Origin of the sequence: Streptomyces sp. NPDC056144 (assembly GCF_042264145.1) — a bacterium.
In the GTDB taxonomy this organism is placed as follows: Bacteria; Actinomycetota; Actinomycetes; order Streptomycetales; family Streptomycetaceae; genus Streptomyces.
This window is the reverse complement of record NZ_JBHJVF010000001.1, coordinates 129418-185670: the sequence shown is the minus strand read 5'-3', so window position 1 is coordinate 185670 and position 56253 is coordinate 129418. Positions and strand designations below refer to the sequence as shown.

General features: G+C 70.9%; 50 protein-coding genes and 2 tRNA genes (1 of these 52 only partly in view). 24 read left to right on the top strand and 28 right to left on the bottom strand.

What is annotated here, in order from left to right; all coding sequences use genetic code 11:
* The 4 genes in view from ACFC0Z_RS00810 to ACFC0Z_RS00795 are tightly spaced (at most 60 nt apart) and all read right to left on the bottom strand, a layout consistent with a single transcriptional unit that may run on beyond the window.
* Positions 1-303, bottom strand: the 5' portion of a protein-coding gene (locus ACFC0Z_RS00810; RefSeq protein ID WP_376431297.1) for a 3-hydroxyacyl-CoA dehydrogenase NAD-binding domain-containing protein. 1872 nt of this gene lie to the left of the window's left edge; the window shows 303 of its 2175 coding nt (coding positions 1-303); the start codon lies at positions 301-303; the stop codon falls past the left edge of the window.
* A 50-nt stretch (positions 304-353) separates the two neighbouring features.
* The gene (locus ACFC0Z_RS00805; protein ID WP_376431295.1) at positions 354-1568 is read right to left on the bottom strand and encodes an acetyl-CoA C-acetyltransferase; all 1215 of its coding nucleotides are present in this window, start codon (positions 1566-1568) and stop codon (positions 354-356) included.
* Between the two features lie 60 nt (positions 1569-1628).
* Positions 1629-2771, bottom strand: a complete 1143-nt coding sequence (locus ACFC0Z_RS00800) for an acyl-CoA dehydrogenase family protein (RefSeq protein ID WP_376431293.1) — start codon at positions 2769-2771, stop codon at positions 1629-1631.
* Positions 2768-3913: a CaiB/BaiF CoA transferase family protein gene (locus ACFC0Z_RS00795; RefSeq protein ID WP_376431291.1), complete on the bottom strand. Its 1146-nt coding sequence runs from the start codon at positions 3911-3913 to the stop codon at positions 2768-2770. The genes ACFC0Z_RS00800 and ACFC0Z_RS00795 overlap by 4 nt, the downstream gene beginning before the upstream one ends.
* A gap of 204 nt (positions 3914-4117) precedes the next feature.
* On the opposite strand from ACFC0Z_RS00795, the gene ACFC0Z_RS00790 reads away from it, so the two are divergent.
* Positions 4118-5335, top strand: a complete 1218-nt coding sequence (locus ACFC0Z_RS00790; protein WP_376431289.1) for a saccharopine dehydrogenase family protein — start codon at positions 4118-4120, stop codon at positions 5333-5335.
* Positions 5336-5347: 12 nt separating this feature from the next.
* Here ACFC0Z_RS00790 and ACFC0Z_RS00785 read toward each other — a convergent pair whose 3' ends face one another.
* Entirely contained in the window at positions 5348-6043 is a 696-nt protein-coding gene (locus ACFC0Z_RS00785; protein WP_376431287.1) for an endonuclease V, read from the bottom strand.
* 60 nt (positions 6044-6103) lie between these two features.
* Here ACFC0Z_RS00785 and ACFC0Z_RS00780 point away from each other — a divergent pair, with 60 nt between their 5' ends.
* Positions 6104-6403 carry a YciI family protein gene (locus ACFC0Z_RS00780; protein ID WP_376431286.1) on the top strand — a complete coding sequence of 100 codons (300 nt, stop codon included), beginning with the start codon at positions 6104-6106 and terminating at the stop codon, positions 6401-6403.
* On the opposite strand, the gene ACFC0Z_RS00775 is transcribed toward ACFC0Z_RS00780, so the two are convergent.
* The 3 genes from ACFC0Z_RS00775 to ACFC0Z_RS00765 all read right to left on the bottom strand — a co-directional run bounded on the left by ACFC0Z_RS00775 (position 6388) and on the right by ACFC0Z_RS00765 (position 8109).
* On the bottom strand, positions 6388-6819 hold the full coding sequence (locus tag ACFC0Z_RS00775) for an NTP pyrophosphohydrolase (RefSeq protein ID WP_376431285.1): 432 nt from the start codon (positions 6817-6819) through the stop codon (positions 6388-6390). The genes ACFC0Z_RS00780 and ACFC0Z_RS00775 overlap by 16 nt on opposite strands.
* A 41-nt stretch (positions 6820-6860) precedes the next feature.
* A tRNA-Trp gene (locus tag ACFC0Z_RS00770) sits at positions 6861-6937 on the bottom strand.
* Positions 6938-7026: 89 nt separating this feature from the next.
* The gene (locus ACFC0Z_RS00765; protein WP_376431283.1) at positions 7027-8109 is read right to left on the bottom strand and encodes a WD40/YVTN/BNR-like repeat-containing protein; all 1083 of its coding nucleotides are present in this window, start codon (positions 8107-8109) and stop codon (positions 7027-7029) included.
* Between the two features lie 75 nt (positions 8110-8184).
* Here ACFC0Z_RS00765 and ACFC0Z_RS00760 point away from each other — a divergent pair, with 75 nt between their 5' ends.
* The 3 genes from ACFC0Z_RS00760 to ACFC0Z_RS00750 all read left to right on the top strand — a co-directional run bounded on the left by ACFC0Z_RS00760 (position 8185) and on the right by ACFC0Z_RS00750 (position 11153).
* On the top strand, positions 8185-8688 hold the full coding sequence (locus ACFC0Z_RS00760; protein WP_376431281.1) for a (4Fe-4S)-binding protein: 504 nt from the start codon (positions 8185-8187) through the stop codon (positions 8686-8688).
* 140 nt (positions 8689-8828) lie between these two features.
* A complete protein-coding gene (locus tag ACFC0Z_RS00755) occupies positions 8829-9236 on the top strand; it encodes an SsgA family sporulation/cell division regulator (RefSeq protein WP_376431279.1) in 408 nt (135 codons plus the stop codon).
* Positions 9237-9512: 276 nt separating this feature from the next.
* The gene (locus ACFC0Z_RS00750) at positions 9513-11153 is read left to right on the top strand and encodes an ABC-F family ATP-binding cassette domain-containing protein (RefSeq protein WP_376431278.1); all 1641 of its coding nucleotides are present in this window, start codon (positions 9513-9515) and stop codon (positions 11151-11153) included.
* A gap of 148 nt (positions 11154-11301) precedes the next feature.
* Here the strand turns inward: ACFC0Z_RS00750 and ACFC0Z_RS00745 are convergent, their stop codons facing one another.
* Positions 11302-11775, bottom strand: coding sequence for an ATP-binding protein (locus ACFC0Z_RS00745; RefSeq protein WP_376431276.1), 474 nt, complete (start codon positions 11773-11775; stop codon positions 11302-11304).
* Between the two features lie 183 nt (positions 11776-11958).
* Between ACFC0Z_RS00745 and ACFC0Z_RS00740 the strand changes: the two genes are divergently transcribed.
* The 3 genes from ACFC0Z_RS00740 to ACFC0Z_RS00730 all read left to right on the top strand — a co-directional run bounded on the left by ACFC0Z_RS00740 (position 11959) and on the right by ACFC0Z_RS00730 (position 14238).
* A complete protein-coding gene (locus tag ACFC0Z_RS00740; protein WP_376431274.1) occupies positions 11959-12810 on the top strand; it encodes a helix-turn-helix domain-containing protein in 852 nt (283 codons plus the stop codon).
* A 14-nt stretch (positions 12811-12824) separates the two neighbouring features.
* On the top strand, positions 12825-13058 hold the full coding sequence (locus ACFC0Z_RS00735; RefSeq protein WP_376431272.1) for a hypothetical protein: 234 nt from the start codon (positions 12825-12827) through the stop codon (positions 13056-13058).
* 205 nt (positions 13059-13263) lie between these two features.
* The gene (locus tag ACFC0Z_RS00730; protein WP_376431270.1) at positions 13264-14238 is read left to right on the top strand and encodes an acyl-ACP desaturase; all 975 of its coding nucleotides are present in this window, start codon (positions 13264-13266) and stop codon (positions 14236-14238) included.
* A gap of 124 nt (positions 14239-14362) precedes the next feature.
* Here ACFC0Z_RS00730 and ACFC0Z_RS00725 read toward each other — a convergent pair whose 3' ends face one another.
* The 7 genes from ACFC0Z_RS00725 to ACFC0Z_RS00695 all read right to left on the bottom strand — a co-directional run bounded on the left by ACFC0Z_RS00725 (position 14363) and on the right by ACFC0Z_RS00695 (position 20348).
* Complete coding sequence (locus ACFC0Z_RS00725) at positions 14363-14620, bottom strand: WhiB family transcriptional regulator (protein ID WP_376431268.1); 258 nt, start codon at positions 14618-14620, stop codon at positions 14363-14365.
* Between the two features lie 46 nt (positions 14621-14666).
* Complete coding sequence (locus ACFC0Z_RS00720; RefSeq protein ID WP_376431266.1) at positions 14667-15761, bottom strand: LLM class flavin-dependent oxidoreductase; 1095 nt, start codon at positions 15759-15761, stop codon at positions 14667-14669.
* 8 nt (positions 15762-15769) lie between these two features.
* The gene (locus ACFC0Z_RS00715) at positions 15770-16633 is read right to left on the bottom strand and encodes an ABC transporter substrate-binding protein (RefSeq protein ID WP_376431265.1); all 864 of its coding nucleotides are present in this window, start codon (positions 16631-16633) and stop codon (positions 15770-15772) included.
* Positions 16630-17388 (bottom strand): ABC transporter ATP-binding protein, encoded by a 759-nt coding sequence (locus ACFC0Z_RS00710; RefSeq protein ID WP_376431263.1) that lies wholly within the window; start codon positions 17386-17388, stop codon positions 16630-16632. Before ACFC0Z_RS00710 ends, ACFC0Z_RS00715 begins: the two co-directional genes overlap by 4 nt.
* Positions 17385-18242, bottom strand: coding sequence for an ABC transporter permease (locus ACFC0Z_RS00705; protein WP_376431261.1), 858 nt, complete (start codon positions 18240-18242; stop codon positions 17385-17387). Before ACFC0Z_RS00705 ends, ACFC0Z_RS00710 begins: the two co-directional genes overlap by 4 nt.
* A complete protein-coding gene (locus ACFC0Z_RS00700; protein WP_376431259.1) occupies positions 18239-19255 on the bottom strand; it encodes an ABC transporter substrate-binding protein in 1017 nt (338 codons plus the stop codon). The genes ACFC0Z_RS00705 and ACFC0Z_RS00700 overlap by 4 nt, the downstream gene beginning before the upstream one ends.
* Positions 19256-19322: 67 nt before the next feature.
* Positions 19323-20348, bottom strand: a complete 1026-nt coding sequence (locus tag ACFC0Z_RS00695) for an ABC transporter substrate-binding protein (RefSeq protein WP_376431257.1) — start codon at positions 20346-20348, stop codon at positions 19323-19325.
* Between the two features lie 552 nt (positions 20349-20900).
* Here ACFC0Z_RS00695 and ACFC0Z_RS00690 point away from each other — a divergent pair.
* From ACFC0Z_RS00690 to ACFC0Z_RS00680, 3 genes are all read left to right on the top strand, one after another.
* Positions 20901-21695, top strand: a complete 795-nt coding sequence (locus tag ACFC0Z_RS00690; RefSeq protein ID WP_376431255.1) for an IclR family transcriptional regulator — start codon at positions 20901-20903, stop codon at positions 21693-21695.
* Between the two features lie 73 nt (positions 21696-21768).
* Positions 21769-22440: a TetR/AcrR family transcriptional regulator gene (locus ACFC0Z_RS00685; RefSeq protein ID WP_376431253.1), complete on the top strand. Its 672-nt coding sequence runs from the start codon at positions 21769-21771 to the stop codon at positions 22438-22440.
* Between the two features lie 217 nt (positions 22441-22657).
* Complete coding sequence (locus ACFC0Z_RS00680; RefSeq protein ID WP_376431251.1) at positions 22658-24430, top strand: hypothetical protein; 1773 nt, start codon at positions 22658-22660, stop codon at positions 24428-24430.
* Between the two features lie 6 nt (positions 24431-24436).
* On the opposite strand, the gene ACFC0Z_RS00675 is transcribed toward ACFC0Z_RS00680, so the two are convergent.
* Entirely contained in the window at positions 24437-25330 is an 894-nt protein-coding gene (locus ACFC0Z_RS00675; protein WP_376431249.1) for an alpha/beta hydrolase, read from the bottom strand.
* A 108-nt stretch (positions 25331-25438) separates the two neighbouring features.
* Positions 25439-26458, bottom strand: coding sequence for a non-homologous end-joining DNA ligase (gene ligD, locus ACFC0Z_RS00670; RefSeq protein WP_376431247.1), 1020 nt, complete (start codon positions 26456-26458; stop codon positions 25439-25441).
* 53 nt (positions 26459-26511) lie between these two features.
* On the opposite strand from ligD, the gene ACFC0Z_RS00665 reads away from it, so the two are divergent.
* From ACFC0Z_RS00665 to ACFC0Z_RS00650, 4 genes are all read left to right on the top strand, one after another.
* Positions 26512-27579 carry an ATP-dependent DNA ligase gene (locus ACFC0Z_RS00665; RefSeq protein WP_376431245.1) on the top strand — a complete coding sequence of 356 codons (1068 nt, stop codon included), beginning with the start codon at positions 26512-26514 and terminating at the stop codon, positions 27577-27579.
* Positions 27579-28001, top strand: a complete 423-nt coding sequence (gene arr, locus ACFC0Z_RS00660; protein WP_376431243.1) for an NAD(+)--rifampin ADP-ribosyltransferase — start codon at positions 27579-27581, stop codon at positions 27999-28001. The genes ACFC0Z_RS00665 and arr overlap by 1 nt, the downstream gene beginning before the upstream one ends.
* 313 nt (positions 28002-28314) lie before the next feature.
* The gene (locus tag ACFC0Z_RS00655) at positions 28315-28566 is read left to right on the top strand and encodes a hypothetical protein (protein WP_360806249.1); all 252 of its coding nucleotides are present in this window, start codon (positions 28315-28317) and stop codon (positions 28564-28566) included.
* A gap of 120 nt (positions 28567-28686) precedes the next feature.
* The gene (locus tag ACFC0Z_RS00650) at positions 28687-30750 is read left to right on the top strand and encodes an MDR family MFS transporter (protein WP_376433400.1); all 2064 of its coding nucleotides are present in this window, start codon (positions 28687-28689) and stop codon (positions 30748-30750) included.
* Positions 30751-30762: 12 nt separating this feature from the next.
* Here the strand turns inward: ACFC0Z_RS00650 and ACFC0Z_RS00645 are convergent, their stop codons facing one another.
* On the bottom strand, positions 30763-31236 hold the full coding sequence (locus ACFC0Z_RS00645; RefSeq protein WP_376431241.1) for a YchJ family protein: 474 nt from the start codon (positions 31234-31236) through the stop codon (positions 30763-30765).
* A gap of 61 nt (positions 31237-31297) precedes the next feature.
* Between ACFC0Z_RS00645 and ACFC0Z_RS00640 the strand changes: the two genes are divergently transcribed.
* Both ACFC0Z_RS00640 and ACFC0Z_RS00635 read left to right on the top strand, forming a co-directional pair.
* Positions 31298-32641 (top strand): 6-phospho-beta-glucosidase, encoded by a 1344-nt coding sequence (locus ACFC0Z_RS00640; RefSeq protein WP_376431239.1) that lies wholly within the window; start codon positions 31298-31300, stop codon positions 32639-32641.
* 69 nt (positions 32642-32710) lie between these two features.
* Positions 32711-34615 carry a M64 family metallopeptidase gene (locus ACFC0Z_RS00635; protein WP_376431237.1) on the top strand — a complete coding sequence of 635 codons (1905 nt, stop codon included), beginning with the start codon at positions 32711-32713 and terminating at the stop codon, positions 34613-34615.
* A 54-nt stretch (positions 34616-34669) separates the two neighbouring features.
* Here the strand turns inward: ACFC0Z_RS00635 and ACFC0Z_RS00630 are convergent, their stop codons facing one another.
* The 3 genes from ACFC0Z_RS00630 to ACFC0Z_RS00620 form a co-directional block, all read right to left on the bottom strand.
* Positions 34670-35488, bottom strand: a complete 819-nt coding sequence (locus ACFC0Z_RS00630; protein ID WP_376431235.1) for an SAM-dependent methyltransferase — start codon at positions 35486-35488, stop codon at positions 34670-34672.
* Between the two features lie 73 nt (positions 35489-35561).
* The gene (locus tag ACFC0Z_RS00625) at positions 35562-35798 is read right to left on the bottom strand and encodes a DUF397 domain-containing protein (protein ID WP_351660223.1); all 237 of its coding nucleotides are present in this window, start codon (positions 35796-35798) and stop codon (positions 35562-35564) included.
* On the bottom strand, positions 35799-36662 hold the full coding sequence (locus ACFC0Z_RS00620; protein ID WP_376431233.1) for a helix-turn-helix domain-containing protein: 864 nt from the start codon (positions 36660-36662) through the stop codon (positions 35799-35801).
* A 263-nt stretch (positions 36663-36925) separates the two neighbouring features.
* On the opposite strand from ACFC0Z_RS00620, the gene ACFC0Z_RS00615 reads away from it, so the two are divergent.
* From ACFC0Z_RS00615 to ACFC0Z_RS00605, 3 genes are read left to right on the top strand one after another with little or no spacing between them, the layout of a single operon-like run.
* Complete coding sequence (locus ACFC0Z_RS00615; protein ID WP_376431231.1) at positions 36926-37393, top strand: ATP-binding protein; 468 nt, start codon at positions 36926-36928, stop codon at positions 37391-37393.
* A gap of 56 nt (positions 37394-37449) precedes the next feature.
* Complete coding sequence (locus ACFC0Z_RS00610) at positions 37450-37860, top strand: hypothetical protein (RefSeq protein WP_376433398.1); 411 nt, start codon at positions 37450-37452, stop codon at positions 37858-37860.
* 29 nt (positions 37861-37889) lie between these two features.
* Positions 37890-38609 (top strand): class I SAM-dependent methyltransferase, encoded by a 720-nt coding sequence (locus ACFC0Z_RS00605; RefSeq protein WP_376431229.1) that lies wholly within the window; start codon positions 37890-37892, stop codon positions 38607-38609.
* A gap of 42 nt (positions 38610-38651) precedes the next feature.
* On the opposite strand, the gene ACFC0Z_RS00600 is transcribed toward ACFC0Z_RS00605, so the two are convergent.
* Positions 38652-41591: a Z1 domain-containing protein gene (locus tag ACFC0Z_RS00600; RefSeq protein WP_376433396.1), complete on the bottom strand. Its 2940-nt coding sequence runs from the start codon at positions 41589-41591 to the stop codon at positions 38652-38654.
* Positions 41592-41723: 132 nt separating this feature from the next.
* Complete coding sequence (locus ACFC0Z_RS00595; protein WP_376431227.1) at positions 41724-43265, bottom strand: ATP-binding protein; 1542 nt, start codon at positions 43263-43265, stop codon at positions 41724-41726.
* 526 nt (positions 43266-43791) lie between these two features.
* Here ACFC0Z_RS00595 and ACFC0Z_RS00590 point away from each other — a divergent pair.
* From ACFC0Z_RS00590 to ACFC0Z_RS00575, 4 genes are read left to right on the top strand one after another with little or no spacing between them, the layout of a single operon-like run.
* The gene (locus ACFC0Z_RS00590) at positions 43792-45924 is read left to right on the top strand and encodes a hypothetical protein (RefSeq protein WP_376431225.1); all 2133 of its coding nucleotides are present in this window, start codon (positions 43792-43794) and stop codon (positions 45922-45924) included.
* The gene (locus tag ACFC0Z_RS00585) at positions 45921-46865 is read left to right on the top strand and encodes a hypothetical protein (protein ID WP_376431223.1); all 945 of its coding nucleotides are present in this window, start codon (positions 45921-45923) and stop codon (positions 46863-46865) included. Before ACFC0Z_RS00590 ends, ACFC0Z_RS00585 begins: the two co-directional genes overlap by 4 nt.
* Positions 46862-52471, top strand: a complete 5610-nt coding sequence (locus tag ACFC0Z_RS00580) for a DEAD/DEAH box helicase (protein ID WP_376431221.1) — start codon at positions 46862-46864, stop codon at positions 52469-52471. The genes ACFC0Z_RS00585 and ACFC0Z_RS00580 overlap by 4 nt, the downstream gene beginning before the upstream one ends.
* A gap of 42 nt (positions 52472-52513) precedes the next feature.
* Entirely contained in the window at positions 52514-53119 is a 606-nt protein-coding gene (locus tag ACFC0Z_RS00575; RefSeq protein ID WP_376431220.1) for a hypothetical protein, read from the top strand.
* A 22-nt stretch (positions 53120-53141) separates the two neighbouring features.
* Here ACFC0Z_RS00575 and ACFC0Z_RS00570 read toward each other — a convergent pair whose 3' ends face one another.
* The 4 genes from ACFC0Z_RS00570 to ACFC0Z_RS00555 all read right to left on the bottom strand — a co-directional run bounded on the left by ACFC0Z_RS00570 (position 53142) and on the right by ACFC0Z_RS00555 (position 56089).
* The gene (locus ACFC0Z_RS00570; RefSeq protein WP_376431218.1) at positions 53142-54329 is read right to left on the bottom strand and encodes a restriction endonuclease; all 1188 of its coding nucleotides are present in this window, start codon (positions 54327-54329) and stop codon (positions 53142-53144) included.
* Positions 54330-54482: 153 nt separating this feature from the next.
* A tRNA-Leu gene (locus ACFC0Z_RS00565) sits at positions 54483-54570 on the bottom strand.
* A 231-nt stretch (positions 54571-54801) separates the two neighbouring features.
* Positions 54802-55458 (bottom strand): class F sortase, encoded by a 657-nt coding sequence (locus ACFC0Z_RS00560; protein ID WP_376431216.1) that lies wholly within the window; start codon positions 55456-55458, stop codon positions 54802-54804.
* Positions 55459-55546: 88 nt separating this feature from the next.
* Positions 55547-56089, bottom strand: a complete 543-nt coding sequence (locus tag ACFC0Z_RS00555) for a hypothetical protein (RefSeq protein ID WP_376431214.1) — start codon at positions 56087-56089, stop codon at positions 55547-55549.
* Positions 56090-56253: the final 164 nt, after the last annotated feature.

Here is a 56253-nt window from a genome sequence, read left to right as displayed (position 1 = left end):
GGTCTCGATGCGGCGGAGCGCGTCCTTCATCTCCAGGGCGGACTCGAAGATGGCCCGGGCGTGCTCGGGGCCCGCCTTGACCATGTCCTTGAGGTCGCCGCCCGCGAAGAAGGTCTTCTTGGCGGAGGTGTAGATGATGCCGCGGATGGAGTCCTTCTCGGCCTCCAGGCGGTCGGCGGTGGCGGTGATCGAGGCGCGGAAGGCCTCGTTCATGGTGTTGGCGGACTGGTTGGGGTCGTCGAGGACGAGGGTGACGATCCCGGTCGCGTCCTGTTCCCAGCGGATGGTGGTGCTCTCGCTCATGACTGCTGCTTCTCCGTAGAAGTCCGTGGAAGGGGGTCGGTACGGGACGGTCAGACGCGCTCGACGACGGTGGCGATGCCCATGCCGCCGCCCACGCAGAGGGTGGCGAGGCCGTAGCGCTTGTCCTGGCGCTCCAGCTCGTCGACGAGGGTGCCGAGGATCATCGCGCCGGTGGCGCCGAGCGGGTGGCCGAGCGCGATCGCGCCGCCGTTGACGTTGACCTTGTCCAGGGAGACGCCCATGTCCTTGACGAAGCGCAGGACGACGGCCGCGAAGGCCTCGTTGATCTCGATGAGGTCGATGTCGTCGATGGTGAGGCCCGCCTTGGCGAGGGCCTTGCGGGTGGCCGGCGCGGGGCCGGTGAGCATGATGGTCGGCTCGGAGCCGGAGACGGCGGCCGAGACGATCCGGGCGCGCGGGCGGAGCCCGTACCGCTCGCCGACCTCCTTCGAGCCGATGGCGACGAGGGAGGCGCCGTCGACGATGCCGGAGGAGTTGCCCGCGTGGTGGACGTGGTCGATCTCCTCGACCCAGTGGTACTTCTGCAGGGCGACCGCGTCGAAGCCGCCGAGCTCGCCGATGTCCTTGAAGGAGGGCTTGAGGCGGGCGAGGGAGTCGGCGGTCGTGCCGGGACGGATGAACTCGTCGTGGTCGAGGACGGTGAGTCCGGCGCGGTCCTTCACGGGGACGATCGAGCGGGCGAAGCGGCCGTCCTTGATCGCGGCGGCGGCGCGCTCCTGGGAGAGGGCGGCGTACTCGTCGACGTCGCGGCGGGAGAAGCCCTCGATGGTGGCGATGAGGTCGGCGCCGATGCCCTGGGGGACGAAGTTGGTCTCCAGGTTGGTCATCGGGTCGGCGAACCAGGCGCCGCCGTCGGAGGCCATCGGCACGCGGGACATGGACTCGACGCCGCCGGCGAGGACGAGGTCCTCCCAGCCGGAGCGGACCTTCATCGCGGCCATGTTGACCGCTTCGAGGCCGGAGGCACAGAAGCGGTTCTCCTGGACGCCGGCGACGGTGTCGGGCAGGCCGGCGGCGATGGCGGCGATGCGGGCGATGTCGGAGCCCTGGTCGCCGACCGGGCCGACGACGCCGAGGACGATGTCGTCGATGGCGGCCGGGTCGAGCTCGGGGTGGCGGGCCTGGATCTCCCGGATGAGGCCGACGACCAGGTCGATCGGCTTGGTGCCGTGCAGGGAGCCGTTGGCCTTGCCGCGTCCGCGCGGGGTGCGGATCGCGTCGTACACGTACGCTTCGGTGCTCACGAGAAGCCTTTCGCGGTGAGGGTTTTCGCGGTGAGGGTGACGAGGGAAAGGTGCGGAGGGTCAGCCGAGGAGGGAGCGGCCGATGATCTCCTTCATGATCTCGGTCGTGCCGCCGTAGATGGTCTGGATCCGGCCGTCGGTGAAGGCACGGGCGACCGGGAATTCGCTCATGTAGCCGTATCCGCCGTGCAGTTGCAGGCAGCGGTCGGCGACCCGCTTCTGGAGCTCGGTCGCCCACCACTTGGCCATGGAGGCGTGGACGGCGTCGAGCGCGCCCTCCGCGTGCTCCTCGACGCAGCGGTCGACGAAGGTGCGGGTGACGGCGCACTCGGTGGCCATCTCGGCGATCTCGAAGCGGACGTGCTGGAGCCGGGAGAGCGGGCGTCCGAAGGCCTCGCGCTCCTTGACGTACCGGGTGGTGAGCTCCAGGAGGTGTTCGGCCCCGGCGATGCCGGCGACGGCGATGGCCAGGCGCTCCTGGGCGAGGTTGGTCATCAGGTGGATGAAGGCGCCGTTGAGCTCGCCGAGCAGGTTCTCCTTGGGGACGCGGACGTCGGTGAAGAAGAGTTCGGCGGTGTCCTGGGACTTCTGGCCGATCTTGTCGAGGTTCCGGCCGCGTTCGAAGCCCTCGGCGCCGCGCTCGACGACGAGGAGGGAGAGGCCGTGGGCGCCGCCCTCGGGGGTGGTGCGGGCGACGACGATCACCAGGTCGGCGAGGATGCCGTTGGAGATGAAGGTCTTGGAGCCGTTGAGGATCCAGTGGTCGCCGTGGTCCTCGGCGGTGGTCCGGATGCCCTGGAGGTCCGACCCCGCGCCGGGTTCCGTCATGGCGATGGCGGTGATCGTCTCGCCGGAGCAGAAGCCGGGGAGCCAGCGCCGCTTCTGCTCGTCGGTGGCGAGGGAGGTGAGGTAGGGGCCGATGATGTCGTTGTGCAGGCCGATGGCGAGCCCGGGGGCGCCGGCGCGGGTGAACTCCTCGCCGAGGACCGCCCCGTAGCGGAAGTCCGGGTTGCCGCCGCCCCCGTACTCCTCGTCGACGGCGATGCCGAGGAGGCCCTGCCGGCCGGCGGCGAGCCAGACCTCCCGGGAGACGATGCCGTCCTTCTCCCAACGCTCGTAGTGGGGCAGCACCTCCTTCTCCAGGAAGGTGCGGACGACCGCGCGGAAGGCCTCGTGGTCCTCGGTGTAGATCTGACGCTTCACGATGCGGACTCCTGGGGCTTGAGGGTGGGTACGGCCCAGTCTTCGGCGACCTCGGCGGTGTCGGCCCCGGGCAGGGCGGGGCCCCGGCGGATCGCCCCGGGGGTGACGGAGAAGCGGGGCGCGGGGGCGGGCTGGACGAGGCCGCCGTGCTCGGTGAAGGTGGCGCGGGCGGCGAGGTGCGGGTGGTCCGGTGCCTCGCGGAGGGAGAGGACGGGGGCGACGCAGGCGTCGGAGCCGTCGAAGACGGCGGTCCACTCCGCGCGGGTACGGCTCCGGAAGCGCTCGGCGACGGCGACGCGGAGCTCGGGCCAGCGGGCGAGGTCCTGGCGGGCGGCGGCGGCCTCGCCGAGGCCGAGGAGGCGGGCGAACTCCTCGTAGAACCGCTGCTCCAGGGCGCCGACGGCCATGTGGCCGCCGTCGGAGGTCTCGTACACGCCGTAGAAGGGGCAGCCGCCGTCGAGCAGGTTGACTCCCCTGCGGTCCTGCCAGCCGCCGGCCGCGAGCATGCCGTGGATCATGGTGGTGAGGTGGGCGGTGCCGTCGACGATGGCGGCGTCGACGACCTGGCCCTCGCCGTGGGCGCGGGCGTGCTGGAGGGCGGCGAGGACGCCGACGACGAGGTAGAGCGAGCCGCCCGCGTAGTCGCCGACGAGGTTGACGGGGACGGTGGGCGGGCCGTCGGGGTCCGGGCCGATCATGCCGAGGGCGCCGGTGAGCGCGATGTAGCCGATGTCGTGTCCGGCGGTCGCGGCGAGCGGGCCCTCCTGGCCCCAGCCGGTCATCCGGCCGTAGACGAGGCGGGGGTTGCGGGCGAGGCAGGGCTCGGGGCCGACGCCGAGGCGCTCGGCGACGCCGGGCCGGTACCCCTCGACGAGGATGTCCGCGCGGTCGACGAGGTCGAGCACGGTGGCGACCCCGTCCTCGCTCTTGAGGTCGACGAGGACGGAGCGCTTGTTGCGGTTGGTGAGGTCGCGGGCCGGGTCGATGCCGAGGCCGGCTCCGCCGGGGCGGTCGACGCGGACGACGTCGGCGCCGAGGTCGGCGAGGAGCATGGCGGCGAAGGGGCCGGGGCCGATGCCGGCGAGTTCGACGACACGGACCCCGGCGAGCGGGCCGTTCCGGGCGGTGTGCGTCGTGCTCATCGAGCCCCCAGGAGTGTGTGACACCAATGATGTAACACCGGAGATGCTAGGAACGTGTTCCACTCGACACAAGCCCTTCGGCCGAGCAAGCGCTTGGAAATGTGTCCGGTGCGGGGCCCTGGCGTCCGGGCCCGCGCCTTCCGCTATCCTCCGCCGACGACGACCGCGCGGGGCGGTGGCGTGACGGCCGGAACGAGGGGCTCGATGGAGACAGGGGCGGGCGCGACCGCGCACGAGGGCGTCACGGGCGGGACCCGGGACTACGACGTGGTGCTCTTCGGGGCCACCGGTTTCGTCGGCGGGCTGACCGCCGAGTACCTGGCCGAACACGCCCCCGCCGGGTGCCGCTGGGCGCTCGCGGGCCGCAACCCCGCCGGGCTCAGGGCGCTGCGCGAGCGGCTCGCCGCCCGGTGGCCGCACTGCGCGGAGCTGCCGCTGGTCGTCGCCGACGCGGGCGACCCGGAGTCGCTGCGCGCGCTCGCGTCCTCGGCCCGGGTCGTGGCGACGACGGTCGGACCGTACGTCTGGTACGGGGAGGGGCTCGTCGCCGCCTGCGCGGAGGCGGGCACGGACTACCTGGACCTGACCGGCGAGGCCGAGTTCGTCGACCTCATGTACGTGCGCCACGACGCCCGCGCCCGGGAGACCGGCGCCCGGATCGTGCACGCCTGCGGCTTCGACTCCGTCCCGCACGACCTGGGCGCGTACTACACCGTGCGGCAGCTCCCGGAGGGCGTACCGCTGACCGTCGACGGCTTCGTCCGGGCCGGGGCCACGTTCTCGGGCGGCACCTTCGCCTCCGCCCTGACGGCCCTAGGCCGGGGACGGCACCTGCTCGCGGCGGCGCGCGAACGACGGCTCCACGCGCCCCGGTTGGTGGGGCGCCGGGCCCGGTCACCGCTGGGCGCGCCCCGGTTCAGCCGGGAGACGGGCACGTGGGCGCTGCCGCTGCCGACGCTCGACCCCCAGGTCGTGACCCGCTCGGCGGCCGGTCTCGACCGGTACGGCCCCGACTTCCGCTACCGCCACTACGCCTCCGTCAAGACGCTCCCGATGGCACTCGGCGGCACGGCGGCGGTGAGCGTGGGCGCCGTCGCCGCCCAACTCCCCGCGGTACGGCGTTGGCTGATGGAGCGTTACGAGCCGGGGCGCGGACCCTCGGCCGAACGGCGGGCGCGGAGCTGGTTCTCGGTGCGGTTCGTCGGCGAGGGCGGCGGACGCCGGGTCTTCACCGAGGTGTCGGGCGGCGACCCCGGCTACGACGAGACGGCGAAGATGCTCGCCGAGTCGGCACTCTGCCTCGCCTTCGACCCGCTGCCGAAGACGGCGGGCCAGGTGACGACGGCCGTGGCGATGGGCGACGCGCTCATCGATCGGCTGAGCGCGGCGGGCATCCGCTTCCGGGTGGCGCACCGGAGCTGACCGCGTCGGCGGTCAGCCCACGCCCTGGGCCTCCTTGAGGGCCCTGCGGCAGAGGGAGTCGGCATGCCGGGTCGTCTCGGGGACGCGGTAACGCGGGGTGAGGTGGAGGGTGTGGGCGCAGGCGCGGTCCAGGGAGACCCGGTGGCCGACGGAGACGTACACCGACTTCACCCCGGACTGGGTTCGCAACGCCCGGCCCACTTCCTCGCCTTCGGCCAGCAGGGCGCTGAACTCACCGCGCTGATCGCCGGGTTGCTCGTACGTGAAGGTGAAGGGGTTCTTCGCGACGCCGATCGCCGGGCGCCCGGTGAGCACGCCGAGGTGGCTCGCCAGGCCGAAGCGGCGGGGGTGGGCGATGCCGTAACCGTCACAGACGAGGAGGCCGGGGTCGACGGTGAGGGAGTCGAGCGCGGCGAGGACGGTCGGGATCTCCCGGAAGGCGAGGAGCCCGGGGACGTACGGGAAGGAGACCCGGCCGACCGCCGTCGCCTCCTCGACCACGTCGAGCGTGCGCGCGTCGAGCACGACGGCCGCGGCGGCGACGAGGTCCCGCTCGTCGTCGTAGGCCACGTCGAGCCCGGTGACGTGGCCCTCGCCGACGGCCGGTCCCTCCTCGTCGAGGACGATCCGCGCCCGCAACTCCCGCTGGACGTCCCGAGCGGCTTCCTCGTCGGCGGGCCAGCCCGCCGGAATCCCGATGATCGTCATAGTGCGGCCAGCCTATGGCCCCGCGGGGGCGAGCAGGAGGGTCCCGGTAGCCTGACGTGCATGTTCGTACTGGAATTGACCTACACCGCGCCCGTCGAGCAGGCCGACGCGCTGCTCGCCCCGCATGTCGCGTGGCTCGACGCCCAGTTCGCCGCCGGCGTGTTCCTCGCCTCCGGGCGGAAGAACCCGCGCGACGGCGGGGTGATCCTGGCCACCGGGGTCGACCGCGCGGAGATCGAGGCGATCGCGGCGGCCGACCCGTTCAGCACGGCGGGCATCTGCACGTACCGGATCACGGAGTTCTACGCGACCAAGACGGTCGACGGCCTCGCCCCGTACCGGGATCAACTGCCTTCCTGAGCGGGCGGACCGGGGAGCGGCTTCGGCAGACTGCGCGGGCCCACGCAGCGGGCGCCCGCCGCTTCCGCTCTCCGGCGCAGCTCGCGGTCGGCCGTGACGACGAGACACGGCCGGGCGTTCGCCCGCGCGGCGAGCTCGGCGAGTTCGGCGATCAGGTCGTCGCCGCTGCCGGTGGCCTCCTCGACCCGTACACCGGGGACGGAGGCGACGCCGCGAGCACGGCCCTCGACGACCAGGACGATCTCGTACGGGCCGGGGTACGGGGCGTCGACCGGCCCCCCGGTCACGGCGAGCCGGTCGCGCAGCCGCTCGGCGGCCCCGCGCCGGTCGCGCCACCAGCCGTCGGGCACCGATCCCACGACGTTGGCCCCGTCCACGACGAGCAGAGGCCGGGACCCCGGGTCCACAGAGTTCATGGCCCCAGCATCCCAGCCCCGTACAGCGGCGGTGACGCGTATGGCAGGGGTGACAGGAGTCGAACCTGCGGCATCCGGTTTTGGAGACCGGCGCTCTGGCCATCTGAGCTACACCCCTTCGGTGTGCGCCCAGACTGTCATCGTGCCGATCTCCCCGCCAACCGGTTTTCCCGGCGCGCGCCCCGCCCGGGGAGCGGCCGTGCCCCGTCAGTTCCGGCCCAGGCGGGCGATGCGGCCCTTCTCGCCCGAGGCCCAGCATGAGCCGTCGGCCGTGCAGTCGACCGTGTCGTACGAGCCGGTGTCGACGGTCCGCCAGGTGCGGCCTCCGTCGGTGGTCAGGTCCGTGCCGGTCGGGCCGACGGCCAGCGCGGCCGACTTGCTGTGCGGGAGCCAGGCGACGCCCGAGCGGTAGGCGGGCGGCGGCGTGGCCGACGCGGTCCAGCTCCGGCCGCCGCCCCCGGTGACCGCCGCGGCCCGCGGCGACGGCTGGTCCTTGCGGTAGTCCCCGCCGACGGCGATGCCGTGGGTGCGGTCGCGGAAGGCGAGGCCGAAGACGCCCCGGGCCGGGTCGCCCGCCGGGATCGTGGTGTCGGTGGCGGTCCAAGTCAGACCCCGGTCGCCGGAGTGCAGGACACGGGCGGTCGCCCCGCCGCCGGTGGCGAGCCACACGTCGCGGGGGCCGGCCGAGACCAGGCACTGGCCGCTCGCCGCGAAGGCGGCCTCGCCGGGCAGCGCCTCCGGCATGCCGGCGCTCGGCAGGACCTCCCAGGAGCGGCCGCCGTCGCTGGTGGAGAGGATGCGGTACTTGCCGTCGACCGGGTCGCTCATGGCGAGGCCGTGGCGGCGGTCGAAGAAGGTCAGGCAGTCGTAGAAGGCGCGCGGGTCGGTGTTCCGGAAGGACTCGGTCCAGGTGGCGCCGCCGTCCTCGGTGCGCAGCACGCGGGACGCCTCGCCCTCGCCGATGGCGAGGACGACGGCCCTGCGGGCGTCGAAGGCCTCCACGTCGCGGAGCTCCAGGTCGGCCGCCCCGGCCGGCGACACGTCGCGCCAGCTCCGCCCGCCGTCGGTGGTGCGCAGGACCGTGCCCCGGGAGCCCGCCGCCCAGGCGGTGGACCGGTCGACCGCCGCGAGCCCGCGGAAGCGGGCGTCGGTGCCGGTCGGTGTGAGCTGCCAGCCGGCCGCCGCCGTGGGGGTCTCCCCGGCGCGCGCGGGTGCCGCGAGGGTGAGCGCGAGCGCCGCCCCGATCAGCCCCACCGACATCATTCGTCTCGTCTTCCCCTTGGACGTCATGGCGCCGGAAGCTAGCGTCCCCGGCCGGGCCCCGTCCAGGGTGCGTACCTCCCCCGCCGTTCCTAGGCTGGCCGCATGAGCGACCGTACGACCGCATCCGCGCCCGAGTCCGCGCCGGGGTCCGCGTCCGCGCCCGCCGAGGAGAAGCCGAAGATCAAGGAGTACGAGGGCGAGGGCATCACCGTCACCTTCGAGCCGCGGCGCTGTCTGCACGCGGCCGAGTGCGTGCACGGTCTGCCCGAGGTGTTCGACCTCGCGCGGCGCCCGTGGATCCTGCCGGACGCCGCCGATCCCGACGTCCTCGCCGAGGTCATCCGCCGCTGCCCCTCGGGGGCGCTCCAGTACCGCCACCGCCCGGCCGGCTCCGCCGCCGAGCTCCCGGACTCCCCCACCTCCGTGCTCCGTACGCCGACGGGGCAGCTGGTCCTGCGCGGCGACCTGCTCGTGACCGGCCCGCAGGGGGACCGGCACGAGACGCGGGTCATGCTGTGCGGCTGCGGGGCGTCGGGGAACCAGCCGTACTGCGACCATTCCGGCCCCTGCGCGGAGCCGGACGACGACGACGCCGAACGGCGCTGACCACGGGCTTCTCCGTACGGTGACGCAGCTCACGTGCCCTTCGAGTGCACGTTCCGGTGCTTCCGCTCGTCCTTCTTGGTGTCAGGTGCCCTGGTGTCGGGGAGACGCACAGGATCCGAAGCCCGCGAGAGGAGCCGGTCTTGTCCGCCGTCATCGAGCAGTCCGTGCAAGCCCGTCTGGTCGCTTCCTGCCCCCGCATGGAGACGGTTCCCGCCACGCTGCGGTACGACCGTGAGGATCCGTACGCCGTGAGCATGGCGTTCCCGCCCCCGGCGACGCTGGAGGGCGTCGAGGTGTCGTGGGCGTTCGCCCGCGAGCTGCTCGTCGAGGGCGTCGACCGGCCGGCCGGTGACGGGGACGTACGCCTGCGGCCGTACGGGTACGACCGCACGGTCGTCGAGTTCCACGCCCCGGAGGGGGTGGCGATGGTGCACGTGCGGACCTCGGAGCTGCGGCGTTTCCTGGAGCGGTCGGAGGACCTGGTGCCGGCGGGACGGGAGCACCAGTACCTGGACTGGGACGAGGACCTCGCGCGCCTGCTCTCGTAGGCCGCCTCGCGGAGCCCCTCCGTAAATCATTTGCCCTTCCCCGGTCGGGGTCGTACCGTCGATATCGACCTTGTTGTCACCCGATCGGAGAAGGACGTTGCTCGTCTGAGGTTTGAGACACCGAGCCGCGCGTGCCCCCTGTGCCGCGTGTGCCGTTCTCGACCTCGGCGTACGAGCCGTTCCTGACCGACGGTTTTTCCGGCAGACGACTGCCCCCGCGCCCCGGTGTCTCCACGCGATGACCATTCCACGCTCACGCGCGACCGGGAGGCCTCCATGGCGCATCACCCCACATTCATCACCTGCACGTCCCTCTCCTTCTCCTGGCCCGACGGCTCCGAGGTCCTCGACGACTTCCGGCTCACGGTCGGCCCCGGCCGCACCGGGCTCGTCGGCGTCAACGGCTCCGGCAAGTCGACCCTGCTCAAGCTGATCGCCGGGGAGCTGACCCCGGCCTCGGGCACCGTCCGGGTCACGGGCGAGCTCGGCTACCTGCCGCAGAACCTCGTCCTCGACACCTCGCGCCGGGTCGACGAGATCCTCGGCATCGCCGAGAAGCGCGCCGCGCTGCACGCCATCGAGAACGGCGACCCGGCGGAGGAGCACTTCACGACGCTCGCCGACGACTGGGACGTGGAGGAGCGGGCCCGGGCCACGCTCGACCAGCTCGGTCTGGACACGGTCGGCCTCGACCGGACCGTGGGCGAGGTCTCGGGCGGCGAGTCGGTCCTGCTCCGCCTCGCGGCGCTCCTCCTCGCCCGCCCCGACGTCCTCCTCCTCGACGAGCCGACGAACAACCTGGACCGGCACGCCCGCGCCCGTCTCTACGATGCCGTGGAGAACTGGTCGGGAGTCCTGGTCGTGGTCAGCCACGACCGTGAACTCCTTGAGCGTGTCGACCAGATCGCCGACCTGCGGGACGGCGAGGTCACCTGGTACGGCGGTGCCTGGTCGGACTACGAGATCGCCCTCGCCGCCGAACAGGAGGCGGCGGAGCGCATGGTGCGCGTCGCCGAGGCCGACGTACAACGCCAGAAGCGGGAACTCTCCGACGCGCACCTGAAGTTGGCGCGGCGCAAGCGCTTCGCGCAGAAGAGCTTCGAGAACAAGGTCCTGCCGAAGATCGTGGCGAACGGCCGCAAGAGCGAGGCCCAGGTCTCGGCGGGCAAGCACCGCGCCCTGCACGCGGAGCGGCTGTCCGAGGCGAGGGAGCGGCTCGACGCGGCGGTGGAGGCGGTGCGCGACGACGACGAGATCCGCGTCGAGCTGCCCCGCACCTCGGTGCCGCCGGGCCGCGAGGTGCTCTACCTGCGCGACCTGGAGCTGCGGTACGGGGCGAAGGTCGCCGGCGAGTTCGCCCTGCGGGGCCCTGAACGGATCGCGCTCGTGGGCCGGAACGGGGCGGGCAAGACGACCCTGCTCCGGACGATCGCGGGCGAGGTGGAGGCGGTGTCGGGCGAGGCCGAGGCGCGGGTGCCGCTCCGCTTCCTGCCGCAGCGGCTCGACGTGCTCGACGACGAGCTGAGCGTGGTGGCGAACGTGGCCCGCTTCGCGCCGGAGGCGACGCAGAACGCGATCAGGGCGCGGCTGGCGAGGTTCCTCTTCCGGGGCGCGCGGGCGGACCAGCCCGCGGGCACCCTCTCGGGCGGGGAGCGTTTCCGGGCGACGCTCGCGGCGCTGCTTCTGGCGGAGCCGGCTCCCCAGTTGCTGATGCTGGACGAGCCGACGAACAACCTGGACATGGCGTCGGTCCAGAAACTGACGGCGGCTCTGGACGCGTACGAGGGGGCCCTGATCGTGGCGAGCCACGACGTGACGTTCCTGGAGTCGCTGGGGATCACGCGCTGGCTGCTGCTCGACGGTGAGCTGCGGCCGACGACGGCGGAGGAGGTCAGGGGAGTGACCTCGGTGCGTTGACGAGGGGTCGGGGTGCGGGGGGGGGCCGGCGTGCGGGGGGGCGGCGTGCGAGGGGTCGGCGTGCGGACAGTGGGGCAGGGCGGGTCGGCGTCGCCGGGCAGGGCGTGTCACAGGAAGGGATCGCTCGCGGGGATCACCGCGGGGATCACTAACGGTGAAGTAAAGCCCAGGACTTGGTGCCGCCGCCCGGAGTGAGCACCGGGGCCAGCCCCCAGTCCCCGCCGTCCGCGTCGACCACCGCGGCCAGCAGCCACATGCTGCGGCTGCGGCGGTCGCGGCACTCCTCCGCCGCGAGGGGCGAGGAGTGCGCCGGGTGCTGGTCGTAGAGCACGATCCGCAGCGCGTCGTACTGCCAGCGGACTCGCAGGAGCATCTCCCGGTCGGGGGTGAACCGGTAGGCGGCGGCGACGAGTTCGGAGGCGGCGAGGGCGGCGGTCTCGCTCAGGTCGGAGAGGCCGTGCCGCGTGAGGAGCGTGCGGACCGCCTCGCGGGCGAGACCCGCGCAGTACGCCCCGCCGGGCAGGCGCATCGAGTAGCTGAGGTTCCCCGTCGCGGGAGGTATGGGCCCGGCCGTTGCGGCGTCCGGGAGGCAGCGCGTGGCGCCCTTCATCGAGTTGCTCACATTTCTTGCGCATTGGGGGGTACGCGCACACGGTCACAGTCGCCCCGTGTGAGACTTGCGCTACCGACCGTAGCGCAAGAGCGGAGCACAGTGCTACTACTTGCGTGTACTCGTGCCATTCCGGCCCGAAGCCGCGATCCGGCCGGATCTCCGGCGAAACGGAACGAACAGGGGAGTCCGAGCGTGCCACCCAGGAGCAGCCCGACCGCGCGACAGCAGCGCCTCGGGAGCGAACTGCGCAAACTGCGAGAGCAATCGGGCATGTCGGCCCAGCAGGCAGCCGCCCTCCTGGGCGTGGACCGGACCCGTATCCCCAACGTCGAGTCCGGCCGTTTCGGGATCAGCGCCGAGCGGGTCCGCACCCTCGCCTTCAACTACGGCTGCCCCGACACGACCCTCGTCGACCTGCTCGCCGGCATGGCGCAGGAGCGCGACCGCGGCTGGTGGGAGGAGCACAAGGGACTGCTCCCGCCCGCGCTGATCGACATCGCCGAACTGGAGTTCCACGCCTCGGAGTTGCACACCGCGGTCACCACCCACATCCCGGGGCTGCTGCAGACCGAGGAGCACGCGCGGGCCGTCTTCGACACCGCCGTCCCCCTGCTGCCCTCCCCCGACCTGGAGGCCCGGCTCGCCCTGCGGCTGCGCCGCCAGGAAGTCCTGGACCGGGACCGGCCCGTGCTCTACGAGGCCGTGATCCACGAGGCGGCGCTGCGCATGCAGTTCGGCGGACCGAAGGTCGCGCGGACCCAGCTGGAGCACATCCTCGCGTACGCCGAGCGGGACACCGTCACCGTCCGCGTCATCCCCTTCGCCGCGGGGGGTTTCCCCGGGGCTGGCCAGTCGTTCACCTATGTGGCCGCGCCGGTGCCGCAGCTGGACACCGTGCAGCTGGACTCCTCCCACGGCTCGATACTCCTCGACGCCGACATGCAGCTCCGCCGCTACCGCGGCCTGCTCGACCGACTGCGCGGGCTCGCTCTGTCCACGACCGAATCGCGCGCGTTCATCCGCACCATCGCCCAGGATCTGTGAAGGACAGCCCCCACATGAACGTCCCGACCACCCCCCACGCCCCTGTCGAGCACACCCCCGCCGAGATCGACTGGAGCGAGGCCTTCTGCAGCGAGGGCGCGAACTGCTTCCGCTTCGGGCTCGACGCCTCCGGCCGCGCCTACATCGGCTCGACCCTCTCCCCCGGCGCATACGTGACCGATTCGGTGGAGGCGCTCCGCGCCCTGATCTGCGCGGTGAAGGACGGCGCCGCCGACCACCTGCTCTGAGTAGCCGAAGCACCCCCCGGTCGCGTCCCGGCGAGGACGTGACCTGCGTCTCCGGCCCCCCGCCGGAGCAGCGCACATAACGCAACGTAACCGGACATCGCCGGGACGGGCTTGGCCGACGCCTTACGGAGCCTTAACCTACGGTTTCGTAACCTACGAAGCCGTAGGTAATTCCGTACGCCCTTCTCCGTCCCCAGGAGTCCCCGTGACGCTCACCTCTCCCCACCTCGGCAGCTCGGCGGAGTGGACCGACGCGCGCCTGCTCTACGCGCTCGAAGAGGTCGTGGAGAAGGAGCTCAACCGGCACCTCAAGGTCACGAAGGACTGGATGCCGCACGAGTACGTGCCGTGGTCCGACGGCCGGAACTTCCCGGGCTTCTTCGAGGACGGCGAGGCCTGGGACCCGTCCCAGTCCAAGGTCACCGACATCGGCAAGATCGCGCTCGTGGTCAACCTGCTCACCGAGGACAACCTCCCGAGCTACCACCACGAGATCGCCAGCCTCTTCGGCCGCGACGGCGCCTGGGGCACCTGGGTGCACCGCTGGACCGCCGAGGAGGGCCGCCACGGCATCGTCATGCGCGACTACCTCCTCGCCTCCCGCGCCGTCGACCCGGACAAGCTGGAGCAGTTCCGGATGTCGCACATGAGCGAGGGCTTCGAGTCCGACAACCGGCACTCGATGCTGCACTCCGTGGCGTACGTCGCCTTCCAGGAGCTCGCCACCCGCATCTCGCACCGCAACACCGGACACCAGTCCGGCGACCCGGTCTGCGACCGGATGCTCTCGCGCATCGCGACCGACGAGAACCTGCACATGGTCTTCTACCGCAACCTGCTGGGCGCGTCCTTCGAGCTCGCCCCCGACCTGACCATGCAGGCCGTGCGGGACGTGGTCGTGAACTTCCGGATGCCCGGACACGGCATGCCCGGCTTCGAGCGGGCGGCCGCGCAGATGGCCATCGGCGAGATCTACAACATGCGGATCCACCACGACGACGTGCTCCAGCCCGTCCTGCGCTTCCTCAAGGTCCTCCAGATCGAGGGCCTCGGCCCGGACGGCCTGCGCGCCCAGGAGGAGCTGGGGCTGTACATGAACGGTCTGGACAGCGAGGCGAGCAAGTTCGACGAGAAGCTCGCGGCCCGCAAGGCCCGCATGGCGGCCCGCGCCGCCGGCTGATCACCTCACTGTACGAGGTTTCCCGCTGAGCCCCTGAGCCCCTGAGCCCCTGAGTACCTCAGTACCTGAGCCTCTGAGTACCTGAGCCTCTGAGTCCCTGAGCCGCACCCCCCGCCGGTGCGGCTCAGCCGCGTGTCTGCTGCCGCCTGAGGCGCACGCGCTCCTTCTCGGAGAGCCCGCCCCAGACCCCGAAGCGCTCGTCGTTGCGGAGCGCGTAGTCCAGGCAGGCCTGGCGCCCCTCGCACGCCCCGCACAGCTGCTTCGCCTCGCGCGTCGACGAGCCGGGGGCCGGGAAGAAGAACTCCGGGCCCGCCTGGGCGCACAGGGCGTTCTCGCGCCAGGAGAGTTCGGGGGCGGTCAGCGTGTCGGTATCCGTCTGCATGCCCCCTACGGTGCTCCGGCCGCCTAAACACCCCCTCAACGTTTCCTCAACGACGGACGCCGAGGGCCGGCAGGACCGTTTCGGCGACCCGGTACGCCTCCTCCAGGAGCGGGTTCCCGGACAGGATGAACGTGTCCACTCCCAGCTCCTGGTACTCCTGGAGCCGCTCCACGACCTGCGCGGTGGAGCCGACGACCGCCGTGCCGGGGCCCGGCCGGAAGAGGCTCATGCCGGGCCAGAGGTTCGGGTGGGTCTCCAGCTCGCGGGCGCGCGCCGGGACCCGGCCGCCGTGCTGGCGGAACTGCCGCTGCCAGCCGACACCGTCCTCGTCCGCCCGTCCGCCGAGCTGCCGGGCGTACGTCTCCTGGCTGGTCACGTCGAGCAGCCGGTCGGCCGCCGCCCACGCCTGGTCCTCGGTGTCGCGGACGATGAGGTGGAGCCGCAGACCGATCCGGAGGGTACGGCCGTGGGCCGCCGCCCTGGCCCGTACGTGGTCGAGCTTCTCCTTCAGCAGGTGCGGCGGCTCGCCCCAGGTCAGATAGACGTCGACGTGCTCGGCGGCCATCTCGATGCCCGGCGCGGAGGAGCCGCCGAACCAGAGCGGGACGTGCGGTTCCTGGACGGGCCGCAGGTCGCGGAAGGAGGCTCCGGCGTCCTTGAGGTCGTAGAAGCGGCCCTTGTGGTCGAAGACCTCGCCGGCCGTGAGCCGCTTGACGATCGACCAGTACTCGGCGCTGAGCTCGTACCGCTCGTCGTGGTCCACGTGGAGCCCGTACTCCCGCAGGGCGTTCGTCGAGCCGTTGACGACGTTGAACCGCAGCCTGCCGCCGAAGAGGTTGTCGAAGCTGAGCGCCATCTTGGCGAGCAGGGTCGGGGAGATCAGGCCGGGGTGGACGGCGAGCAGCGGCTTGAAACGGGTGCTGGTGGAGGCGGCGAGGGCGGAGCCGAGCGGCCAGACGTCGTAGAGGTCGGTGGCGAGCAGCGCGCCCGTGTAGCCGAGGCGCTCGACGGTGCCGGCGAGCTGGGTGAGGTAGCCGAGGTCGACGGGCCGGCGGCCGGCGGGCTCCCAGGGGTAGGCGCCTTCGCGCGGGATGATGTACCAGAGGACTTCGGGCGCGGGGGTCGTCGCGGTGGTGCTCATGGTGGGGGTCACGCCTTCCGGGGCAGGGCGTCGGCGACGGTGATCGCCCGGTCGACGAATCCGACGCGGTGGAAGATGTCCGCCGCCTCCTGCTGCTCGGCGAGGAACTCCTCGCCGACCGGCTCGATCGCCCACGGCAGGGCGCGCAGCGCCGTCTCCCAGTCCTCGACCGTGCCGCCCTGGTCGGCGGCGGCGATCTCGGCGGCCTCGCGGGGGTGCGCGGCGGCCCAGTCGTCGGCCCGCCGGAGGGCGCGGACCAGCGCCTCGACGAGTTCGGGACGCTCCTCGGCCAGGTCGCGGCGGGCGAAGAAGACGGACCGGTCGCTGATGACGTCGCCGGTACGGATCAGGGTGCGCAGGCCCCCGGTGCGGCGGGCGGCGGCGAGCTCGGCGCCCTGGGCGACCCAGGCGGTGATCTCCCCGGCGCGCAGCTTCTCCTCGCTGCCCGCGTCGCCCCGTACGGGCGTGATGTCGGTGGCGTACGAGAGGCCCGCGTCGTCCAGGGCCTTGGCGACGAGGTGGGTCTGCCAGGAGCCGACGGCGAGGTGGACGGTGCCGCCCTTGAGGTCGGCGACGGTACGGACCGGGCTGTCCTCGGGGACGAGGAGGGCGCCGTGGTCGGGGCGGGGCGCGGAGACGGCGGTGTAGACGATGTCGTGTCCCGCCGCCTGCGCGGTGACGGGCGGGGTGGAACCGGTGCCGCCGAAGTCGAGGGTGCCGTCGGCGAGGAAGGCGCCGGTGCGGACGCCGTCGGTGTACGGGTGCCAGGTCACCGTCTCGCCGAGCGCGGCCACCTCCTCCTCCGCGTAGCCGAGCCGGGAGAGGTGGTAGAGGGAGGGGTTGCTGCGGTGGACGCCTATGGTGACGGTCATGCGGAGGCTCCTTCGAGGGAGGGGGTGACGGTGGCGGACGGGTGGTGGTCCTCGCCGACGCCCAGGTCGGCGAGGAGGCGGCGGCGCAGCGCGACGAACGCCGGGTCGCCGGGGTCGCGCGGCCGGTCGACGGCGACGGGCAGGTCGGTGACGAGCCGGCCGTCCCGGAGGACGGCGACCCGGTCGGCGAGCCGGACGGCCTCGTCGACGTCGTGGGTGACGAGGAGGACGGCGGGCCGGTGGACACGGCGCAGCTCGCCGACGAGGTCCTGCATGCGGAGCCGGGTCAGCGCGTCGAGCGCCGCGAACGGCTCGTCGAGGAGCAGGAGTTCGGGTTCACGGACGAGAGCCCTGGCGAGGGCGACGCGCTGGGCCTCGCCGCCGGAGAGGGTGGCGGGCCAGGCGTCGGCGTGCCGGTCGAGGCCGACCTCGGCGAGGGCCCGCAGGCCGGTCTCCTTGGTACGCGCTCCGCGCGGGAGGCCCACGGTCACGTTGGCGAGGACCCGCCGCGAGGGGATGAGCCGGGGCTCCTGGAAGACGATGGTGCGGGCGGCGGGGACGAGGGCCTCTCCCCCGTCGGCGGCGTCGAGGGCCCCGAGGATGCGGAGCAGGGTGGTCTTGCCGCTGCCGCTCGCTCCGAGGAGGGCGAGGAACTCGCCGCGTTCCAGGGTGAGATCGAGCCCGTCGAGGACGGGTCGGGTGCCGAAGACCCGGCGCAGGCCTCGTACGCGTACGGCGGTCGTGTGGTCGGTCATCGTGCCGCGCCTCCTCCGGGTCCGGCGGTGCGCCAGGGCATGAGGATCCGCTCCAGGCCCCGGACGAACACGTCGGCGGCGAGGCCGAGGAGCCCGTACACGAGGATGCAGACGGCGAGGATGTCGGTGCGGGCGTAGCTCTGGGCCTGGGACATCAGGTAGCCGATGCCCTCGGTGGCGTTGATCTCCTCGGCGGCGATGAGCGCGATGACGCTGAGCGTCATGGAGAGCCGCAGTCCGGCGAGGAGCGAGGGCAGCGCGCCGGGCAGGACGACGAGCCGGATGATCTCCAGGCGGCCGAGGCCGAAGCTGCGCATGGCCTCGACGAGTTTGCGGTCGGTGTTGCGGACGCCGCCGGAGGCGGAGACGTACATCGGGAAGGTGGTGGCGACCGCGATGAGCAGGATCTTCGCGGTCTCGTTGATGCCGAACCAGACCATGAAGAGGGGGACGAGGGAGAGGAAGGGGATCGTGCGGAGGGTCTGGAGGGAGGAGTCGAGCAGTTCGTCGCCGAGCCGGGTGAAGCCGGTGACGATGCCGAGCGCGAGTCCGGTGACCAGGCCGATGACGAGGCCGATGCCGGATCGGGTGAGGGAGGTGGCGAGCGCGTCGGGGAGCTGACCATTGCCCCACAACTCACCGACGGCGTCGAGGACTTGGGACGGGGAGGCGAGGACGTCGGGGGTGAGGAGACCCGTGGCGGACGAGGCCCACCAGAGGGCGAGGAGGGCGAACGGGCCGAGGGCACGGACGGTGACGGCGTAGGCGCGGGGCCGGGGGCGGTGGGCCGGCGGGCGAGGGGTGACGAGCCCCTCGACACCCTCGCGCGCGGCGGGTTCCGTGGCGGTCGTCACGACAGCTTCTCGATGTCGAGGAGGTGGGCCGCGATGTCGACCTTGGCCGGCGTGACCTTCTGGTCGGCGTAGAACCGGGCGACGGTCTCGAAGCGCTTCACGTCCTCGGGACCGATGGGGTCGACGGTGCCGCCCTTGGCGGTGAAGCCGATCTGGACCTCCTTGGCCTTGCCGTTGACGGCGGTGGGTCCCGCGTCGGTGAAGACGTTGAGGTAGGCGGCCGGGTCCTTGCGCTCCTTGGCGCTGTTGTCGTGGAGGTAGGCGTAGAGCGCCTTGACGATCTCGGGGTGGTCCTTCGCGAAGCCCGAACGGACCGCGTTCAGGCTGTAGTTGTCGGAGCCGATGGCGGCTCCGTCGGCGAGGAAGTGGGCCTTGCCGGAGCCGATCTCGGCGACCGCGTATGTCGACCAGACCGCCCAGGCGTCGACCTGGCCGGCGTTGAAGACGGCGGCGGTCTGGTCGGGGCGCAGGTAGACGCGCTCGACCTTGTCGGCGGGGACGCCCGCCTTGGCGAGGGCCTTCAGGAGGAGGTACTCGCCGGTGCCGCCCTTGTTGACGGCGACCTTGCGGCCGACGAGGTCGGTGACGGAGTCGATGTCCGAGCCCTCGCGGACGAGGATGCCCTCGCCGACGGGGTCGGGGTCGGTGGCCGTGAAGAAGGCGAAGCCGGGGCTCTGCGCCAGCGAGGTGATGCCGGAGGTGATCGAGCCGGTCGCGATGTCGAGCTGGTCGGCGTTCATGGCCTGGGCGGCGGGGGCGAACGGCCCGGCGCTGCCGGTCCACGCGACCTTGGCACCGACGGCGGCGAGGGCCTTGTCGAGGCTGCCGTCCTTCTTGCCCCGGGCGAGGACGCCGGAGTTGCCGGGGTCGGGGATGCGGACGGTGACCGTGTCCGCCGCGCCGCTCCCCGCGCCCTTCGCGCCACCGGCACTGTCGGTGCCGCCGCAGGCGGTGAGGGTGGAGAGCGCGGCGAGGGCCGCCAGGGCGGTGGTGGTCTTGACGAGTGAGCGCATGGGTCGTCCTTCGGGGAGGGAGAGCGAGGGGAGGTCCGGGTGGGCCCCGCCGGCGGGGTGCGGGCCCCTACGCCGCCGGGGGCGCGGGTGCGGTGACAGGGGGCGCCGCGGCGAGGAGGCGGGCGCGGCGCAGCGGCTCCGGGTCGGCCCAGCTCCGTACGTCCACGGTCTCCGGCAGGAAGCCGTGGGCGCGCAGCGCCTCCTCCTGCCGGGCGAGCAGGCCGAGCCGTTCGTCGGAGAGGTCGGGGTGGAGGGTGCGGTGGGTGCCGGCCCGGTAGGCGCCCGCGACCCCCTCGGCGCCCGCGCCGGTCTCCGCGCCGAGGATCCTCGCGACCTCGGCGGGCTCGTCGGCGGCCCAGTCGGCTGCCCTGAGCAGGACGGAGAGGAAGCGGTCCACGAGGTCGGGCCGGGCGTCCAGGAGGTCCTGGTGCACGGTGAGCGGGCGCGGGGTGCCGTTGTTGACCCGGTGCGCGGGGTCGGGGAGGTCGTCGAGCTCGACGGCGATCTCGGCCCCGGCGCGGCGGGCCGCCTCGACGGCGAGGGCGCCCTTCACGTACACGGCGTCGACCTCGCCCCGGCGCAGGGCGGCGAGCCCGGAGGCCCACTGGCCGCCCTGCCCGTCGGCGGGTACGTCGACGAGCGCGGCGTCGTCGAGTCCGTACCCGGCGGAGGCGAGGACGCCCTCGAAGCCGCGCAGGGCCATGGCCCGCCAGAAGTCGATGGGCACGGGGTGCCGGGGCAGCGCGAGGCGGAGGCCGCGCAGGGCGGCGGCTCCGCGCACCGGGGAGCCGGGGGCGACGAGGATCGCCTGGCGCTCCTCGATCCAGGTGAGGCCGACGAGCCGGGTGCGCTCGCCGAGCGAACGGGCCCAGAGAGCGGGGACGTTGCCGCCCTCCCGGAAGAGCCCGGGGAGCGCGTGGGTGTAGTGGGCGGCGCGGTCGGCGCCGGGGTCGGCGTCCTGGAGGGAGCGGACGGCGATGCCGTCGGCGGCGAACTCCCCGGCCAGCCAGCCGCGGTCGGCGGCGACGCCGGTGGCGGTCGGGACGGGGCAGCGGGTGAACCAGAGCGTGTCGGGAACGGCGGTGTTCGTCATGGGACTTCCCGGGTGAGTGGCGAGGGGAGCGGAGGGCGTCGCACTTCGGTCACGCGGAGCCGGAGGGCACGGGGACCGACGGGACGCCGGGGGACGCGGAGGGCGCGGCGCGGGCGCGCCGGAGCAGGGGTGGACCCGGTGCCGTGTCCGTACGGAGGGGATCAGGCCGGGGCGGAGATCAGGCCGGTACGCGGACGGGGGCACGGCCCCACGGACAGCGGCGGCCTGCGGAAGGCGTCAGCGACAACAGACCCCGGCGACACGCGCCAGGTCTATGTGGCGGCGCCGGGTCAGCGCGAGCGGCGGACCGGAGAGGGCCGGAGCGGGGCGCGCGGCACGTCGTCGGTTCGTCACGGGCCTGCTCCCTTCCGGCTCGGTGCCGCATCGGTGTGTTGGCCGGAACCTTGCCATGGATGGATCGGGCCTCACAACTCGGCTCCCACGATGTGGGATTGCGTGTGAACAGAGTGTTTCCGACCTCGCCGGATGGCCCGGATCGACTCCCGTCATGTGGGAGCGTGGGAATCCGATCACCCACGGGGAGCGAACCCTATGACGACCGAGGCCGAGACCCTGCGACCGCCGGCGGGCGCCCAGGCGGTGCGCCGCGCACTGGACGTCCTGCACTGTTTCCACGACAACGGGCCCGACCTGAGCGCCTCCGAGCTGGCGCGCAGGCTCGCGCTCTCCACCTCCACGGCGCACCGGCTGGCCCGGACCCTGCTCGGCGCGGGCTTCCTGGAACAGGACGCCAGGACCGCGCGCTACCGGCTCGGTCCGGCCGTGACGGAGCTCGGCCGGCTCTCGTACCACCAGCGGGGACTGCACCTGGCCGCGCCCGAGCTCGCGGACCTGTCCGAACGGACGGGCGCGACGGTCGACTTGGCGTTGCGCAGCGGTCCGCACGTGGTGATCGTGGCGGGCGGCTCGGTGACCCCGAAGGTGGGCCTGCGCAGGCCGCTGCACTCGACGGCGCTCGGGAAGGTGCTGCTCGCCTGGCCCCGGGCGGGCGAGGGCGGTCCGCGCTCCCTGCCGCCGCTGTACGCGTTCACCGAGCGGACCATCATCGAACCTCCGGCCCTGGCAGCCGAGTTGGCGCGCGTACGGGAGGCGGGGTACGCCCTCAACGACGGCGAGTCGGCCCACGGGGTGCGGACCGTGGCCGTACCGGTCCTGGAGCGGACCGGGCACGCGCGGTTCGCGCTGGCGGTCCGCGCGACCCCGGAGCTGATCACCGACGCACGCCTCGACTGGTACCTCGCCCAGGCGCGGGCGTGTGCCCGGGCCCTGGAGGTGCTGCTCCTCGCGCCGACGGAGCGGCCCGACCACGGCAGGACGGCCGAGTAGCCGGGCGGGGGCGGTCCGCGCGCCGGAGCGCGCGCGGATGTCCGCACGGTCGTGCGTTCAGTACGATGGGGAGATGAGCGGCAGCACGGGAAGCGGCAGCGGGACCAAGACCGACGGACGCGTCGAGCGGGGCAACCAGACCCGCCGTCTCGTCCTCGGCCGGACCATGGACATCGCCTCGGTCGAAGGGCTCGAAGGCCTGTCCCTGGGCCGGATCGCCACCGAACTGGAGCTGAGCAAGAGCGGGGTCTTCGCCCTCTTCGGCTCCAAGGAGGAGCTCCAGCTCGCCACGATCCGGGCCGCCGCCGCCGTCTTCGCCGACCGTGTCGTCGCCCCCCTGAAGGACGTTCCGCCGGGTGCGCGCCGGGTGCGCGAGCTGTGCCGCAACTGGCTCGCGTACTCCTCGGAGCGGGTCTTCTCGGGCGGCTGCTTCTTCTACGCGGTCTCCGCCGAGTTCGACGCGCGGACCGGTCCGGTCCACGACGCCGTCGCGCGGGCCCACGTGGAGTGGAGCGTATACATGGAGGAGTCCCTGGCCGAGGCACGGGCCGCGGGCGACTTCACCGAGGACCTCGACGCCGGGCAGCTGGCCTTCGAGGTGATCTCCCTCATGGAGGCGGCGAACGGGCGGTCGGTGCTGCTCCGCGAGACCTCGGCGTACGGCCGCGCGGAGCGCGGGATCGAGGCGCGGCTGCGCGGGGCGGCGACGGAACAGGGCCGGGCGGCCCTGTCCGAGGCGGCCTGACCCCGAGCACTCCCCCCACTCCCAAGGCTTCTTCCTCTCACGCCCCGGCGTCCTCCGCACCCCGGGCGGTCCACCCGGTTCGGCCGCACTCGCTGTTCGAGTGATCGCACGGTGTCGCTCACGCGTACGGGACCGAGTGCGCCCCCATGGTGAGCGCGTCGGCCGGAGCCGTCGGCACTCCCGCCGCCGGTCCGGTCCGCCCGTGAGAGGAGCGCTCATGTCCGACCCGGACACCCCGCCCGGCTCCCGCCGGGGACCCTTCGCGCGAAGACGACTCACCACCCTGGTCACGGCCCTCGCCGCCGCCCTCGCCCTGCCCGCCCTGGCCCTGTCGGGCCCCTCCCCCGCGCACGCCGACAGCGCGGGCGGGGCCGACATCCGTCCGGGCGTGGCGGGCACCGCGCTGACCTGGGGCAGGAACAGCCTCGGCCAGCTCGGCGACGGCAACACCGCCGGATCCGCCTCGGTCCCCGGACGGGTCTGCGGCAACGCCACATGCACCGCACCCCTCGCGAAGGTCGTACAGGTCGCGGCCGGCGACAGCCACAGCATCGCCCTCCTGGAGGACGGGACGGTCCTCGGCTGGGGCAACAACTCCAGCGGCCAGATCGGCGACGGCACCCTCACGAACCGCACCACGCCCGTCCGGGTCTGTGCCGTCGGCGAGCCCGCGCCCTGCGCCGCCGTCCTCAAGGGAGTCGTCTCCGTCGCGGTCGGCGACCTCCACAGTCTCGCGCTGCTGAACGACGGGACGGTCGTCGCCTGGGGCTCCAACAGCCTCGGCCGTCTCGGCGACGGCGGCGTCAACCTTCAGGAACTGTCACCGGTCCGGGTGTGCGCCCCGTTCAGCGTCGCCCCCTGCACCAGCCATCTGACCAACGTCACCGCTCTCAGTGCGGGCTACCAGCACACGCTGGCGCTGCGCTCCGACGGGTCCGTCGTCTCCTGGGGCTACAACGGCAACGGGCAGCTCGGCGACGGGACGACCACACCCCGCAGCACGCCGGTGAACGTGAGCAACCTGTTCAACGCCGTCTCGGTGGCGGCCGGGGGGGTCCACAGCGTTGCGGCGGTGTCCAACGGCTCCGCGTACGGCTGGGGCGCCGGTTACGGGGTGGGCAACGGAACCACCGGGCAGAGCGAGCTACCGACACAGGTGTGCGCCGTCGGTCAGACCGCGCCGTGCGGTGCGTGGGTGACGGGCGTCAAGTCCGTGGCCGCCGGAGATTCCCACACCCTGGCTCTTCGCACCGACGGCACGGTCCTCGCCTGGGGCATCAACGCCTACGGGAGGCTCGGCGACGGCACCGTCATCCCGCGCACGGTCCCGGTACAAGTGTGCGCGGTGGGCGGATGCTCAGGCGTCCTGACCGGAGTGACCGCCGTCGCGGCGGGCATCAGCGGAGGCCACAGCGTCGCCCTGCGCTCCGACGGATCCGTCCGCGCCTGGGGCTTCAACCAGGACGGTGAACTCGGCGACGGCACCACGACGGACCGCCTCACACCCGTCCGGGTCTGCGCCCTCGGTCAGACCGCCCCCTGCGCCCGCTACCTCGAAGGCGTCACGTCGATCGGGGCGGGCGACAGCCACACCATCGCCGTGCACAGCCTCCAGGCCGACCTGTCGACGTCCATCGCGGCGAGCCCGGAGCCGGTGGCGAACGGCGGCACCCTCACCTACACCGTACGGGTCCACAACTACGGCCCGACGGCGGCCGAGAACGTGGTCCTCACCGACCACCTGCCCACCACCGTCCGCTACACCTCCGCCTCCCCGACCGTCGGCAGCTGCGACACCCCGCCGACCGGCACCACGGACACCGTGACCTGCCGGTTCGGGAGCCTTCCGAGAGGTGGAGCCGCCACCGTGACGATCGCGGTGAAGGTGCGGACGACCGAGCCCGTCACCCACTTCGTCTCGGCGACGAGCGAGACGCCCGACCCCCAGCCGGGCAACAACTCCGCCGCCATCACCACACCGGTGGGGTGACGTCCGCTAGGACGTGACGACCGTCGGCTCCGGCTCCCTCACGGAGCCGGCGGTCGCGAACTCCACCGCCTCGCGCACGATGTCGGGGTCCGCGAGGGCACGGCGATGACCGAGACCCCGCGTGACGACGAGCCGCGCCCGGTCGCCGTACACCTTCGCGAGGAACCGTCCCTGCGCGAGCGGCACCATGTCGTCGCCCTCGTCGTGGAACAGCAGGACGGGAGCGTCGAGTTGGGCCGGCTCCGCGTCCGCGCCGAGGCGGTCCCAGACGCCGGGCTCGTCGGGGGCGAGGACCCCCTCGACGTACTCCCTCATCCGCCGCACCACCAGGTCGCTCACCGGGAGTTGGGTCCGGAACCCCGCGAGCAGCATGTCGAAGGAGCCGACTCCGCCGAGGCCGACGAAACGGGAGGTCCGGACGCCGTCACGGAGGGCGAAGAGGGCGGCGAGGACGCCGAAGGAGTGGGCGACGACGGCCTCGAACCCACCGTCGCGCGCGTGCCGGGCGTGCAACTCCCGGATGATCTCCCGGTATTCGATGATGTTGCTCGCCTTGCCGCCCGACTCTCCGTGCCCGGGGGCGTCGAAGGCGACGGGGCTGTAGCCGCGCGCGAGCAGTGCCTCGACGAAGGCGGCGAGGCGCGAGGCGCGCGAGGACCAGCCGTGGACGAGGAGCACGGGCCGCCGCCCGTCGCCCCAGGCGTACGTGACCACGTCGGCGCCCCGCACACGGAGGTGTCCGGCCCGCGCGGCGGCGAAGACCTCGGCCTCGGCGGGCCTGAGCCGGGCCCGGCCGAGCGGGCGGACGAAGAGGTGGAAGGCCCAGCGGCCGGTGGCGCCGGGGGCGACGTGGGCGGCGGCGTTCAGGCCGGTTCGGATGAGTGGAGCCATCGGGTGCATGCCGGTTCTCCTCGGTCGTCCTGGGTACGGAAAAACACTAGCACGACCGTTCGTGTTGTTTCATGAGGACGGATGGAGCCAGGCGGTGAGGCCCGCCCCCACCGCCCCCTACTCCTCCTTCTTCGCCCTGCTCGGCTGCACCCTCTTCGGCTCGCCCGGCATCTTCGGGTACTCCGGCGGATACGGCAGGTCCCCGAGCCCGTGCTCGGACTCGTCCCGCCGCGCCAGTTCGAGCAGCGAGTCCAGCCGGAAGCGTTCGTCGTCCATGTCCGCGTGCACGTCGCCGAGTTCGGCGTACCTGACCGGCATGGTCCTGATGTCGAAGTCCTGGGGCACGGCCTCGTCGATCTCGTCCCACCGCAACGGCGCCGACACCGGCGCGTGCGCCCTGGGCCGTACGGAGTAGGCGGAGGCGATGGTCCGGTCCCGGGCCGTCTGGTTGTAGTCCACGAAGATCCGCTCGCCGCGCTCCTCCTTCCACCACTTCGTCGTCACGCGCTCCGGCATCCGCCGCTCCAGCTCCCGCCCGCAGGCGATGGCCGCCCGCCTGACCTGCGTGAACGTCCACTCGGGCACGATCGGCACGAAGACATGGAGCCCCCGGCCGCCGGAGGTCTTGGGCCAGCCGCGCAGCCCGTGCTCGTCGAGGACCGCGCGCAGTTCGTGGGCGGCGCGGACGGCGTCGGCGTAGTCGGTGCCGGGCTGCGGGTCGAGGTCGATGCGCAGCTCGTCGGGGTGGTCGGTGTCCTCCCGGCGTACGGGCCAGGGGTGGAAGGTGACGGCTCCGAGGTTGGCGGCCCAGATGACGGCGGCGGGCTCGGTCGGGCACATCTCGTCGGCGGTACGGCCGCTGGGGAAGGCGATGTGGGCGGTGGGGATCCAGTCGGGCAGGTACTTCGGGGCGCGCTTCTGGAAGAAGGACTCGCCGGTCACGCCGTCGGGGTAGCGCTCCAGGGTGGTGGGGCGGTCCCGCAGGGCGCGGGTGATGCCGTCGCCGACGGCCAGGTAGTACCGGACGAGGTCCATCTTAGTGTAGCCGGGCTCGGGGAAGTAGACCTTGTCGGGGTTCGAGACCTTCACGGTCCGGCCGCCGACTTCCAGTTCCACGGCTGCTGCCTTGCCTGCCATGGCGGTCAGCCTAGGGTTCGCCGACAACTCCCGCATACCGGACAATCAGCCCCATGGACCTGCCGGTGATGCCGCCCGTGAAGCCGATGCTCGCCAAGGCCGTGAAGAAGATCCCGCCGGGCATGCAGTACGAGGCGAAGTGGGACGGCTTCCGGGCGATCGTGCACCGGGACGGGGACGAGATCGTCATCGGCAGCCGCACGGGCAAGCCGCTCACCCGGTACTTCCCCGAGCTCGCGGAGGCGCTGCTCGCCCGGCTGCCGGAGCGGTGCGTGCTCGACGGCGAGATCGTCATCGCGCACGACGGCCGGCTCGACTTCGACCGGCTGACCGAGCGCATCCACCCGGCCGCCTCCCGGGTCCGCATGCTCGCGGAGACCACGCCGTCGCGGTTCGTCGCCTTCGACCTGCTCGCCCTCGGGGACCTGTCACTGCTCGACGCGCCGCTGAGCGCACGCCGGGCGGCCCTTGAGGAGCTGCTCGACGGCGTCGACGCGCCGGTCCACCTCGCGCCCGCGACCCGGGACGCCGAGCTCGCCGCCCGCTGGTTCGAGCAGTACGAGGGCGCGGGGCTCGACGGGGTGATCGCCAAGCCGCTCGACCTGCCGTACCGGCCGGACGCCCGGCTCATGTACAAGATCAAGCACGAGCGGACGGCCGACGTGGTCGTGGCCGGCTACCGCCTGCACAAGAGCGGGCCGGTCGTCGGATCGCTCCTTCTCGGCCTGTACGACGACGGGGGCGCCCTGCAGCACGTCGGCGTGTGCGCGGCCTTCACCGCCGCCCGGCGGGCCGAGCTCGTCGAGGAGCTCGCGCCGCTGCGGATGGACCCGCCGGACGGGCATCCGTGGGCGGCGTGGGCGGACGAGTCGGCGCACGAGGGGGCCCGGCTGCCGGGCGCGCCGAGCCGCTGGTCGGGGAAGAAGGACCTGTCGTGGGTGGCGCTCCGGCCCGAGCGGGTCTGCGAGGTGGGGTACGACCACATGGAGGGCGACCGTTTCCGGCACACGGCCCAGTTCAAGCGCTGGCGCCCGGACCGGACGCCGGAGAGCTGCACGTACGAGCAGCTCGAAGAGGTCGTGAGCTACGACCTGAACGACGTGCTTGATAGCGTGCTGTGATGAGCAGCGCAGCGGAAAAGGGACCGTTCTTCCACGGCACGACGGCCGACCTTCGGGTCGGCGACGAGCTCACCGCCGGTTTCCCCTCCCGGTACCGGCCGGAGATCGTCATGAACCACGTCTACTTCACGGCATTGCGGGACGGCGCCGGACTGGCGGCGGAACTCGTACGGATCCTCGGGGACGGCCAGGGGGAGCCCCGTGTCTACCTGGTCGAGCCGACGGGCGAGTTCGAGGACGACCCCAACGTGACCGACAAGAAGCTCCCCGGCAACCCCACCCGCTCCTACCGCACCCGGGAACCGCTCAGGATCGTGGGCGAGGTCACCGACTGGACGCGGCTCACTCCCGAAGCGCGCCAGGAATGGCGTGAGCGGCTGTCCACGCTCCTCCGGAACGAGGACGCCGAGATCATCAACTGAGCCGACGCGCAGCACAGGTTCGCCCTGTCCGGAAGTCGCCGCACCGGGAAGTGAGATGCCACACATTCGGCGAACTCCCCTCCCCTCAAAGGAAGATCACCTTCGGGCCGGGGCGGACCCGTGGGGCGTCCGCCCGCCCCTCGTACCTGCGGGAACGTCCCACAGGGCGCCGGACGCCCGCCCCGGGCGGCGTGCCGTCGGGGTCCGCCGGCCCCGGAGCCGTACCGGAACCGACCCCGCCATCCGGTACGTATGGAAGGGAGAGGGCTCCCGAGCCCTTCCCCCACCCTTCCGCACCGACTAGGACTGACCCGTGATCGCCTCGCCTTCCCCCCTCGTCCCCGTCCCGATCCCCGACAGCGTGGCCGCGCTCATCGGCTCCTGTCTGCCGCTCCACGTCCTCCAGGCCGAGGTGGACGCGGACTGGGCGGCGCGCGAGGTGTACCGGTTCCGGGGGCCGCTGTGCGCGGAGGACCGGGCGGACCGCGAGCACGCGCTCGCCGCCCTGGCGCGGGCCAACAAGATCCTCGCCAAGCACCACCCCCAGCTGCCCGTCAGGCCCTGACCCCGGATGCCACCGGCGCAGGGGTAGGTACACCTGTTCGGCCGTCCCCCGCATGCGTGAGCGCGGGCGCGGTGTGACGCTGCGAACGTGACCACGACCAGCGACGCAGCGCCCGCGCCCATGGCCGCCAACGAGCCTCCCGTCCTCGACGGCCGCCGCCGCAACATCGTCTTCGGGACGATCATGCTGGGTGTCCTTCTGGCCGCCCTCGACCAGACGATCGTGGGCACCGCCCTGCCCACGATCGTGTCCGACCTGGGCGGCGCCGCCCACATGTCGTGGGTGGTCACCGCCTATCTGCTCGCCGAGACGGTCTCGACCGCCCTCGTCGGCAAGTTCGGCGACCTCTTCGGCCGCAAGCTGATCTTCCAGATCTCCGCCATCGTCTTCATCACGGGCTCGTTCCTCTGCGGGCTCGCGACGAACATGACGCTGCTGATCGTCTGGCGCGGCGTCCAGGGCATCGGCGCCGGCGGCCTCATGGTGACGTCGATGGCGCTCATCGCCGACGTGATCCCGCTGCGCGAGCGGGGCAAGTACCAGGGCGCGATCGGCGCCGTGTTCGGCGTCTCGACGGTCATCGGCCCGCTGCTCGGCGGCCTGTTCACCGACCACCTCAGCTGGCGCTGGGCGTTCTACGTGAACGTCCCCATCGCGATCCTCGTCGTCTTCGCCGCCGCCCGCACGATCCCCTCCGTGCGCTCCACGAGCCGCCCGGTCATCGACTACCTCGGCATCGCGTTCGTCGCGGCCGGGGCCAGCGCCCTGATCCTGGCGACCAGTTGGGGCGGCAACGAGTACGCGTGGAGCTCCCCCGTCATCATCGGGCTCTTCGTCGGCGGATTCATCTCCCTGGGCCTCTTCTGCTGGGTGGAGACCCGGGCGGCCGAACCCATGCTGCCCATGCGGCTGTTCTCCAACCCGGTCTTCACCGTCTGTTCCGTCCTGAGCTTCGTCGTCGGCTTCGCGATGCTCGGCGCGATGACCTTCCTGCCGACGTACCTCCAGTACGTCGACGGGGACTCGGCGACGATGTCCGGCTTCCGGACCCTGCCCATGGTCATCGGTCTGCTCATCGCCTCGATCTACAGCGGCAACGTCGTCAGCAAGACCGGCAAGTACCGGATCTTCCCCATCATCGGCTCGCTCGTCATGGGCATCGGGCTCTACCTGCTCTCGCTGATGGGCCCGGACACCAGCACCTGGCTGGAGTCGCTCTACATGTTCGTCCTCGGCATCGGCATCGGCCTGTGCATGCAGGTCCTGACCATCGCCGTGCAGAACACCGTCGACTACGCCGACCTCGGCACCGCCACCTCGGGCGTCACCTTCTTCCGTACGCTCGGCAGCGCCTTCGGCACGGCCGTCTTCGGCACCATCTACGCCAACTCCCTCAAGCCCAACCTCACGGCGGGCGTCGGCGAGGCGGCGGCCGTCGCGAGCAGCCTCGGCATCGACCCGAAGGGGATCGCGCAGGCCGCGCAGAGCCCGGCCGGCCTCCACGCCCTGCCCGAACGGGTCGCCGAGCCCATCGTCAACGCCTACGCGGAGACCCTCCAGACCGTTTTCCTCTGGACGGTGCCCGTCGCCGCCGTCGGCTTCGTCGTGGCCCTCTTCCTCAAGCAGGTCGCCCTCCGCGACACGGCCCGCGCCGGGGCCGGCGACATGGGCGAGGGCTTCGCCTCCCCCACCTCCTCCGGCGACTCGGCGAAGCTCCTCGAACTGGCCGTCGGCCGCCTCATGCGCCGCGTCGACCTCGACACCGCCCGGGGCATCCTGGCCGAGACCGACACCCGGCTCGACACGGCCGGGGCCTGGGCGGTCATGCAGGTCGAGCTCTACACACGCACGGTCGGACACGCGAGCCTCGGGCTCATCGCGGCCGGACGGCGGGTGCCGCCGGAGGTGCTGCTCCCGGTCTTCGAGCGGATGATCGACGAGGGCTTCCTCGCCCGGGACGGCAACATGCTCTCCCACACGGCGGCGGGCCGCCGCGAGGCCGGGATCATCACCCAGGCCTGGGGCGACTGGCTCGCCGACCGGATCGAGCAGGAGCGCGGGCGGCCCAGCGGCCCCGAGCTGCGGGTGGCGGCGGACGCCATCGCGAAGCGGATCGTCGCCGAGGACCTCGCGAGCGGGATGCCGCGGGCGGCGGCCGGCGAGAAGGTGGGCGCGGGCCGGTGAGACCCCGCTCGGCTACTCGGTGAAGTCGCCGTCGACGTACACCCAGGCGCCCTCGTGGCGGGCGAACCGGCTCCGCTCGCGCAGGGCGCCCGGTTCGCCGTCGTGGACGTAGCTCGCGGTGAAGGTGACGGTGCCGTGCTGGTGGAAGGCGGTGCCGTCGGTCGTCCCCTGGATCTCCAGACCGGTCCAGCGCATCGCCGGATCGAAGTCGACGTCCTTCGGACGGGTCTCCGGCGCCCAGGTGCGCAGCAGGTAGGCCTCGTCGCGGACGACGAAGGCGCTGTAGCGGGAGCGCATCAGCAGCTCGGCCGTCGGAGCCGTACCCGCTGCGCCGGTACCCCCCGTACCCGCCGTACCGCTGTGGAAGCGGCCGCAGCAGGCGCCGTAGGCGGCGGTCAGGCCGCAGGGGCAGGGCGATTCCGCGGTGACGGCCGGGGCGGCGGTCCTCGCGGGGGACGTACGGGGGCGGGTCTTGCGTCGCGACATGCGGTCATTGTCCCCCAGGTCGGGCCCCTGCCCGGAGCCGTCCCCCGAGTAGCGTACGGGCATGAAACTGACGATTCTCGGAGGCGGCGGATTCCGGGTGCCGCTGGTGTACGGCGCCCTGCTCGGCGACCACGCCGAGGGGCGGGTCACCCACGTCACCCTGTACGACCTCGACGAGGGCCGCCTCTCGGCCGTCGCGCGGGTCCTCCTGGAGCAGGGCGCGGGTGTGCCGGACGCGCCCGAGGTGACGGCGACCACGGATCTCGACGAGGCACTCCGCGGCGCCGACTTCGTGTTCTCCGCGATCCGCGTCGGCGGCCTGGAGGGCCGGGCGGCCGACGAGCGGATCGCGCTCGCCGAGGGGGTCCTCGGCCAGGAGACGGTCGGCGCGGGCGGGATCGCGTACGGCCTGCGGACCGTTCCGGTCGCGGAGCGGATCGCGCGCCGGGTCGCCGAACTCGCCCCGGACGCCTGGGTCATCAACTTCACCAACCCCGCCGGGCTCGTCACCGAGGCCATGTCCCGGATCCTCGGGAACCGGGTCATCGGCATCTGCGACTCCCCCGTGGGCCTCGGCCGCCGCGTCGCCCGCCTGCTCGGCGCGCACCCCGACGAGGCGTGGATCGACTACGTCGGCCTCAACCACCTCGGCTGGCTGCGGGGGTTGAGGATCGGCGGCCGGGACGAGCTGCCGCGGCTGCTCGCCGACGAGGAGGCGCTCGGCTCCTTCGAGGAGGGCCGGCTCTTCGGACCGGAGTGGCTGCGCTCGCTCGGCGCGATCCCCAACGAGTACCTGCACTACTACTACTTCAACCGCGAGGCCGTGCACGCCTACCGGACCGCCGAGCGCACACGCGGGGCGTACCTGCGCGACCAACAGGCCGGTTTCTACGAGCGGATGGCGAAGCCCGACACCCCCGCGCTCGCGACCTGGCACGAGACGCTCGCCGACCGGGAGGCCACGTACATGGCCGCCAACCGGGAGGCGGCGGGGGTCGGCGACCGCGACGAGGAGGACCTGGAGTCGGGCGGTTACGAGAAGGTGGCGCTCGCCCTGATGCGGGCCGTCGCCCGTGACGAACGGGCCACCCTCATCCTCAACGTCCGCAACGGCGGGACGCTCTCCGCGCTCGACGCGGACGCGGTGATCGAGGTGCCCTGCCTGGTGGACGCGAACGGCGCCCACCCGGTGTCGGTGGCCCCGCTCCCCGGTCACGCCGTGGGCCTCGTGACCTCGGTGAAGGCGGTGGAGCGCGAGGTCCTCGCGGCGGTGGAGAGCGGCTCGCGGGCGACGGCGGTCAAGGCCTTCGCGCTGCATCCGCTCGTCGACTCGGTGGCGGTGGCCCGCCGTCTGGTGGAGAACTACACGGCGGAGCACCCGGGCCTGGCGTACCTGCGCCGCTGAACCGTCCCCGAGGTGTACGTCCGACGAACATCTTTACGGGGCGGGGGGCGCGGCCTAGGCTCGCGCCCCATGACCTCACAGCGCCGTAAGGGAACACGGAGAGGGCTGGCCCGACTCGTCACGGGCTGTCTTCTGGCCGCCGGGCTCGTCGGAGCGGGACCGGCGGCCGCCGGGACCCCGACCCCCGACGGCTCCTCCGGCGGCCCCGTCGTCGTCCCGGTCCAGACGACCGGCCCCGCGGAACGGCGGTTCAACCTGGTCTTCATGGGCGACGGCTACACGGCGGCCGAGATGCCGGCCTTCCGGGCCGACCTGGAACGGCACCTGAACACGCTGTGGAGCATCGAACCGTTCGCCTCGTACCGCAGTTACGTCAACGTGTGGGCGGTGGAGGCCCCCTCGGCCGATTCCGGCGTGGACTGCGACCCCGACCTCGGCTCCCCGGAACGCGACACCGTGCTCGACATGGGCTTCTGGGGCGGCTGCAACCCGGGGAGCGTCCGGCGGCTGCTCACCGTCGACAGCGCGAAGGCCGGCGCCCTCGCCGACCTCGTCCCCGGCACGAGCCGCGCGAACCGGCAGATCGTCGCGCTCGCCCACAGCTCCACCTACGGCGGCGCGGGCGGGAGTTACGCGACGGCCTCCGGCGGCAACGCGCTCTCCGCGCTCATCACCCCGCACGAGATAGGCCATTCGCTCGGCAACCTCCAGGACGAGTACGACTACTACGCGCGCGGCGTCCCGGGCGGCGCGTACGCCGGGGAGGAGCCGGACTCGGTCCACCACACGCTCCTGACGGAGCGGGAGATGCGGGACCGGCGGGCGAAGTGGTGGCGGTGGCTCGGCGAGGAGAGCGAGGCCGGCGGGGTCATCGGCCGGTACGAGGGCGGGCTCTACAGCACGGCGGGCGTCTGGCGCCCGAGCCGCCACTCGCAGATGAAGACCCTCGGCTACGCCTTCGACCAGGTGGAGCGCGAGGTGATGACGCAGGCGATCTCCGCGAAGGTCGACCTGGTCCAGGCGCACACGCCGAACTCCTCCCCGATCGGCCGCGACCGGACGGTCTGGGTGGACACCCTGCACCCGCTCGGCGGCCCGCTCGACGTGACCTGGCGGCTGGACGGTACGACCCTGCCGACGCGCGGCGCGCGCACGGTCGACCTGCGAAGGCTGGACGTCTCCCCCGGGCCGCACACGCTGACGGCGACCGTCACCGACCCGACGCCCTTCGTCCGCGACCCGGCGATCCGCGCCTCGCCCGCCCTGACCCGTACGGTCGCGTGGAAGGTGAACCCCGCGCTCACCACCCGCGCGGAGGAGCCGGTCGCGCCGGCGTTCACCGGGTCCACCTCCACCGCCTCCCCGGTGGGCGGCCGAAGCGTCGTCCACGCGGACACGACCCACCCGGCGGGAGGCACCCCGGCCGTGCGGTGGACCCTCGACGGCGCTCCCGTCCGGCAGCCCGACCTCAACGACCGCGACCTGGACCTCGGTTCGCTCCGGCTCACTCCCCGGGCGCACACCCTGACGGCGCGGATCGCGGGGACGCGGGAGGAGTTGAGCTGGAGCGTCGACGCCCGCCCGGCCCCGTCCTCGTACGAACTCTCCACGCCGCTGCGGACGGTGAGCGTCCCCGGGCAGCCCGTGGAGTACGTCTACGACGGCCCGTTCACCCTGCGGCTGACGGCGAAGGACGACCGGCAGGGCGCCGTGGTCAACCAGTTCCGGGTGGACGGCGACGGCTGGTACAGCTACTACGGCTGGCCGACGGACGCCGGGGCGCCCTTCCGGTTCACGCCGGGCGGGACGGTGATCGACGACCTCGTGTACGGGAAGCTGGGCCGGAACCGGGCGGTGCCGTGGGACGACGCCACGCCGGAGTACGGCACGCACACCGTCGAGTACCGCACGATCGACCCGGCGGGCAACGTGGGCCCGGCGCGGAGCTTCAAGGTGACGCTCCTGAAGCCGTAGAGCGGGAGGGGCCCGCCGGCTCTGCGCCGGCGGGCCCCTCCCGTTCCGCTCTGATCAGATCTTGCGGGCCACGGCGGCCCACCCCGGGATCGGGTCGTCGCCCTGGACCGCCACCGGCTCCCCGAGCTCGGGCCGCCACTCGGCGGTGAGCGAGATGCCGGGCTCGACGAGCTCCAGGCCGTCGAAGAAGGCGGCCAGCTCGTCGCGGGAACGGGGCCGGAGGGTCAGACCACGGGCCTTGTACATGCCGACGGCCTTGGCCGCGCCCTCCGGGTCGAAGTCGCCGGTGACCTGGGAGAGGACGAGGAAGCTGCCCGGGGCGAGCTTGTCGACGAGCTTGGCGACGATGTCGTGGGCACCGTCCTCGTCGCCGAGGAAGTGGAGCAGGGCCAGCATCGACAGGGCGATGGGCTGGTCGAAATCAAGGACCTTTCCGGCCCTTTCGAGAATGCTCTCGGGGTCGCGGGCGTCCGCCTGGATGTACTCGGTGGCCCCCTCGGGGGTCGAGCGCAGCAGGGCGGCCGCGTGGGCGAGCACGATGGGGTCGTTGTCGCAGTAGACGATCCGGGACTCCGGCGCGGCCCCCTGCGCGATCTGGTGCAGGTTGGGCTCGGTCGGGATCCCGGTGCCGACGTCGAGGTACTGGCGTACGCCCTGGGCGCTGAGCCAGCGGATGGCGCGGTGCATGAAGGCGCGGTTGACCCGGGCCATGTCCCGGCCGCGGGCGTCGACGGTGAGGAGCTGGCGGGCCATCTCCTCGTCGACGGGGTAGTTGTCCTTGCCGCCCAGGAACCAGTCGTACATGCGCGCCGGGTGCGGCTTGCTGGTGTCGATGCGTAGCTCGCCGCGCGGGGCTGCGGGGTCCTGGGTCATCGGCTCTCCTGATCGGGACGAACGGGTGGCGCTACAACAAGAGTTACGCGACGGTAGGGCTGGGGCGGAAGGGTCAGGTGAGGAGAAAGTCAGCCTGACCTGATTTGGCCCCCTGGATGAACGCTTCGATCTCCCCGTGGGTGTAGATGAGCGCGGGTCCTTCAGGGTCTGCGGACTGTCGCACGGCGACCCTGCCGTCGGCCAGCTTCATGGCCTCCACGCAGTTGCCCCCGTTCCCGCCGCTCCAGGGCTTGTGCCAGCCTTCGGCACCGAGCTCGGCGGCGGGCATGCCGTTGTATATGCGATCCATTCACAGCTCCTTGCGGAGATCCCGGAGGATCTCCTTCGTGCGTTGTGCAGTCGCGGCCTGAGCCGCCATGCGGTCCATGACCTCCAGGTGGGACGCCACCTCGGGGCGCGCGTCGAGATAGACGGCGCCGGTCAGGTACTCGCTGTAGACCATGTCCGGGAGTTCGGGCATGGCGAAGCGGAAGAGGACGAACGGTCCGTAGGTGCCGGGATGGTGGCCGGACGCGAACTCCGCGAGCTGCAGGGTGACGTTCGGCGACTCGGACGCCTCGAGCAGCCGGTCGAGCTGGTCGCGCATCACCTGAGGTCCGTCGCCGACGGGGCGACGGAGGACCGTCTCGTCCATGATGACCCAGAACTTCGGGGCGTCTTCCCTGGTCAGCAGGGACTGGCGCTCCATCCGCAGGGCCACGTGACGTTCGATGTCGTCGGCGCTGCTGCCGCCGACCGCCCCGCTGCGCAGGATGGCGCGGGCGTAGTCCTCGGTCTGGAAGAGACCGGGGACGAACTGGGGCTCGTAGGACCGGATGAGGCTGGCGGCCCCTTCCAGGCTGACGTACATGGAGAACCAGCCGGGCAGCACGTCGTGGAACCGCTGCCACCAGCCGGGGAGGTTGGCCTCCTCGGCGAGGGCGACGAAGGCCTCCGCCTCGCCGTCGGTGATCCCGTACTCCTTCAACAGGAGCTGTACGTACGGGATCTTCAGCGCGACCTCGGCGGTCTCCATGCGGCGGACGGTGGCCGGGGCGACGCGGAGGACCTTGGCGGCCTCCTCGCGCTTCAGGCCGGCGCGTTCGCGCAGGTCCTGGAGACGACGGCCGAGGACGACCTGTCCCACCGTGGGGGCGGACCGCGGCTCGCTCACTCTCAGACCTCCCCGACGCGCTGTTGCGACGAGTGTGCCACGAAGCCGGGCCAGAGAGAACAGCGCACTCTGCAATTTCCAGAGTGCCCCTTGCCAAGTGTCCGCGGCAGGAGGACAGTGTTCCGGTGAACCAGTACACGCAGCCTCCGCGCGCCACCGCGCCTCCGGAGGCCGCGCCGTACGGCAGTCCTGCCCACTGTTGTGAGGAACCGGTCGTGGCTTCTGGTAACGCGCAGCCCTCAGGTCTCATGAGCCCTCGGGTCATGACCCAGCGACCCCGGCTGCGGGCGGGTTCCCCCGCCGGCTCCCCCTCCGGTCCTCACGGCCACGCCGTGCGCCGTTTCGCCTACGAGCTCCCCGCCCAGACCGCCTCGGTCTCCCGCGCCCGCCGCCTCGCCGAGGACCGGCTGATCCTCTGGGGCTGCGGCCCCGAGATACGCGACACGGTGGCGCTCGTCGTCTCCGAGCTCGTCACCAACGCCGTCGTGCACACCGCGAGCGGCCGGGTCGTCTGCGAACTCCGCGAGGACGAGGACACCCTGCGCATATCCGTACGGGACGAGGGCGGCCCGGCTGGCCCGCGCATGCGGAACTGCGGAGAGGAGGAGCGCGGCCGCGGACTCCTCATCGTCGACGCCCTGTGCACGGCGTGGGGCGCCGACCGCACCGGGCACGGCACCGCGCAGGTCGTCTGGGCCGAGCTGGCCCACGGCATGGGGGAACCGTGCTGAGGCTGACCACCCTGCTGACCCCCCGGTCGGCCCGCAGGCCGTACGAACCCTCCCCGATCCCCCGCCAGCGAGCCGCGACCGACCACCGCCCCTCCCGACCCGTCGAGGCGACCCGCCTCCCGGTCCCCGTGGGCCTCCGCACCGGCCTCGGCTTCGACGCCGTCGGCGTCCCGGCCCGCTTCGGCTTCAAGATCCTCTCCCGGCTCCCCGTCAACGGCTGCGTCTACGCCGACTCCGACTGGTGGTGGTGGCTGGTCCCCGCCGGCTCCGACCAGGACCTCGCCTGGCCGCTGCCCGCCTGTTACGCCCCCGGCGCCGAGGTCCCCGACCGCGGCCCCCGCCTGGTCCACGAGCCCGACGGCACCTCCCCGTACACCCCGCCGATCCCCCTCTACCTCCTGGTCTGCCAGCTCACCGGAATCGCCCCGGCCTGGTCGGCCACGTCCCCGGTGCGTTCCGCCACCTGAGGACGGCCGTCCCGGCATACCCTCGGACCATGTTCACCCCGCAGGGACCCAGCCTCCGCGAACTGACCGTCCAGGCCCTCTCCTCGGTGGAGCACGGCTACGACCTGCTCGCCGACTCCTTCGACGAGACCCCCTTCCGCACCTCGGACCGGCTCCTCACCGCCGTGGCCGACACCCTGGAGGAGCTCGGCCCCTTCGACTCGGGCCTCGACGTCTGCTGCGGCACCGGCGCGGGCCTGGGCGTCCTCCGCTCGGTGTGCGCGGGCCCCGTCGTCGGCGTCGACTTCAGTACGGGCATGCTGGCCCGGGCCCGCACGGCGCACCCGGAGGCCGCCCTCGTCCGCGCGGACGCCCTGGCCCTCCCCTTCGCCCCCGCCTTCGACCTGGCGGTCAGCTTCGGCGCCTTCGGCCACTTCGAACCGGACGACCAGCGCACCCTCTTCACCGGGATCCACGGCGCCCTCCGCCCCGGCGGCACCTTCGCCTTCCCCCTGCCCGCCCCGCCCCGCGTCGGCTCCCGCCTCTACTGGACGCTCTGGGGCTTCGACGCCGCCATGCGCGTCCGCAACGCGGTCTGGCGCCCCCGCTTCGTCATGTACTACCGGACCTTCCGCCTCGCGGACGTCCGCACCCGCCTCGCCGACGCCGGCTTCGAGGTCACCCTGACCCCCGTCGAGCCCCTCGGCCGCCGCGAGGACGGCAGCCCCCGCTGCCGTCTGGTCCTGGCCCGGAAACCCGAAACCTCCTGAGCGAGGGGGCCGCGACTCGTGCGTGCCGAGGCTCGCCCGCACCTACTCCACGTCGATGATCACATCGTTCTGATTGCGGGAGTCCTTAGCCTGAAAACAGACCAGGCGTCGAGAGGAGTCCGCGGCGGACTTCGGCGGGACCAAGGCGAAGAGCATCACCAGCTTGGTGATGTCGGCGGTTCCGTCCGGCTTGATGGCCGCACGGACGTCGTCGTCGGTGGCTCCCTCGACGACCGGGTAGAGAAGGGCTACGCCGGTGCGCGGTCCGGCCGCCGGGTCGGGGCTTCCGGCCGCTGCGTCCTGAACCAGCTGCCGGACCGCAGCCAGATGCTCCACACCGGCGACGGCGCTGAAGGAAGCCTTGCCCCGCTGGCGGCTTCGGCGGGCCAGGCTGAAAGTACCCGGAGCACCAGGCAGCGCCGCGTCAGCGCGGTTCCGGTCAGTGTGGAGAGGCGACAGCAGGAGCCAGTCGTCGACCGTGGCGAGAGTACCGTCGAGCTGGGCGAGATAGCGCAGGTGCGGGGCGAACTTTCCGGGGTCCTCCCATTCGAGGGAGGAGAGGACGCCGAGAAGCTCGGCATGGCTGACGGTTGCGATACGGGCGGAGAAACCACTCTCAGTGAAGCCGGCACGCTGGTCTGGTGCTGAGAAGCGGGTCGGCTGATCGTCAAAGCGGCGGAGCACCGGCGTCCAGCGCTCGGTGTTGCGCTGGAGTGCAGCGCGGTCCAGCGGGTGTGCCGCAGGCTGGATCGGACGGCCCGGGGAACGGATCTCCATGAGTTCGGCGTTGAATCGCTTGTTGCGGGCGGTGGGCGGAACCCAGTCCAAATGCTGCATGACCAGGGGCGGCACCTGGCCGGGCAATACCTGGGGACGGCCGTCGACCAGCTGGGCGTACAGCTCAAGCTGCTGCCGGAAGGCCTCTTCGTCCCGGCAGACAGCTTCGAACGCCTCGTAAAGGTCTCTGTCCTTCCGGTCGGAGCTGTGTTCATCTCCCCGGGAGATGAACAGCCGGACCAGGTCCTGATATCCAGGACGGAAGCCGAACCAGCGGCCCATCTGCATCAGGGTGTCTGCCTGAAGGGTGGTGCGGCGGAAATAGGTAGTTGTCAGTCCTTCGACGGTGAAACCCCGGGACAGCTTGGTGCCGCCTACCAAGATCTTCCACACGTGCGGGGTGCGATCGAAGTCCAGGTCGAGCTGGGCGAAATACCGGTCAGAGTCGCCATTGACGACGATGACGGGACCGCCTCCCCGGGCTATTCGCTGCCGGGCCTGATAGACGTACGGCTTGAGTTCCTCGTAGGAACCGGGATTGGGAAGGCCGGTGGCGCGGACAGCACTGACTGGAGCGATGTCATCAGCCCACCGTGCAGAGAGCCGCTCATGGCCAACTACAGAACTGTACCCGGCGCGGTGCCACATCCCGGTGATGCGTTCAGCAAGCTCAGCGTGGTCATCCTTGCGGACCGACTCGTGGACCAGCATGGTGTGGTGCCGGAACGGCTTTTCCGGCACACCGTGGTCCGCGCGGTAGAGCTTGACGGCACCGGCAAGGAGGAAAGTATCAATGGCCCTCTGCAGCTGCTCGTCGGCGTCTTCCTCGTGGACGTCCCGGATGTGGGCCTTCTGCTGTGAGTCGGCAACGGTCCTTTCCTGGACCGGGATCACTGAGTCAAGGTCGTGGAAGTCCTCAACGCCCATGTAACCGGCCGGGCGGGGCAGCGGAATGATGAAGTCGCTGGGAAAGATGTCGGCACTGTCCCCCGGGTCGACAAAGACGTTGGCGAAGGGCGTGGCGGTGTAGCCGACGTACTGAGCGCGGGGAAGCAGCTTCAGGAGCTGGGAAATCCTGCTGTTGATGGCGGTCCTCTGAGTCTTCCCCTCCGTCCACTTGCTCGGGTTCGATGTGTTGACCGAGGCCTGGTCGGACTCATCGTCGATGATCAGGGCGGGCAGTTCGCCGAGAACGCTGTGGACCTGCTTGAGATCCTTGATCAGCTTGTCCAGGACGGATTTGTTCTTCTTGACAACCATGACGCGGGCGGCCGCGCGGTGGAGGTTGGAAGGGTCGTAGAGAGGTTTGCGCCGGTCGTGCTTCTCGATCTCAAGCATGCCGATGCCGCGGGAGAGGCCGGTGTAGTCATTGCCCCGGCCAGTGAGTCGTTCGATGTCGAAGCCACCAACGTCGCGAGGACGGCCACCGTGGCTGACGAAGTCGTCCCACTCCGCGTCATCGCCGACGTAATCGATCCCAACAAGACTGTCCGGGTCTGCGGGGTCGACGCCGCGCAGGATGTTCTCCTGGCCGATGAGCTCCATGTCCAGACGACGCTGAGTCTGAGAACGAAGCAGGTTGAGGGTGCCTCCGAGAACGATGACGAGGCGGTACCCGGCATCGACGGCCCTGGCGATGACCCCGGTGAAGTTGGCCGTCTTGCCGGACTGGACATAGCCGACGACGAGCCCCTTGGATTGCTGGGGATCGCCCTGCTCGGGGTCAGTAAGGCGCTCCACGACCTTGCGGCTGGCTTCATCGAGGCTGGCAACCGCGGTGCTGGACCAGCCCTTGCTGCGCAGCTTCTGCTCGTAGGTACGCCAGTAGAAAGACCGGGCCGCGGCTCGCTCCTGGGTGTACCAGGGAGAGAAGTCGGACCTGCCGATCACGACGACCGGGGCAGTCGCTCTGACGGGAACAGCTTCGTCCAGCGCCTTGCGGGCTACGCCGCCGAGGCCTAGACGGTCGTACACCTCGGTACGACGCTCAGGGGTGCAAGGTGCGGCTCCATCGGACCAGCGCGGGGAACCGGCGAAGTCCCAGGCACTGAGAGTACGCGACCACAGGGAAGTCAGAGGGCCGGAATCGGCGGAGTCGGCACCCAGAACAGCGGCAAAGGTCTCCTCGCTGAGATCAGCGTCGGGGTACTCCTCGTCGGCGGCGAGCGCTGCCCACTTCTCGAAACGCCGGGGCAAGGCTGCCATTCCGGCCAGGGCGGACGTGTGGATGTCGAGAAGCGCGGCGGCGTAGGTCACAGGTGCTCCGGGGATCATCGGCAGGCCGCCCCCAGGCGGCCCGTCGCGCGTAATGGCAGAAGACGGGAGTAGGCGGTCCGGCTACTGGTCGTACCGCTGCCGTCGGTCCCGCTGGGCATGGACGGAGCTCAGCAGGATCGCGTTCCAGTAGTCGATGCGATCCTGGCGCTTGCGCTCCCAGCGGCCGAGACCGAAGCAGTCCTGAAGAAGAAGGTAGAGGAGCGTCTTGGTGACCGGCGCATCGTTCGATCCACCACGTCGGCCGTCGTTGAAGTCCTCCCGGTACTCCTTGTTGAGCAGAACAGTGTTCTCCTCCCGGTCCAGGTCGAAGAACTTCCCCTCGGGCAAATCGCTCCACTCCATCCGGATGGGTTCCTCACCCCCCTTGGCCAGGAGTTCCTGGCCCACGGTCCGCTTGATCTTGGGGTCGAAGCCCTTTCCTGGCGGAATAACCGCAGGGCGCTCGATCACCGCCCGGGAGGCAGCGGTGCGGTAGGCCTCCTCCGCGTCAGTGAGAAAGGCTCTGAAGGTGCTCCCGGCCCCGTCCGAAGCTTCCGTGACTCCCGTGGTGAAGGCGCTCGTGACCTGGACGCCTTCCTTCTTCACATCGAGGCTGAAGACCTGACCCGAGCCATCGGGCAAGTCGACCGCGACCCGGGCGAGAGACAGCTTGTTGTCGGGGGTCCGGACGCCATTCCAGCCGCCGGCCTGGACGAGGCGGTCGTGGCGGTAGAAATAGAAGCCCTGGCGCTCGTTGACCGCGCCCACGTTGAAGCCCGGGGCCTTCGACTTGGCAGGCCAGATGTGGGCTTCGAGGAGCACAGGCCCCGCGCCCTCGACCCGGGCCGCGAACTTCCGCGGGTAGCCTGCCCTGCCAGGCACCTTGTAGCCGAAGGGGTCGAGGGGCTCCACCGAGCTGTGGTCGACTTCGTCTCCGGTCTCCACATCCCAGACCGCGATGTCGATGTAGACGTTGCGGCTGAGGAAGCGGTGCAGGTAGAGGCCGAGGTGAACCTCCAGCTGGGAGATGGCGTCGGAGAGATACGCGTCCGCCTGGCCGGGGGCCACGGTCTCGAACTCACGCACCCGGTCCCAGCGGACGATCGTCCCCTGCCACTCAATGATGCCGTCGTAGACGTCCACCTGGCTCCGGGCGAACTCGGCTGCGACGGTGTCGCAGCGGAAGCCGTCCTCGATGCCCTCGGCAGTGAGCTTGCGGCCGACCGGCGTGCTCTTCCTGGTCCGGCTGATGACCGTCAGCGCCCCGGCGTTGGACAGGGAGGCCGCCTTGAGCCCCGTGCCGTACATGCCGAGAGCGCTGTCGCCGTAGGCGCGGCGGCGCCCCACGGTCATGGCCTGCTCCAGCCCTTCAGCGTCCATCCCGTGACCGTTGTCGATGACCAGGAGGGAAAGGATCCGGTCAGCGTTGCGGAGAAAGTGCACCACGATCTTGTCGGCGCCCGCGTCGATCGAGTTGTCGATGAGGTCAGCGACCGCGTTCTTGAACCCGTATCCCTGGTTGGCCAGAGCCTTCCCGTACCCGGCGTCGGGGGGAAGACGGGTGCTGCCGTCTACGGGCACCTCGGCGGTCCAGTTCGACGCAAGCGACGACGAGTGGGTCATGCGGGGCGTTTCCCTCCTGCTACAGGACGGGTCCTGTGTGGGGGAAAGTGCGGCCCGTCGGTTCTCTGTTCATGGTGTTCCTGGCTGAGGCCCTGGTGGGCCGGTGGCGGCCGGTTCTTCAGTGCGCGGACTGATCACTCGCCTCCACGAGCTTATCGGCCCTCAGCTGTGGGGTGGGCCGTGCGAAGCAAGGTGACTGAGGGCCGGTTCCTGCGACTCTACCGGTCGCTTGATCTGCGGGAACACGGTTCTCGTGGTACCTGCGCAGGCGACACCGGACAACTGTCTTATTCCGATTGCCCGGTGAACGGGAGGTACTGGCAGTACGTCGCCGGCCTGTCATACTCTGCGGCCCAGTGCGTGCACTCGCCACTTTGCCGGCACCTGTTACTGCCCCACCAGTCGGGTGCCCGTCCTGCCGGCAATCGCCCGCCTGACGGGCTTCGGGAACCTCATCACGGTGGGTGTGCGTCACCCCCCACACACACGATCAGTCACAGGCGGAACATCAGGCACGGGCGGGCAGATGAGGGAAGCGTACGACCAGTGGTACCAGGCGCTGTCCGAAGAGTTCTTCAGTGCCGACCGCGCTCTGCAGGACACCGTCTTATACGTGGACGATGAGACTGTGCAGGACCTCGCACAGCGGTTCAGCATCGAGACTTCCTTGCCTGAAGCCGTTTCCGCTTCCTTGGGCTGGGTCCGTGACGGGACACCACTGCTGACACAAATCGTGCAGCGATGCCAGATCTGGTCGGAGCAGGGTCGGGACGGGGCGCCGCCAAGTCTCCCAGTGCTGGCCGCCTCCGTCCTTGCCGCCACAAGAATGGCCAGTTCCGACGGCATGCGGCGCACGAACTACCGCGGGCGCTGGTACCAGTTGTTCGGTGTTCCTCAGCAAGGCCACGAGGCCTACCGGCTCGACAGGGCTCTGGACGATGTCGCCGCGATGTGGCAGGAACTCGACTCCTGGCTCGATGAGACGGGGGGACTCTACGGAGCAAGCACCGTCAGCACGGGCGAGTATTACTGGCGCATCGGCTATCCCGTCTCCCAAGCTCTCGTTCGCAGATCCGACCGGCACGCGATGACACGGTTCTTCGCCGCAACCCGGCTCCAACCAGGCAATGCGGCCCGTGTCCCAGGCCGGGAACTCCTCCGCCGCCTAGTCGCCTGGACTGCTGGACACCACCGCGGCTTCTCCGACCGATTCACCGACGAGGTCCGGTTCGCTTCCTCGCCCACCGCGTCCGAACAGGACAGGGCATTGATCGTGCCGATCCTGGACAGGCTTGCCGCCAGCTGGGACGGCACTCTCCACGAACCCACGGGGAACCGCACACGCCGGGCGCTCGGTCTGCGCCTGGCCGTCACCAACCGCGAACGACGCCTGGAATGGCTCGCGGACACCGCCGAGGGTATCGACGAGACCGTCGTCCAGATCTCGGGCGGGCGCTCCTTCACTCTGCGGGCCGATTACGGCGGCGTGTACTCAGGGCTGGAAACGCTGGAGCCGTCTGAGCCGCAACTCCGTTCAGGAGTACGGCTCGAAGGCGAGAGCCTGGTGATCGAGTGGGCCCCTCAGGACGTGATCCTCCTTCGGATCCACCCCGATCTGGGCGAATGGGTGAGTACCGACTGCTTTGTCCCGGGTAGCCAGCACATGATCCTGGCTTCCACCGGCACGGCGGCACAGGTTCGCACCATGCTCAGGTCCCTTGGCGCTCACACACCTCGGGAGAGTCCCGCTCCGGTCCCCGGCTGGGTTCTCTTCAAAGGCGTCCGTGCGTCCAATGGGGCCCAGTTCACCCAGACACTGGAGTCCGGAAGCGCGCACACCCACGTCCTTCGGCCGGAGGTGCGCCACAGCACCAAGCTCGTCGGCGGGCTGCGTATCGCCAAGGAGTACCGGGCGAGCGGGGCGGTCGCGGGGCACTTCCTGCGCGGCGGCGAACCGGACCTCCTGTTGCCGTCACCGGAGACACCCGACGGAACGATTGACGTCGTTCTCGACGGCCAGACCTCCAGCCTCAAGCCTGACCCCCGCTTCCCGTTCCCTCTTCACTTGCTCACCCTTCCTGAGGGAGAGCACCGTATCGGCACGGCGTCCACGAGCCAGGTATTCACCGTTCACGACGGATTCCATGAGGGACTTCCGGACGGCACGGGCAGCCTCGGCTACGCCTGCGACAGTACTGCTGCTCTGCAGGCCACTGCCGCGGGGAGCGAAGGCGCATGGATCAAGGGCGCTTCCGCTCCGGGAGGCGGAACGTCCGCTTCTCGCACTGTGACCGTCCGGAACACCGTCCTGGAGGCATGCTTCCTCGACGCCCGCGGCGGCGTTGTCCGGGTGCGGAAACGGGAAGCGCCAGACTGGATGAAGAACCGGGTCCCGGATGCCGCTGCGCAGCTGGCCTTCGCCAGCGAGGTACCTGATGAGGCGGTGTGGTTCGTTTACCACACTCCACAGCGCTGGTGGGTCAGGGCCGTACACACCAGTGACCCGTTGCCCGATCCCGAGCCTTCCTGGGAGGACTTCGGCTGGGCGTACGCCGTGCTCAGCGCAGATTCCGGCGGAAGGTGCGAGATAACAGGCTGGCATTTGTACGTGGAGGCGGCCCAAGCCATCGTCAACCGCCGCGACGGGAGTGCGGGATGAACAAGCCAGGCGACCTGTTGCTGCGATGGCTCAGCGAGGAGGGGGCTGGTGAGCTCTCCGAGGCGAAACAGGGGCTGTGGTGGTTCGGCGCCAAGTTCTGCCCGGACATCACCCCCGGCTCACCCGGCCGTTGGCTGCGCGATGCGGTCTCCCTCGCCTACCTTGACGTCGACTGGCACGACCGCCGGTGGTCAGCTGCACCGCCCGTCGTCACCCCGCTGCCCGCAGGCCGGGGGCTGGCGGTGCTCACGGGCAGCCGCACCGCGGCCTTCGACCAGCGTCTCGACGAACTGGTCAAGGACGAACTGATTACGCTGTTCCGCGTGTCGGCAGACCGGCCGGGGCACGACATCCCGCTACCTGTTTCGCTCCTCCTGCAGTTCAGCGAAGACAACGAGTTGAGCGCGGCTGCCGAGGACCTGGGCGCGCTGCATGCTCCGTGCTTCGCCCGCCAAGGGGCGGCGCTTCTAGGAGACGGTGTCTTGGGAGAACAGACCTCGGCCCCAGAGTTCGGCGCGCCTCTGGAGCGGTATGACTTCGGACACGGCAGATACCTCCCGGCCCAGCGGCCCCAGAGCGACGGCCTGTACCGGTTGAAGCAACGTGACAGCAAGCGCGTATGCCAGGTGCTGCAGGACGGTGCGTGGTTTCGGACATCCCATGAACACGGTGTGTACGCCGTGCTCGCCTCTCAGGGAACCGATGATGATCCCATCACCTGGCGCCCCGGGAAAGGGAACGGCGGCAGCCGCAGCGGGACGCTATTCGTGGACTGGGGCTATCCACTCCCTGACCTCCACCGCAGAGTCGCCACCATGTGCTCGGGCCTCGCGCCCCGCATCAACGTCAACGCGCGCAACCTTGCGTACGACAACGTCCCTGAAGACATCGCAGCCAAGATCGCCCAATCGCTCGGACAGTCCTTGGGAGACATGCAGTGAGCCGCGCCGCAGAACAGCAGCCGCAGACCGAAACAGCCCAGGGGCTGGACATCATCGGAACGTTCGAGCACCTCAAGGAAGCGCTCTTCCGTTACTACAACACTCCGTTCGGCCTCGCTGACAAGCAGCTTGAGGCAGAGAGGCAGCGGCTCTTCGACCGCGACAGCGGTGCATGGCGTCGTCCGCTGCTCGAAGTGCGGCCCAAGTACGTCTTGGCGGGCATGGGGATCCGCGAATCCGTACGTGCGGCCGGCGCGCACCCAGGACTCGCTGAACTCGCCAGGATCGGCCTGCTCAAGGACGTCCCGTCTCTGTACGAGCACCAGCACCTCGCCCTCACGGCGGCGGTCAGGGACCAGCGGAACGTCGTGGTGACGGCCGGGACGGGTTCGGGTAAGACCGAGTCGTTCCTCCTGCCCATCCTGGCCGACCTCGTGCAGGAATCGGAAGCTTGGACCCCAGCCTCCGCACCAGTCAACCGGTGGTGGTCCTCGCCCACAGGCACTTTCCAGGCCCAGCGGGCAGGTGAGTCAGGCAGGCACGCCGCGGTGCGCGCCATGGTCCTGTACCCCATGAACGCGCTGGTCGACGACCAGATGATGCGGCTGCGCAAGGCACTGGACAGCGACGCGGCGCGGGGATGGCTCGCCGTGAACCGGCCGGGCCACCGGTTCTACTTCGGCCGCTACACCGGGGCGACGCCCGTGCCGGGTGACGTCGGCTCCCGGACGGGGACCAACGCGCTCCGCGACGTGTTCACTGCAACCGAGCAGCGGTCCCGACAGGCTCAGGAGCAAGAAGGCGACGCCAGGTTCTTCATCCCCAGGCTCGACGGAGCGGAGATGAGGTCACGCTGGGACATGCTGCAGGCGCCACCGGACATCCTGATCACGAACTACAGCATGCTGAATGTCATGCTGATGCGCCCCCGTGAGGCGGCCATCTTCGACAAGACGCGTCGCTGGCTTGAGGACGTTCCCGAGGCCCGATTCACACTGGTCGTCGACGAGCTCCACATGTACCGCGGCACGGCAGGCACGGAGGTGGCGTACTTGCTCCGGAACCTCCGGCACCGCCTGGGGCTCGACGGCAGACCTGATAAATTCCGCATCATCGCCGCGTCAGCCTCGCTTGAGGCACCCCGCGACCTGCCCTTCCTCGAAGAGTTCTTCGGGGTGGAGCGAGACAGTTTCGAGGTACTGGGGGGCCGACTGGATCTTCCTGCCTCATCATCCAGCGACATCTCCGCCCACGCGCCGGCGTTCGCCGACTTCGCCACCGCGCCTGCGGCTCAGGAGGCCGACGAGCTCCTCACACGTTCTGATGCGGGCACCGCGCTTACCAACGCTCTCAGGGATGGCGAACGACTCATCACGGACTTCGACAGTGCCGTTGCCGCCAGGCTCTTCCCTGATGCCAGCGATGAGGAGCAGCGGTCAGCTGCCCTGGCCGGCGTGCTCGCCGCCCTCCGGCAGACATCTCTTCCTGACGTACCCCGGCTCCGCGGCCATCTGTTCTTCCGTAACATCCCCGGGGTCTGGGCCTGCTCGGACCCGCAGTGCCCGGAAAGCACGGGCGGGGAGAGGACTGTGGGCAAGCTCTACCCCCGTCCCACGCCTCGCTGCGACTGCGGGTCGCGCGTACTGGAACTGCTCTACTGCCAGAACTGCGGCGACGTGCTCCTTGGGGGGTTCGCTCCCGAGTCGGCGTTCAGGAATCAGGGCGGCCATTTCGAAGCATCCCTCCTTGCGGACCTTCCTGACCTCGACTCCCTGCCGGACGCCGTCTCTCTCAGTGCCACTGCTGCGAACTACATCGTGTACTGGCCCCGTACACGGCGCCCGTCCCTCGACCGCTTTGACTGGGACTCCTCGTCCACTCAGGGAGGCTCGATGAGCGCGGGATTCGAATTCAAGAAGAGCCTCTACGACCCTCGCACCGGCACGATCCGCAATCACCGCAATCACACCGGCTGGTCGTTTCACACCAGCGTTTCGGAATCCAAACGAGGCACGGCCCGTCTCAGGCCCGAGGACCTTCCGGCCGCTCCCACCCGCTGCCCGGGGTGCGGGGACAATTGGGAGCTCCGCCGTGCGGGACGCGAGTACCTCAGTCTCACCGACCCACGTCGGCTCCGTACACCTGTCAGATCCATGCGCACCGGTTTCGAGAAGGTCAACCAGGTGCTGACCACCGGAATCCTCTCTCAGCCAGCGGCACACCGTCAGGCAGTCGTCTTCTCCGACAGCCGTCAGGATGCGGCCAAGCTCGCGTCCGGGCTTGGTCTGCGCCACTACCAGGACCTTCTGCGTCTGCTGCTGGCCCATGAGGTCACCGAGCAGGGCGACCCCGCCGCCGACCTCGCTGCCGTCCGCGGGTACTACCGCAAAGACATCAACCCACCGGTTGCAGCGGAAGCCGCCGCCGCCGCGCAGAAGCGGCTCAAGGCCAAGGACCCCGGGACGTACGAGTCGTGGAAGAAGCTGCAGGCCCCCAGGCCATCCGACGATCTCGATGCCCTCGAAGAGCATGACGCCTCACCTGAAGACGAGGCCGAGCTGCACGCCCTCCTGAGCCGGATCCCCAGCCTGGACAGCCATGCGGCCTCGGTCGCCGAACGGCTCACTGACCTTGGGGTCAACCCTGGCGGTCCCCATGCCTCGCTCCAGGAGACCGCCTACGCGAAGGGCTCCGCGCCCGCTTCCTGGTCGTCTCTCTACCGCTGGCCGGACGACTCACGGGGCAAGGTCCGGGAAGAGACAGCGAGCATGCTGAGCAGCCAGCAGCAGACCCTCCGGGAGGAGATCTGGGAGTCCCTCAGAAGGGAACTTCTCATGGGGCTCTTCGGCAGCGCCGGAAGGGACTTCGAATCGCTGGGTCTCGGCTGGCTCACGCTGGCCGGGGACCATACCCCCCTCGACGCCGCTCGCACATCGGATACGGCACTCGTACGCGGCAGCTTGCGGGTGCTCGGGCACCTGCGCCGGTTCGCCGGACTTCGTACCGCTGCCGACAACCCACCCCGCCCCCTGCGTGACTACTGGCTGAAGGTCGCCGAATCTTCAGGGTCTACGGAGGAGGACGTACAGGCTCGGACCGAACGAGCCTGGGGGAAGGCCGTGGTCAAGTACGTCATCCAGCCCGAGCATGTGGCCCTCCGCCACGGTGAGGAGCTGGTGTGGACGTGTACCCAGTGCCATCGTCGCCACATGCACCCCGGGACCGGCGTCTGCACGAAGTGCCGCGGGCCGCTGCCGACGCATCCCACCGCCTTCAGTGCACCAGATGACGACTACTACTCCTGGATGGCTTCGACGGGAGCCGGCAGGTTCCGTCTGAACACGGCTGAGCTCACCGGCCAGACCGATCGGATCGAAGCCCAGAGCCGTCAGGCCCGATTCCAGGGAGTCCTCCTGGACGATACGGAGCACGCCCTCCCTGACACTCTCGACGTGCTGTCGGTGACCACCACCATGGAAGCCGGCGTCGACATCGGCCCTCTCTCCGTCGTTCTGATGGCCAACATGCCGCCGACCCGGTTCAACTACCAGCAGCGGGTCGGCCGCGCGGGCCGACGCGGCTCCCCTGTCGCTCTGGCACTCACGGTCTGCCGAGGCAGAAGCCACGACGAGCACTACTTCCAGGATCCCCAGCGCATCACCAGCGCGCCCACACCGGCCCCCTATCTCTCCACCGAGATGGAAGACATCTACCGGCGCGTTTTCAACGCCGAAGTCCTTCGTCGCGCCGCTGAGAACGCCCTCCGGGCGCTGCCTGACGACTCCGGACTCGACCCCACCCGCAACGTCCACGGCCAGTTCGGACTGTCCAGGGACTGGCCTGCCCTGCGCCCTGCGGTGGAGGCCTGGATCGCCGCCGAGAGCGAACAGATCCACGGCATCGCCGAGTCCCTGGCCGCGTTCACCCGTGCCACCGGGGCAGCGAAGGACGCCCTTAGCTGGGCCGCCCACGGACTCGTACCCCGCGTCACCGCTGTAGCCGAGTCTCCTCGGGGCCACCAGGACCTCAGCCAGCGTCTGGCCGAGGCTGGGGTCCTTCCCATGTTCGGGTTCCCGACCTCCGCCCGGTACCTCTACACCCGCAAGCCCACGGACTCCTCTCCATGGCCTCCGGCTGGATCCGTCGACCGGTCCCTCGATATCGCCATCTCCCAGTTCGCCCCGAGCGCGGAGACGGTAAAGGACGGGAGAGTGCATACCGCGGTGGGCATCGGCGCCTACGAGCCGACTGGGCGGTTTCCACGGCCTGTCGCCAACCCCCTGGGCGACGCCCAGCACATCGGCATGTGCCGCGCCTGCGGCCACCTCGATGAGGAAGTGAAGCCGGCGGCCCCCGGAAACACAGAGACGACCGGGACCGATGACCGGCCGGGTCCTCCCTGTCCTGCCTGCGGCGCGTCCGACGGGATGTACCGCGAGCTGCCTCTGCATCAGCCTGCCGGGTTCATCACCGGCGGAAGGAAGCGGGACTTCGACGGGAACTTCGCCTGGCGTGCCAGGTCTCTGTCTCCCCGCACCGCCGCTGATCTGGAAAAGGGCGCTCCGCTCCGCCACGCCGAGGCCGGCCTGGTCGTGCATGCGGGCAAGGGGCGCCGCTATTCCGTGAACGACAACAGCGGGCGCCTCTTCCACTTCCTCCCGATCAAGGCGACCGATATGTGGTCCGGCGGCCTCGTCGACGCTGAGACGGCCGCCGCCCATGCCCCGTGGCTCGCACCGGCCGAAGGGGCGGACAGCAAAGCCATCAGCACAGCCATCGGTGCCGTCCAGCACACCGACCTGTTCCTTCTTGGCCCCGCGGACGCCGAACTGCCCGGCCGCGGGCTACGCCTGAACCTGGCATCCGTGCCGCAGGCCACTGGCTTCCCCGACGATCGATCCGGCCGCCGCGCCGCCTGGTATTCGCTCGCCGCCCTTCTCCGGAGTGCCGCGGGCGACCTCCTGCAGGTCCAGCCTCAGGAGATTGCGGCCGGAATCCACGGCGCCGGGTCCGCCGTCAGCCGCTCACGGACCTTCGCCTTTCTCTCGGACACCCTCGACAACGGAGCCGGCTACTGCACGCATCTGGCCGAGCCCGAGGTCTTCCCGGAACTCCTGTCCTCTGCACGGCGCATGCTGGAGCGGTTCCGCTCAGGCAACCACGGACAGGAGTGCCGCGGTTCCTGCTACGAGTGCCTTCGCGACTACACCAACATGGCGTACCACTCTCTCCTCGACTGGCGCTTGGCCGGCGACCTTCTGACCGTTCTTTCCGACTCATCCGGCCGAAGCGAGGTACGCCCCCGGAACGCCTCCAAGCTCCTGGCCGCCTGGGCGAGCGACTTCCCGGAAAGCGATGCCGAGTTCGTACCCGACCTCGGGAATACCGGTCCTGCCATCCTCTTCGAGGAACGGTTGTGGGTCGCTGCCAAGAGTCCCTTCGAGATCGCCGACGGCACGACGGAGCCGAAACGGATCACCCAGATCCGGCATGCGGCGGCCACGAGCGGCCGCAGTGCGCAAGCCGTCGTCTTTCTCGACGACTTCATCCTCGACAAGGCTCCGGGACGGGTCACCGCGCTGCTGTCAGGATTCGACGTGGGCTGACCACAGCGGGCGCAGGTGACGCTCGCGCCAGAAGGAGGAAACATGGATGCGGCCGTACGTCTCAGCTCTCTGTCTGCTGCCCGCCGCAGCGGCAGCGAACCTATCCGAGCAGGAGGGAGAACAATCGGCAGCGTCAGCGACTTCTGGAGCTGGGCCTGCTCGGACCTGACCAGCAACACCATGCGGGGAGTGCTGGCCGAGTATCTCGTGGCCAGTGCGCTGGGTGCCGCTCTCGGCATCCGTACCGAGTGGGACACCGTCGACGTCCGCACCCCGGAAGGATGGCGGGTTGAGGTCAAGTCGTCGGCGTACCTCCAGTCCTGGGCTCAGCAGAAGCTCTCAGACATCGAGTTCTCCATCGCGCCGTCCTCCGGCTGGGACACCCAGACGGGGGCAGCGCTGCCTGAAGCCATGCGCCGCTCCGACGTATACGTCTTCTGCGTACTGCATCATCAGGAAAAGCAGACCCTTGACCCGCTGAACCTCGATCAATGGACGTTCTTCGCCCTGCCGACCCGGGTGCTCGATACCCACGTCCCGCTCCAGAAACGCATCAGGCTGTCGAGTCTCAGAAAGCTCGCACCGGTGGAGACCGACTTCGCCGGTCTTGCCGACGCTGTCGCCGCCTGTGCCAAGGAAGGACAGTAGCCTCAGAGAACTACGCTCCCTCCTACACAGGGACCTTCTCAAGCCAGCGCTTCACTGCTTCCGGCGTCGTGTAACCGCGGGAGCGGAGCACCTCGACGATGTCCTTGCCACAGACGAACACCACGGGGTGCCGGTCTGACCGCACCTCCTGGTAGACCTGGCGATGAAAGTGCGAGGTCGTGACGAATACACCGAACTGGCGGTCGCGGATGCGGGAGATCAGACGTGCTACGTCCTTGACCCCCACGGCGTTATCAGGGGCGTAGCACTTCGCCTCCAGGGCGAACTCGACAGCGACCCGGTCTGCCGCGGGACCGAGCAGGTACTCACCTACCGCGTCCCGTCCACCGTCGCGGCTCGGCTGGGTCAGTTCGGCCTTCCCCGTCGCAGGCGCCAGCATGCGCCACAACTCCAAGGCACAGGCTTCGAAAGCCGTGGGACGGCCGTCATAGAAGTCCTTGATCGTCTTCAGGATGGCTTTGCCGTCCGTGTCCGGCTCCTGGTCCTTCGGCGTGCGGATAATCGTCGTCGCCGGCGCAGCCAGAACCCTGTAGTGCCGGGCCTCCACCCAGTCGGTCCAGGCCTTCGGGGCATGGATCCCCGTCGTCTGCCCCGCGAGCACCTCGTCGATCCACGCCCTGGTGACAGCGGCAGTGTCGAGGACGGTGAACACCGACCGATAGTTCTGGAAGCGCTCCTTGCCCGTACTGCGCCAGATGGCGACCAGATCCTCATCAGCGGAGACGCCGTCACCGCCGGGTGCCAGAAGTCCACGGAACTGCACCGTGCGGCCACGGTCCCCATACTTCTCGAACAGCAGGACCGGTGGAATCGCGGCCCGGTCCTGCGGACTCCCGTGAGCAGCCGCGAAGCATTCCCTGAGGAAGAGGTTGCCGTTCCGGCTGCTCTCGTGGAGGGGATGACCAGGGGTCCGGTTGTCTCCAAAGTAAATGAACCGACCGGTCCGTATGTCCAGCTCGTCGGGCCAGTCCGGATTGCGGCCCGTCGTGTACAGGACAACCAGCTTCACCGTCCCCGCCTTCGGCGAACCTGCAAACCGGAACCCGCCCTGATTGCCCACGGGAACGATCTTCCCGATGGGCTCGTCGGACATGTTCCCTGCCGCCCCACCGGCGTACACAGCATCCACGACAAGATCGCAGCGATCGAGCTCACCGAACGGAATCGCAGCAAGGGAACTGGTGTTCATGGCGGCCACCCTAGGCGGCTGATCCACGCGCCCTTCACCTGCCCCAGGCCAGCAGAGCACCACGACAGAGTCTCCTGGGAGCTGCCGGGCATACGAGTGAGGGCCGCAACCCTCAGGTCACGGCCCTCACTCGTATTATCAAGCTTCACTACATGGTGTCCGAGGGGGGACTTGAACCCCCACGCCCGATAAAGGGCACTAGCACCTCAAGCTAGCGCGTCTGCCATTCCGCCACCCGGACTAGGTGATTGTCGTTCCGGGGTTTCCCCCGCGGCGACAGAGATAACTCTACCAGGGGTTTGAGCTGCCCTTCACCATCGTTTTCCGTGGTCAGGCCCCCGGGCCCCGGTGAGCCGCGGGGAGCTCGACGCCCCCCGACGCCGGCTCCGTGGGGCAACTCTGGCGGTGTCCGGCATGTCCGGGCCAGTCCTCGGGGGGAGTCCGTCAGGTCGGGGCCCTCGGGGCGGGGCCGTCAGCGGACCTCGACGAGGCGGGCCGAGACGACGACGTTGCCCTCGTAGCCGCGGGCGCGGGTGAAGGTTCCGCCGCAGGTGATGAGGCGGAGTTCGGGGCGGCCGGAGGCGGCGTAGAGGCGGTCGGCGGGGAAGTCGTCCTTCGGGACGACCTCGACGCCATACACGGAGAAGACGGCGGTGCGGCCGTCGCGGCGGTCGATCTCCACGCGGTGGCCAACGGCCAGGGAGCCGAGGTCGTAGAAGACGGCGCGGCCCGTCGGGGTGTCCACGTGGCCGACGACCACCGCCGTGCCCTGTTCGCCGGGGGTGACCGCGCCGGTGAACCAGCCCGCCAGCTCCTCGTCCTCCGGCGGCGGGGCCTCGATCCAGCCCTCCCGGTCCAGGCCGACCGCCGTCAGGGGGGCGTCGATGCGGACAGCGGGGGCTCGGACGCGGGTGGGTGGGGACGTGGTGAGGGAGGGAGCTTTCGGGGTCGGGGTGGGAGGAGTGGAGGTGGGAGGTGTCGAGGGTGTGGGGGTCGCGCCCGGGGCTGCCGCTGCTTTGGGTTGGGGCGGGCCCTTCGCGGTCAGGTCCTCCGCTCCTCCGCGTGTCAGGTGGATGCCTATCAGGAGCACCACCGCCACCAGGCCCCACGCTCCGCGCTGCCCCTCCACCCCTGGCCCTTCCCCGTTCGCCGTCCGCTCTTCCCCGCCCGGTGCCCCTCCGTCCCGGACCTCGTCACACCGGGGCGGAGGGGCCGTTTCAGGGGCCGTCGGCGGCTCGGCGGCGGGTGAGGACGACGGCGGCACCGAGGGCTCCCGCGATGAGGAGGACGCCGGTGACCAGCTGGGTGACGCCCAGGCCCTCGTCGGCGGCGGCCGCCTGGGAGCCGTAACCGGCCTGCACGCCCTTGTGGGCGCCCTGCTTGGCGGGAGAGGGAGCGGGAGGCGGAGACGGCGGGGCGGCGATCGTGAGGATCGTCGTGCCGCGCTCGCCCTTGCAGTCGAAGGTGATCTCGTGGCGGGCGCCCGCCACGGCGTCGACGTCGACGGTCGCGGTGCCCGAGCGGCCCTCGACGAGCGTGACCGACTCGAAGACGCCGGAGGAGACCGTCACGGACGGCACCGCGCAGCCGTCGGAGGTGAGGGTGACGGTGCCGCCGGGGACGACGGTGACGGGGGTGACCGCGAAGCCGAAGGACGTGTCGTTCCCCTGGTGCCCGTCCGCGAGCGCCGAGGGCGCGACGGCGAGCCCCAGGGCCGCGGCCGAGAGCAGGGCTGCGGAAGCGGCTCGTATCGCGCGCATGGCGGACCTCCGGATCACGCGAGGGTGCGGAGGCGGAGCGATTCCGCGCCCTGTGCTGGACGACCCTCACCGCGATCGAAGCTAGGTCCGCCCCCGGCAGCCCGCCACCGGGCTCCGCCGAACGGGGCACGGGCGGTGCGCGACCCCCGTTCGGCGGTCCCCCC

Coding starts and splice junctions, on each gene's coding strand:
- ACFC0Z_RS00795 (WP_376431291.1), bottom strand. CDS start 3,913: ATGAGCACGACGCACACCGCCCGGAACGGCCCGCTCGCCGGGGTCCGT.
- ACFC0Z_RS00790 (WP_376431289.1), top strand. CDS start 4,118: ATGGAGACAGGGGCGGGCGCGACCGCGCACGAGGGCGTCACGGGCGGG.
- ACFC0Z_RS00785 (WP_376431287.1), bottom strand. CDS start 6,043: ATGACGATCATCGGGATTCCGGCGGGCTGGCCCGCCGACGAGGAAGCC.
- ACFC0Z_RS00780 (WP_376431286.1), top strand. CDS start 6,104: ATGTTCGTACTGGAATTGACCTACACCGCGCCCGTCGAGCAGGCCGAC.
- ACFC0Z_RS00775 (WP_376431285.1), bottom strand. CDS start 6,819: ATGAACTCTGTGGACCCGGGGTCCCGGCCTCTGCTCGTCGTGGACGGG.
- ACFC0Z_RS00765 (WP_376431283.1), bottom strand. CDS start 8,109: ATGACGTCCAAGGGGAAGACGAGACGAATGATGTCGGTGGGGCTGATC.
- ACFC0Z_RS00760 (WP_376431281.1), top strand. CDS start 8,185: ATGAGCGACCGTACGACCGCATCCGCGCCCGAGTCCGCGCCGGGGTCC.
- ACFC0Z_RS00750 (WP_376431278.1), top strand. CDS start 9,513: ATGGCGCATCACCCCACATTCATCACCTGCACGTCCCTCTCCTTCTCC.
- ACFC0Z_RS00735 (WP_376431272.1), top strand. CDS start 12,825: ATGAACGTCCCGACCACCCCCCACGCCCCTGTCGAGCACACCCCCGCC.
- ACFC0Z_RS00725 (WP_376431268.1), bottom strand. CDS start 14,620: ATGCAGACGGATACCGACACGCTGACCGCCCCCGAACTCTCCTGGCGC.
- ACFC0Z_RS00720 (WP_376431266.1), bottom strand. CDS start 15,761: ATGAGCACCACCGCGACGACCCCCGCGCCCGAAGTCCTCTGGTACATC.
- ACFC0Z_RS00715 (WP_376431265.1), bottom strand. CDS start 16,633: ATGACCGTCACCATAGGCGTCCACCGCAGCAACCCCTCCCTCTACCAC.
- ACFC0Z_RS00710 (WP_376431263.1), bottom strand. CDS start 17,388: ATGACCGACCACACGACCGCCGTACGCGTACGAGGCCTGCGCCGGGTC.
- ACFC0Z_RS00700 (WP_376431259.1), bottom strand. CDS start 19,255: ATGCGCTCACTCGTCAAGACCACCACCGCCCTGGCGGCCCTCGCCGCG.
- ACFC0Z_RS00695 (WP_376431257.1), bottom strand. CDS start 20,348: ATGACGAACACCGCCGTTCCCGACACGCTCTGGTTCACCCGCTGCCCC.
- ACFC0Z_RS00690 (WP_376431255.1), top strand. CDS start 20,901: ATGACGACCGAGGCCGAGACCCTGCGACCGCCGGCGGGCGCCCAGGCG.
- ACFC0Z_RS00685 (WP_376431253.1), top strand. CDS start 21,769: ATGAGCGGCAGCACGGGAAGCGGCAGCGGGACCAAGACCGACGGACGC.
- ACFC0Z_RS00680 (WP_376431251.1), top strand. CDS start 22,658: ATGTCCGACCCGGACACCCCGCCCGGCTCCCGCCGGGGACCCTTCGCG.
- ACFC0Z_RS00675 (WP_376431249.1), bottom strand. CDS start 25,330: ATGCACCCGATGGCTCCACTCATCCGAACCGGCCTGAACGCCGCCGCC.
- ligD (WP_376431247.1), bottom strand. CDS start 26,458: ATGGCAGGCAAGGCAGCAGCCGTGGAACTGGAAGTCGGCGGCCGGACC.
- ACFC0Z_RS00665 (WP_376431245.1), top strand. CDS start 26,512: ATGGACCTGCCGGTGATGCCGCCCGTGAAGCCGATGCTCGCCAAGGCC.
- arr (WP_376431243.1), top strand. CDS start 27,579: ATGAGCAGCGCAGCGGAAAAGGGACCGTTCTTCCACGGCACGACGGCC.
- ACFC0Z_RS00650 (WP_376433400.1), top strand. CDS start 28,687: ATGGCCGCCAACGAGCCTCCCGTCCTCGACGGCCGCCGCCGCAACATC.
- ACFC0Z_RS00645 (WP_376431241.1), bottom strand. CDS start 31,236: ATGTCGCGACGCAAGACCCGCCCCCGTACGTCCCCCGCGAGGACCGCC.
- ACFC0Z_RS00640 (WP_376431239.1), top strand. CDS start 31,298: ATGAAACTGACGATTCTCGGAGGCGGCGGATTCCGGGTGCCGCTGGTG.
- ACFC0Z_RS00635 (WP_376431237.1), top strand. CDS start 32,711: ATGACCTCACAGCGCCGTAAGGGAACACGGAGAGGGCTGGCCCGACTC.
- ACFC0Z_RS00630 (WP_376431235.1), bottom strand. CDS start 35,488: ATGACCCAGGACCCCGCAGCCCCGCGCGGCGAGCTACGCATCGACACC.
- ACFC0Z_RS00625 (WP_351660223.1), bottom strand. CDS start 35,798: ATGGATCGCATATACAACGGCATGCCCGCCGCCGAGCTCGGTGCCGAA.
- ACFC0Z_RS00615 (WP_376431231.1), top strand. CDS start 36,926: ATGACCCAGCGACCCCGGCTGCGGGCGGGTTCCCCCGCCGGCTCCCCC.
- ACFC0Z_RS00605 (WP_376431229.1), top strand. CDS start 37,890: ATGTTCACCCCGCAGGGACCCAGCCTCCGCGAACTGACCGTCCAGGCC.
- ACFC0Z_RS00600 (WP_376433396.1), bottom strand. CDS start 41,591: ATGGCAGCCTTGCCCCGGCGTTTCGAGAAGTGGGCAGCGCTCGCCGCC.
- ACFC0Z_RS00595 (WP_376431227.1), bottom strand. CDS start 43,265: ATGACCCACTCGTCGTCGCTTGCGTCGAACTGGACCGCCGAGGTGCCC.
- ACFC0Z_RS00590 (WP_376431225.1), top strand. CDS start 43,792: ATGAGGGAAGCGTACGACCAGTGGTACCAGGCGCTGTCCGAAGAGTTC.
- ACFC0Z_RS00585 (WP_376431223.1), top strand. CDS start 45,921: ATGAACAAGCCAGGCGACCTGTTGCTGCGATGGCTCAGCGAGGAGGGG.
- ACFC0Z_RS00575 (WP_376431220.1), top strand. CDS start 52,514: ATGGATGCGGCCGTACGTCTCAGCTCTCTGTCTGCTGCCCGCCGCAGC.
- ACFC0Z_RS00570 (WP_376431218.1), bottom strand. CDS start 54,329: ATGAACACCAGTTCCCTTGCTGCGATTCCGTTCGGTGAGCTCGATCGC.
- ACFC0Z_RS00555 (WP_376431214.1), bottom strand. CDS start 56,089: ATGCGCGCGATACGAGCCGCTTCCGCAGCCCTGCTCTCGGCCGCGGCC.